The organism is Paenibacillus lutrae, assembly GCF_009757775.1.
GTDB lineage: Bacteria > Bacillota > Bacilli > Paenibacillales > NBRC-103111 > Paenibacillus_F > Paenibacillus_F lutrae.
Map to the genome: position 1 here is coordinate 57,224 of NZ_RHLK01000015.1, position 54,633 is coordinate 111,856.

The window sequence follows — 54,633 nt, forward strand, 5'->3', positions numbered from 1 at the left end:
GCGCTTCTTCTAAAAAGACCGAAATATCCTGTGCGAGCAGGGTAATCAGCCATTTCGACAAGATAATTGCGCTCTTTTCAAAAAAAGAACAATTTTTTTAATTTTACGAGTATTTTTTATAAAACGGTTCATACTACGTTTTACCGGAGGAGGTGATATCAATGGGTGCAGGACAATCCCGCAACAGCAACACACTGGTTGTACCACAAGCTAACCAGGCTTTGGATCAGCTTAAGTACGAAGTCGCTCAAGAACTGGGCATTCAAATTCCTCAAGACGGCTATTACGGTTACATGGCTACTCGCGATACAGGTGCGATCGGCGGACACATTACCCGCAGACTGGTTCAAATCGCTGAGCAGCAACTGGCAGGTAAACTGGGACGCTAATCGTCGGCTTCACACATACTTAGGCAGGCTAGAAAAGGTGGCTTAAAACGCCATCTTTTTTATTTTACCGAATAACCTCCGAGTATATAAAAAATCCCCATGCAACCTGACCAAGCCGCACGAGGTTTCCCTTTTTCTAATTAATTCCAATATGTCTATCTAAAGGAGATTCGACATATTATAATTCGACTCAAACATCACACTTGCATACAAAGTGTCTTTCTTGACCGTAAAATCGAATGTAATTTCTCCATGCGTCCAGTTGACTTTGTATTTAAGCGAGTCCAAAGCAAGCTGCCGGAACGCCTGCCACTGGGACTCGGCCAGCCCCTCTCCGACCTTGTGAACAAGACCGTTCCTGCTCTCGAGCGGATTGTGCCGTACGCCAAACTTCCCCACTGAGTTATTACGGATTTGCAGGAACACAGTCCCCGAATTTAATTCTCCCAATTCCTGACGCAATTCTTTAAATACGATTTCAACTTGTCGAACTAAAGATACCGGTTCGATTATCATGAGTGCCCCCCAATAAAGTAGACTTCCATCTTGTCATGGATTTGTATTATTTTATGTAAATCAAGTAAAACTGGTTTTCTAAGCCTATTATAGTACCCATTTAATTTTAATTCAACAAAATTTTACATATTTTTAAAGTATTCGGTACTTATTTTTTACACAGTTCGCTATAAAGGCTCATATCGTTGTTCAATTGATAAATTTTTGATCAAGAACCCTTGAAAACAACCCTTATAGGTATATTTTTTAAGTCTCGCTTCCTATACAATGGGTCGTTAATAAAACTATAGACCCTATTAAAACCGGATGATATAATGACCCCAGGAAATATGTTACATTTCGGATATATTCCGACAAAAGGAGCATTGAGTATGAACAAATGGACATCCCTCTCCTTCAAGAGTAAACTGCACTATGGCTGCTACGGACTTATAGGGCTTTATACGGCAGTTCTGCTCATCCTGCTCTTTATTCCCGATCTAAGCAGGATCACCGTTGTAGTGTTTCTCCTCTTTATGCTAGGCGTAAGTTACCCTCTTGTCCGCTGGTTTGAGAGAGCGCTTACAGAGCCGATAGAAAGCATGTCACGCGCTGCTCTTAACATCTCCAAGGGCGATTTCTCCAAAAAAGTTGAAGTTACCTCGGATGATGCGCTTGGCGAGCTTGGCCGCTCTTTTAACGGAATGATCGATAAACTGAGAGGAATTCTCGGAGACACCAGCCTCATCACCCGGCAAGTCTCCGACAACAGTCAGAATATTTACAGTCAGAATCAGGAGCTGAAAGATGTGCTCCAGCAAGTCGCAGTCTCTGCGCAGGAACTGGCTTCCGGCGCCGGGCAAATCTCCGAAGAAGTATCCACGATTTCTGTCTCTACCAAAGATATTGAGCATAAAGTAACGAATTTGTCTGCTTCTACACGTTCGATGAACACCCATTCGGATCAAATGCTGGCTCTTGTCGATAAAGGCCGGGATGCCGTCGAAACACAGGGACACGGCATGAAAAGAAATGTCGAAGCGACCGCACGCGTATCCGACACTATTCGCACACTTGCCGAACAAGCCGCAGGAATATCGACAATTACCAAAGCGATCTCGGAAATTGCCGAACAAACCAATTTGTTGTCACTGAACGCTTCGATTGAGGCGGCTAGAGCTGGTGAACAAGGGAGAGGGTTTGCGGTGGTTGCACAAGAGGTAAGGAAGCTTGCGGAGGAATCTACCACGATGACACGCCAAGTATTCGTGCTGGTGACGAATATTGAGAATGGGATTAAACAGGCGTTATCCCATATCAAAGTGAATGAAGAGGTCGTACGCAAGCAGGAAGCACTGATCGGAGATACAGAAGCGGTTTTTGCCGACATCGTGAATTCGGTCCGTTTTATTTCGGATCAGATTGGTGAATTTGCGGGAGAGAGCGAGCACATGCTGACAGGAGCACGGCAAATATCCGCCACGATGGAGAATATATCGGCCATTACGCAGCAATCGGCCGCAGGCACAGAGCAGGTCTCGTCCTCCATGAATGAACAGATCAGCGGCGTTCTCGAAATTGTTAAACAATGCGAGCAGATGACGCAATCGGTCAGACAACTTCAACAAACCATACAAATTTTCAAATTCTAATCATGTACAAACAGTCCGTCTACAATAAAGAGGAAGCTCCCGGTTAATGAAACCGGGAGCTTCCTCTTATATAAAGGACCTTGAATTGAACTTAGTTCAATTCAAGGTCCTGCAAAGCGTTAACCTTGTACTTTATCCTTCGTCAGACGCATGAACTCCTCGACATCGGAGACAACGGTGTCCACGGCACGTTGCCAGAATTCCGGCTGTGTCAGATCGGCGCCCAGATGTTTGCTCGCCAACTCTTCAACCGTCATACTGCCGGTATCGCGGAGCAACGCAGCATATTTGTCTTCGAATGCTGCCCCTTCTTCCAGAGCACGGGCATAAATTCCGGCGCTGAATAAGAACCCGAACGTATACGGAAAATTATAGAAAGGAACATCGGTTGAATAGAAATGAAGCTTGGCTGCCCAGAAATGCGGGTGATAGGAACTAAGCGAGTCCTGGAAAGCTTCTTTCTGGGCACTCACCATGAGCTCATTCAGGCGATCCACACTTACGAGCCCTTGGCGGCGTTCGTCATAGAAGTTCGTTTCGAAAATAAAGCGGGCATGAATGTTCATAAAGAAGGCGACTGCCCGCTGAATTTTATCTTCGAGCAGGACGATTCGCTCCTCATCGTTTGCCGCCGCTTTAACAGCCGCATCCGAAACGATCAGCTCGGCGAATGTAGAAGCCGTCTCTGCTACGTTCATCGCATACTCCTGTGCCAGTGCAGGCATATCGTCCATCAAGTATTGATGGTAGCCGTGGCCAAGCTCGTGCGCCAGTGTAGATAAATTGTTCAGCGTGCCGCTGTACGTCATGAAAATCCGGGTCTGCTTGGCAAGAGGAAAAGAGGTACAGAACCCTCCGGGACGTTTGCCTGCCCGATCCTCGGCCTCGATCCAGCGGTTATCGAAGGCAAGCTTGGCAAATTCGGCCAAACGGGGACTGAAATTGCGGAACTGCTCCACAATCAGCTCAGCTCCGTCATCGTAGCTGATTGTTTTGGTTCCGCCCTCTAACGGGGCTTCCACATCAGCCCATGCCAGCTTCTCTAGACCAAGAAGTTTCGCCTTGCGGCTTAAGTAATTAACAAAAATGCCCTTGTTGCGGCCGATAACGTCCCACATCGTATCGAGTGTCTGCTTGGACATCCGGTTGATTTCAAGCGGTTCTTTATGTACGGAATCCCAGCCGCGCTGTTTGTACACCTGCAGCCTGAAACCGGCAAGGTGATTGAGCGCTTCTGCGGCAAAATCAGCCTGCTCCGCCCAAGCTTGCTCCCACTGCTCAAACCGTTCGGTTCGCTTCGCGAAATCCGAGGTATGCAGCTTATTGTAGGCTTGACCGGCGGATAATTCTTGACGCTCTCCGTTCTCCTCTACAACCATCCGGAACTTGCCTATCGTCGTGTTGTAGAGATCATTCCAGCCGTGATAACCATCCACGGCCAAATCGCTGATCAGCGCTTCCTGCTCGGGCGGAAGCTTCTCCTTCGCCTGCAATCTGCGCTCATTGAGTGCAAACGCGACCGCATTCAGCGGCTTTGTCTCCAGCAAAGTCTTCCATACCTCGTCCGGAGTGCCTGTAAGAATCGGGTCCAGCCTGGTTAGGGAGGACAAGAAGTCGGCGTACAGACTTTTGACCTTGCCGCCTAGTTGTACAGCCTTCTTATCATGCTGATTATCCGCTGCCAGGCACCCCACGAAGGAATCCGCCTCACGGACCCGCTTCAGGATTCCCTGGTACAAGTCTACAAGAGCCTGCAGCCCGGAGGCATCCTCAGCCGATTGAGGCGAAGCCGCAGTATCCAACCGGCCGCGGAAAAGCTCAATATCCCCTCCGAGCTGTTCCAAGAACGCGGCAAATTGCGGAGAATCGCTGCCGCCCGGAAAAAAAACATCCAAATCCCAAGTTTGGTTCAGGGTTTTATGCACCGTTATCTCACCTTTCCGAATTAAAGAATGAAGCGTAATCTGCTACTTTTCCATTAAACCATAAACAGGATTTAAACAAAAGAAAGGGTCTTCCCTCTTATTGTTAGAGAGCCTGCAATAGGATACAGTAAGAGCGAGGGACGGTTTTCACGGCAATTGCTTCTTCATCCTATCTATGCTATCAATAGATACAAAGAACTATTTCCCCAAGGAAAGGATAGGTCTAATGAAACCTTTAAATATTTCCGCAGATACGGCCGTTAAGCTGGCTGAACATCTGGGTGTACCGCTCGAGCACTTGATGCACATGCCGCAGCACATTCTGCTGCAGAAATTGGCTGAATTAGCCTCTGCCAAAACCGAAGAAGCCAAGTCATCCGATCGAACCGAAGAAAGCGACTAAACACGTGATTCCTTTTAATCATACATGGCCCTATGAAACCGTTATGAAAGATATCTATGTATCCGAATGTCCTTTTTGCGGTCAATCAAACGTACTCCTGCCTCTGAGGACCAAAGATTTACTCCCCATTCATGAAGGCAGAAAGAAACTGCTCGTATTCCCTTGCTGCCATGAGAAAGTCACGATTGTGGATACGGACCAGGATTATTTGCTCGCAGATCGGCCATTCAGACGACGGTAAGAATGGAGCCGGCCATTGTAAGGAGTGGTTCCGCTTGAGTGAATATCCGGTTGCCCTCATCATTGCCTGTACACTGGTCACACTCAGCTATATGGCGCTCAAAATCCAACATATGCGCCTGTTCGAACATTATGAACAAATCGCAACACCCATTCTTACGGGAGCCGCTTGTATTCTCTTGATGCAGCAGCCGCTCCCGGCAGAGTTCGGTGTCGTAGATCTCCGCTATCTGCCCATTGTTATGGCCGGTCTCCGCTACGGGTTGACTACGGCTCTTTTGTCCACCCTTCTTCCCGTTGCTTACAGCGGCTGGACAGCGGATCTCTGGTTCTTCCAGGCTCTGCAGAATCTGGTTGTCCCTGCAGTGCTCAGCTCTCTTTTCCATCAGTCGAGTTATAAGAAAGGCAGCCGGATCCCGTATTCAAGCGGCCTCAAAATCAGCTTCCTGCTTCTCGTGACCCAGGCAGTCATCCATGCCGCGCTCCATCCCGATCTGAATATACGGGAATCCGCACCTCTGGTGTTCATGTTCCTGGTATCAGCTGTCTGCTTATCCGTCCTGATCGGAATGTGTAATGACGAGAATGAGAAATGGATGATGCAGCGCAAGCTTGAACTGCAAGCCAGCCAGGATTTACTGACCGGACTTCCCAATCTGCGCAGCTTCCTCGACATCGCAGGCCGCACGCTGGCTCACCGGAGAATGGCTGTCTTCATGATCGACATTGATAATTTCAAGCGCTACAACGACCGCTGGGGACATTTACAGGGAGATCAGCTGCTGAGGGAAGCAGGCGGCCTGCTCCGAAGCTCTCTCCATGCACAGGATTATATTGCGCGGTACGGCGGGGAAGAATTCGTCCTGATGAGTACTGAAACGGACCCGGAACGGCTTCAAGCTTATGCCGAGCGCCTGATTGCACGGGTCTCTTCCCACCCGTTCCCGCATGCCGGCGAAACGCCTGTCACGATATCAATGGGCATGAGCATCGCTGAAGAGACCGGACTTGATCTGCAGAGTCTCATTAATGAAGCCGATCAGGCTCTCTACACTTCGAAGAATACCGGCAAGAACCGCTGCACAGCGTTTGTCAGAAAAAGTTACACTTCGGCCGAGCAACAACAACAAAACGCTTATTGAAAAGACCATGCCGCAGAATGCGCATGAGTGCTTCAATAAGCGTTTTGTCTAGGTAGAAGCTTGATTGACGAAGTGGTGAGCGGGACCCTGCAGACGGGCCAGCATAATCTCTTTCAAATCATCCGGCATTCCGATTTCTTCCGCAGCCTGCTTCATGCAGAAAAGCCAAGCCTCGGCCCGCTCCGTGGTGATCGGGAACGGCATATGACGGGCACGCATCATCGGATGTCCGTGCTCCTCCGTATAAAGCATAGGCCCTCCGAAGAATTGGGTCAGGAACTGAATTTGCTTCTCCATCACAGGACGGATATCTTCCGGGAACAAAGGGCCGAGCAGCGGATGCTCCTGCACCTTCGGGTAGAACGCCTCCACAAGCATACGCAGGTGCGGTTCTCCCCCCAGTAATGCATAGAGGGTCGGCGCGTTGCCAGAAGTCATGTATTGTATCATCCTTTTTAGTTCGCCATCTACAACTTTACATTCATGGTCCTTACTTGCGGCTTAAGGGCTGCCAGCAGCAGGGCATCTGCTCAATATCCTTCCAGATCGTCTTCTGCCGCATTGATCAGCGCTTCTCTTATTACGTATACAAAAAAACAAACCAGTAATCCAGAAATTACTCCAGCCATACGTTTCACTCCCACGGTTACAGGATGAAAACCAGGTTTGGTACCATTGTACCACACGCAAGTTCTTATTCCAGTTCTTTTCTCAAAAAAAGTATGCGCTTACAAAGAGAATGATTCCCTTCTTCCTTTCATATACGTTAGGGAGGAGGTGTACAACCCCATGTCAAGGCGCTCGTTCATTGTGAAATTGCCTTTAATTTCATTTATTCTCGGCCTCCTGCTGCTTATGCTGGTTTTCCCCACAGAAAGCCTGTCAGCAGCCGTACGCGGCGTAGCCATTTGGTGGGATGTGCTTTTCCCTGCCCTTTTTCCTTTTTTTGTAATCTCTGAAGTGCTCCTCGGCTTCGGTATTGTTCACTTCTTCGGTACGATCTTCGATCCCATGATGCGCCCTGTCTTTCGCATTCCGGGCATCGGCGGATTTGTAATGGCCATGGGTTTCGCATCCGGGTATCCGGTTGGTGCCAAACTCACTTCCCAGTTGTGGAAGGAAAGGCTCGTAAACCGTGAGGAAGGCGAGCGGCTCGTTTCTTTTACAACGAGTTCCGATCCGATCTTCCTCATCGGAGCTGTGTGCGTCGGGTTCTTCCACGACGCTTCTCTGGCCGCCATCATGGCCGCGGCTCACTATGGAGGCGCTGTGCTGGTCGGACTGCTGATGCGCTTCCACGGAAGACATGCCCCTTCCACACCTCCTGCCTCCGCACCAGCGGGACCTAACCGCGTCTCGGTGTGGACGCGCGCATTCAAAGCCATGCATAAAGCCCGTCTTGAGGATGGCCGTCCATTCGGTGTCCTGCTCGCCTACGGGATCAAACAATCCCTCAATCTCGTTTTTCTGCTCGGATGTCTGGTGGTGTTCTTCTCCGTCGTTCTAGAAATGCTTACGGTCAGCGGGATTATCCATGCTTTGAATGGCATGCTGGGAATGTTCCTCAGCATGATCTATCTTCCTTCTTCTTTAGCGGATCCGCTGATCGGGGGGATGTTCGAAGTGACACTTGGAGCCCAGGCAGCCGGGAATATGAAGGATCCGTCTCTCCTGCCTTTCAAGACGGCAGCAGCGGCTTTCATTTTATCCTGGGGCGGCTTATCGGTTCATGCCCAGATTGTCAGTGTACTCAGCCAGACGAATATGCGCTATGCGCCATTTCTGGCAGCGCGCTTGCTGCACGGCATTATTGCCTCTGTGCTCGTACTCGTTCTATGGAGACCTATGGAGCCTCTGCGTGCGGCCATCACATCCGCCATACCCGCAAGCGCAATGGGCAGTGGCTTTGAACCGGGAGCAGCGCTGTGGCTCCGTCTGCTGCCGGCTTCTGCTGCCGTTTTTGCAGCGGCTGTTTTCACTATATTCGCGCTTTACTTCCTTCACTCCTTCTTAAAACGGCTATCTTGAACGAATATTCTGTCAATTAAATGTATTCATTCCATACCCAAGCTTCACAGTCATGGAAAAGTTAGGAATAAATAAAGGTGAGCATTGTGTTATCTGCTGTAATTGATTATTATGAAAAAGGATGTTTCATTATGAATTAGGATTCGACAAACAAATCTGGATGCCGTCGCATGACCGTGGTGATAAGATGAATTGGACATATGCGCTGACTCAACATATTCTCGTTCCGAGAACCGAATGCAAGCTGATCATCGTCGGAGAAACGGTGGAAGGTCAGCCGTTTTGCCATGAAGATCGTGTTTTTTTGGAGGAAGCGGACCTCGATGCTTTCTCGGTTTCACTCGAGTTTGAGCTTGTCAATCCTCTAGATCATCTCCAGCGGATCTCTTTTATTGAGTTCTCGTTCCAGGATCAGGGGATTGTTTATTATTCATTCGTTAGCTTTAAAGAGTTGATAACAGAGAATTCCTCCTGTGTGCTGAAATTGCTTTCCCCGCAGGAACTTTATTCTTATCAGAACCGTCGGCACCACCGCAGGCCTCTCCCCTCTTCCACGCCTATTACGTGCAGGGTTGTTGGCGCGCGGCAGCGTTTCTATGATGAAACGCCGCTATTTGAAGGTACTATGCTTGAAATTAGCCGCAGTGGAACTTCAATGATAACCGGGCAGCGTCTGGTCCAGTCCCTCATGCTGGAGATTTCGTTCTCTCTCCCTGATGTTCAGGAGCCCATTACGCTAAGCGGCGAGGTCAGGAGCAGTATTCCGCTTAGCTCCGAGTCTTTTCGCGTGGGCATTGAGTTCCACGATGTTCCGCCTCAAATTCTGGATCTGATCGATATCTACTGCGAGCAAACATCTTCTTAGGAGGAACCGTGTTGAAATATTTCTTAGTCCAGCGTCTAGATGATGTGTCCGCCCGCTTGGCCGAGCGCTTTCATGAATTGGCAGCGCAGTACGGCATGCAGGTGGATGATAAAGAGCCTGAGGTTGTCGTATCTATTGGCGGTGACGGCACTATGCTGATTGCTTTTCATCAGTTTATCGACAAGCTGGACCGGATTTCTTTTGTCGGGATCCATACCGGTCATTTAGGTTTCTTTGCCGATTGGAAACCGGATCAGCTTGACTATCTCGTTCAGCTTATGCACAGCCGCGAAATTGATCAGGATCTGCGTATTGTACAATATCCGATCCTGGAAATCGAAATCCGGTCCTCAGAAGGAGTCGAGCGGCGTCTGGCTCTCAATGAGTTTACACTCAAAGGGATCGAGAACACCTTAGTGGCACAAGTCGATATTAACGATGAAATGTTCGAAATGTTCCGTGGTGACGGAATTTGTGTGTCCACTCCTTCAGGCAGCACCGCATACAATAAAAGTCTTGGCGGAGCAATCGTTCATCCGTCTCTGGCCGCTATACAAATAGCGGAGATTGCCTCCATTAACAATCGTGTATACCGGACTCTCGGATCTCCGATGCTGCTGCCTCTGCATCATCATTGCGATATTTATCCGAAATCCAAACACCCTATCTATCTGGCGTTCGATTATCAGTATGTCGAACGCAATGATGTCGAGGCGATCCGCTGCCGGGTAAGTCCCGATCTGAAGGTGAAATTCGCCCGCTACCGTCCGTTCCCGTTCTGGAAAAGAGTCAGAGAGGCGTTTATCGGCAACGATTTCCAATAAGAAGTCCCGTTATGCCTAAGCCTTTTATTTCTATAAGTTATTTCTTACTCCTCAAGCCCGTTAATAACGGTCTTATTTTTATTGGTCCGCTGACAATTCTTCCGAATAAACGCTCTGCTTTTACAAATACTAAAGGCGCAGACCTCCTCAGCAGAGAGACCGTTGAAAAGAGACCGTTAAGATTCAAACATGGAATGACAGGGTAATCATCCCTTGTAACATTATACCAACCTTATACAGGTAATAGGAGGCGTTACGAAATGACTGAAAACAACAGACATATGATCGACAGAGAAGGTAATATGGACCCTAATAAAGTCGGAGATGTAATTGACCGGATCGAACCTAGTGAAAAAGATAGAATCCTGAGAAACTTTGACGAATTTAAATCTTATCTCGGCAGCCGTGTTCATGTCGGACAAAGTATCGGCCTCGGAGAAGAGCAGCTGGCTGTAACAGCGGAGAAAGTAGCCGGATACTTGGCAGAGCATGAAGAGCCGCGGAACTCCGAAGAGAACCTGCTTAAAGAGCTTTGGAATGTAGGCCGCCAGGAAGAACGTCATGCCCTTGCGCACATGCTCGTGCGTCTTGCGCTTAAAGCGGATAAAGCCAATTAAAGGTCATAAATAACCCCAAGGCATTCAGGTATTAACCCCCCTTTATGCAAAGCGGAAAAAACCCGCTAATTCATCTTCAAAGATGGATTAGCGGGTTTTTGATGTGCCGCACAGGCCTGCGCGGATTAATTAACGGATATATCAAGAAGACTGCGGGCCTGCAGGTCCGTTATGCGGTGCTTGTCCCGGATTGGGCTGAGCCTGAGCCGGCTTATTCGAGCGGCCCTGTCCCGGAGCACCTCCCGGTCCGGCGGAGGAATTGCCTCCGCCCTGACGAGGAGGCTTACCCTCGGAAGGCGCGCGCTCACCGCGCTGTGAATCTCCACGGTTCTGCTGCTCGCTGCGGGGAGGACGGGGAGAACGGGACCTGCCTGGCTTCTGCGAATTATGCCCGTCCTGACGGTTCCCCTCCTGCTGACGCTGCTGCCTGCCGCCCTGAGACGAATGCTCCGCCCTGTCGCTCCGGTCCCCGCGCTGCTGCTCGGCCTTGCCTTCCTGCTTGGCTTCAGGCCTGCCGCCTTCTTGGCGCTCTTGGCGCTCATAGCGCTGCTCGCGTGAAGGCTTCTGCCTGTTGTCTCGCGGCGGCTCCGCTTCCGGGTCCGTCTTGGAAGCCTGTGGAGATTTGGCGGGCTTAGCCCCGCCTTCTCCCGCTTCCTCTTCAGAGGACTGCTCAGGCGGCTGATGCTTGCCCGGCAGCTTTTCCAGAATGAAATAAGCACATCCGAAATTACAATATTCATTTAGGTAGTCTTGAAGATATGCAATGGAAGATTCCTTGGCAGCTTTGGAATGAGATTCGCGAAAAAACCCTCTCAGCCTCAGCTGGTTATAACCCCAGTCTCCGACAATATAATCGTAACGTTCGAGGACTTCACTGTAGCGGTCCTTGAATACCTCTTGATTCCATCCGTTGCGGTGTTCCGTCACCAACTCGTAGGCTCTGCCTCCGATGTGAATCATACCTATTCCTCCCCTATGTACCGGTATCGGTCATGGAGCGGACGTCTGCGAGGCAGATCGGACCTGCTCATGCGCATGGTACGAGCTGCGGACGAGCGGGCCGGATTCAACATGTCGGAATCCCCGCTTCATTCCTTCTTCCTTCAACAGAGCGAACTGCTCCGGTGTATAGTACATCTCTACAGCCAAATGTTTTGGAGTCGGCTGCAAATATTGTCCGATTGTCATAATATCGCAATTGTGCGCGCGAAGATCATCCATCGTGCGTAAGATCTCGTCCCAAGTCTCTCCTACACCGATCATAATACTCGACTTAGTCGGAATATCCGGATTCATTTTCTTTGCACGTGCCAGCAGTTCCAGGGATCGGCTGTATTTAGCCTTGGCACGAACATGGTCCGACATCCGTTCTACGGTTTCGATATTGTGATTCAGGATGTCCGGCTTGGCGTCCATGACGATCCGAAGCGAATCTTCTTCTCCCATAAAGTCAGGGATGAGCACCTCTACGCTACACAGCGGCATTTTACCGCGGACGGCTTTGATTGTCTCGGCAAAAATCGTAGCGCCGCCGTCCTTCAAATCATCCCTGGCGACAGAGGTGACAACGCAGTGCTGGAGGCCCATTTGTGCGGCGGCGTCTGCGACGCGTTCCGGCTCTTGAAGATCCAGTTCCGTCGGAAGGCCTGTCTTAACGGCACAGAAACGGCAAGCCCTTGTACAAATATCGCCCAGAATCATGAAAGTGGCGGTACGGTTCGCCCAACATTCATGAATATTCGGGCATTTGGCCTCTTCACATACGGTATGAAGTGTCTTAGATCGCATCATATTCTTGATATCTTTAAAATTATCATCCGTATTCAATTTTATTTTCAGCCATTCCGGCTTACGCTGCTGCTGTTTCGTTGCCATCTCATGCTCCACCTTCTATTCGCTCGCGCCGCTTGCGGCCTGCGGTTTCTTTAGACGGTCCAATTCAGGCTCCGGGCGCGCATTATATTCCAGCATCAACCGGAGGCCCGGTATCGAAGCCGAGCTTTTTTTATTATAGCACGAATGCCAAAACAATCCACGCCGCTTTTCAATCCTTGCAGGTGGCAGGACTTCTCTGCTGCCGCCCGGATAAAAAACCGCCCTATCTGCGCATCCTATGTTCATTATCCCCAAAAAGAGGGTGGTTGGATGAAACAAGCAATACGGCGCAATCACCGCTGGCTGGCAGGCTGTATGGTGCTTTGTCTGCTTGCCCTGCCGAACACGTCCGCTGCGGCCGGCGAGTCCAAAGTACCTGCAGTTGATCCGACGCGCACAGCCGATGCCGTACGTAAAGATCTGATGCAGAAAGTCGGGGAGATCACAGGCATCCCCTGGACGCTGCTCGCGGCAGTGGACCGGTATGAACACACGCTCAACAAGAGCGCGAAGAAAACCGCTCCCCCCAACAGGCTGATCGGGATAGATTTCACCGAATTAACCTGGGTGGGGATGATGAATCCGGATCATGAAGATACGGATCCCGGCAGTATCGCATTCTTCGGAGGAGTAGGCAAGGATGGTTCAGGTGACGGTCTGGCCGACCGTTCTAACGACCTCGACCGACTGGCATCCATGGCCACCCTGATGCTACGCAAAGGCAGGACTCCCGAGGACATACGCATTTCCCTGTGGGATTACTACAATAACACGCGAAGTGTCCAGCGCATTGATCAATTCTCAGCTATCTATGAGAAATTCGGCACTCTCAGCCTCCATCAGCATGCTTTTCCCCTTCCGCTTAAAGCTCAGTACTCTTACCGGAGCACGTGGGGGGCCAGCAGAGGGTGGGGAGGCTTTCGCATTCATGAGGGAACCGATCTGTTCGCCGGATATGGCGTACCCGTCCGCAGCACGGCTTACGGATATATTGAGGTAAAAGGCTGGAACCCTTACGGAGGATGGAGAATCGGTATCCGGGACCTGGATAATGTCTATCATTACTACGCCCATCTGTCCGGCTTTGATAAAAAGCTTCAGGAAGGGGATGTCGTGCAGCCCGGCCAAGTTATCGGCTGGGTCGGCAGTTCCGGCTACGGAAAGCCCGGCACATCCGGTAAATTCCCCCCTCACCTTCATTTCGGCATGTATAAAGACAGAGGCTTGACTGACTGGCCTTTCGACCCTTATCCGTCCTTAAAAAGATATGAAAACGAGGACCGTAAAAAGCAGAAGTCTACCCGCAAATAATGCACAAGAATAGTGATCACCGATAAACGCATTGCGGCATACAATATCTGCTTCCGCTAAAAGACTACAGCGCCTGCGTCGCGATCGAAAGGACCGCCTCCGTTAAAAACGGAGGCGGTCCTTGTCGGCTCGTTCTAAGTGCATTGCGGGCCTCACAAGTGCAGCGCAGCCGGCCAGAATTCTGAGAATCTGCATTCTGAGAATCTGCCTGTGCACGAGACGTTATCTACTCCTACCGATAGCGCCAACGCCAGGCTGGAATGCAGTGAGCCATTAGGTAGCTACCTTGCTGAAAAACCCTCACTAAAACCAAAAGCTGACACCGCGCAGCCTACTCCTTGGTCCCGTCCGGTTGGGTGTCCTCCGTCTTCGTTGCCCCCTCTGAACCGTTCTCCGGGCGGGTGGTCCCGGTGCTTCCCGGCGCGGCCGGCTGCTTCATATTCGGCAGTGAAATATTCGGAGGCACCGCATCCTTGTTGGCTCCTACGGGATTGCCTTTGTTATCGAAGTAATACATGGGCACGTCGCCCACCACAAGTGAGTATGAAATCGGAATTTCCGTTTCGACAATCTCCGGCTCGGAATCAAACGGAATAATGACCGACACTTCTGCCACAATACGTATATAGACTTCAACTAAGATCATATTGATTCCCGCATTCTCATGCCGTGTGCTCAGATCTACCTTAACCGCCCCGGCAGGTGTCAGCCGGATCGGAATTTTTGGCCCGAACGATGCCAGAATAGCGCTTCCCATCGCCTGCCCCAGCGGAATGTGCTCAGGCAGCTCTTTCAGATTGTCCAACTGGTGCTGTACAGCGCTGCGCGTCTCGGATGTAATCCGCATATGCTCGGAATAATTGAGCAGGAATCCCGTCACTTTACCGCCGCTGTCGGTTTTCCAATCAATCAGCTTCTCGAAATTCGTTCCTTTGGAAACCCGGTCCGAGATTGCTTCATTGATGGATTCCGTTGCCATCTGCTTCACCCGGACTTTGGCCAGGTTCATAAGAGGCGGCTTCAGATTCCGTTCGATCATAATCATCGACTGCAGCGAGATCAGCATGAAAATGAGCAGCGCGATGAACAGCCTTTTTTTCCAGCCTTGCTTGCCGGTAGGTTTGCTCCTCCATCTTCGCCGGATCATCCCCGTTCCTCCCCCGTCCTGCGGCATTATTATTACCGTATGCAGGCCCGGCCCGAAAAAGAAGACAAACCGCTGCCGGAAGAACGAAGCTGCTGTCCTTAAAGAAGCCGGACAGGGTGCTTCCATTGTTCGAAAGGAAACGGATGTGTTACAATCACATCAAACCAGGTACGGTAAATTGGAGGCAGCTATGCTAAGCTTTGATCAAAAAATCGCGATTCTTGAATCTTTTCCCGAACTGCAGCGGAAGAACGTGTCCCTCGGGCGTGTAAATTTTCACTACGAAGAAAGTGCCCATGATAAAAAAACCGTCGCCTATCATATTCACCCAAACGGCAACGGTTATATCTATGCCGCGCTTATCCCCGATTGTCCGGCCGACGATAAAGGCATGGTCAATATCCGGGACTATTCAGAAGAGCAGCTGCGCTCGCTCGTAGAGCAGTCCATTCGTTCTTTGTCCGGCAATTCCGCGGCAGCGCCTATAGAATCCGGGACAGCCCCGTCTGCTGCGGCTAATGAGCCTAAGAACGAACAGTTATGGCAGGGCCCAGACAATCAGACCCTCACCCTTCGCATGGAAGATGACTTATGGTTCGTGTATGCCGGACTAAATCTCGATTCGGTATTCGAATCTTTGGAGGAAGCCGAGGAATACTTGAACGAAGAAGGATTCGCTCCCGCCCTGTAAGGCTGCGCGCCGGTCCTTGGCAAGTATGGGTACACCATCCTTCCTATAATTAAAAAGGGGCTGTCTCAAAAGGGTAAACTGAGTGAGACAATTCCATAATATGTGCAAAAGAACCTTCAAAACCACTATTAAAGTGGATCTGAAGGTTCTTTTTTAACCGAATATCAAGTGAAAAGCGGGGACTTAATGACTTTGGGAACAGCCCCTCTTCGTTATCCCCGATTCCCTAGAGCCTTCAGACTTCTCTTAGAGGAATGATTTCGGCTCTCAGATCTCCAGGCCATTCTCCATAGCATTTCTAATAAACTGGATCGCTTCCGCACGCGTCAGCGTATCCTGGCCGGCATAACCTTCTACAGTCGCGCCATTCTTGCCTTCGGAATAGCCCATGTCCAGCAAGTACTGGACCGCTCGATCACCAAGCACATCTGCTCCGTCCGCTTTGGCCATAATCTCAGCGACCGATTGGCGGGTAACGAATCGGCTTTTGGCATCCGTGCTCGTACCGCCAAGCACCGGATAGTTGCGGTCTGCAGCAAACTCATAGTAGGCATCCGACCAGCGGACAGCCTGGTCTCCAAGCTCGTCTTCTACGCCAAAAGCAGCCAGGAACATCTTCAGGAACTCTTCTTCCGATACGTTGCTGTCCGGCCGGAAAGTTCCATCCGGATAGCCGGAGGATATTTCCCAGTCTTTGGCCCATGCAATCGCATTTTCCGCCCAGTGTCCGCTTACATCAGTGAAAGCAGGCGCTGCGTGATCAGTGGAAGGATCAACTGGAGCCAGCTCTTCTAGACGGGTTTTGCCGGTTCCGTCCCGTTTGATTTTGGTGTAGAAGAAATTATATAATTCCGGGTCCATGTCGTAATAGTAAATCCATTCCCCATCGACGGATTCGAGGAAAGATTCCTCATCCGAAATTTTGATTTTGCCGGAGCCATCCAACCGGATGACATAAGAGGCATTATTTCCGCTCTCTTGATCTTGCGATCCCGTGTATAGTAGAAGATCATCTTCGATTTGAAGGGTGCCGTACAGGATATTGCTGTATTCATCGGCCAGCCGGGTCTTGCCGGTTCCGTCTATTTTCACCCGGTAGAGGTGTTCATCGGCTGCGTTGATGTAATAAATCCATCCATCCTTATTTACCAGCAGAACAGCGCTGTCCTCTGTAAAAGGGGATACCTCCGTGCCATCCGTTTTCATTCTCATCAGCTTGTTTCCTTCATGCTTATCGGTTGCTTCATAGGCACTGTAGACGATCCAATCGCCCTCGACAGCCATGGTGTTGATTTCCTCTTGGGAAATCTGCTCCTTGCCGGTTCCGTCCTGTTTGATTCTCATCATATAGCTGGGCACCATACCTTCTCCGCCTATGTAATCATGCGAAGCCATAACGGTATAATACACCCAGTCACCCGCCACATAGATGTCCCCTGTTGTCCACTCGCCGGTAAGTTTAACGACTTCTCCCGTTGCTTCATTCTCTTTGTAAATGCCGCTTTCGGAATCCCCTTCGTCAGCATAGCCGTTCAGGTTGTAATACTCCCAACCGCTGGAGCTGATAATGGAAGCCTGAGCCTCCTGTGCCGGCAAGGCTGCTGTTGCGATCGTAACTGCCAGAGCGGCAGGCAGGATCATTTTCATCCATTTTTTCATGTTCGCATTCCCCTTGTTTGTTGTAGGTGACAGGCATGTGTGCCTACTTGCATTGTACTTGTTTTTAGCTTTTTTTGGGATAAAAAAGTAAAAATCAGCAGCTGTATGGGTCAGGAGGTTCTATTGCCCGAATAGATGTTTAGAGGTGCAAAGGTGCAACTAACGACTTTATTGCAAATAAAAAGAGCCTGCTCCGGCAAGCTCTCTTATCCTATAGCTATCCTTTGACCGCTCCCATGGTTGCCCCTTCCATAATAAGCCGCTGAAACAGAACGAAAATAATGATAGACGGGATCATGGCAATCGTGACGCCTGCAAATAATGTTACCCAATCGGCGCTGAACTCCATTAATTTGTTTGCCTGATACATTTGAACGGCGATCGGATATTTGTCCGGATCACTCAAATAAATGAACGGTCCCATGAAATTGTTGTAGTACCCCATGAATTTGAAAATCGCTACGGTCACAATACCGGGTGTGGAGAGAGGTACAATGACGCGCCAGAAGATTTGAAACAAGGAAGCTCCATCCATGGTGGCGCTCTCCTCCAGATCCTTAGGCAAGGATTTCATAAATCCTCCGAGGAGCATCAAGTAAAACACGCTTTCGCCGAGACTCGACAGAATAATCAAGCCGGTTAAACTGTTCGTCAAGCCGAGCTCACGCATCACGACATATTGGGGAACGAGCGCATTAACCCCCGGCAGGAACAAGGACAGCATAATCAGACTCCAGATCAGATTCCTGCCTTTAAACTGCATCCGGGTCAGCGCATACGCATTAATCGTGGTAAAGAACAGAGAGACAATCAAGCTTCCCCCGACATAATACAGGGTGTTAAGCAGAGCGCGTCCGAAGCCGTATTCATTCCATGCATTGGCGTAGTTCTGCCACTGGATCCGGCTGGGAAGCGCCCATATATTTTGAAAAAATTCAGGATTGGTTTTGAGGGACTCGTAGATGACCCACACCAAAGGAAACAGAATGGAAAGCGCCCAGCCATACAACACAGCGCGCCAGAGCACGTCGGCAAATGTCCGTTTTTCAGTCAAATTGTATCGCTCCTTGAACCTAAAGAGTAATTAAAACTCAACACCGCGGTTAGGCACGAACTTATCCATGAGCAGTTTCGCCGTCACCAGGATGACAAACAAAATCATTCCGACAGCAGAAGCGTAGCCGTAGTTGTGATACTCGTTGCCGAACGCAAGATTGAACATATACAAGCCGATAACATCCGTTGCGCCGGACGGGCCGCCGTTGGTGAGAATAAGCACCATTTCGAATCCTTTTAACGTTCCTACAACCAGGAACAGGGCACTTACCCGCACGACCGGCATAACCAGCGGCATTGTAATTTTGAACAGCCTCGTCATATGTCCCGCACCTTCGAGCATCGCCGCTTCATACAGCGACTTCGGGATCGCCATCATGGCGTTCGCGAATACGATCGCGTATAAGCCGACTCCTCCCCATACCCACGGAGGAATAAGCGCCCACAGTGCGGTTCGCTCATCTCCAAGCCAGTAGAAGTTATCCAGATTCAGGCCGATCAGACTGAGCACTTCATTCAGCAGTCCGTAAGAACCGTCGTAAATAAAGGCCCACAGCAGGGCAACGACGACAGTGGACAATACATTCGGGAAAAAGAAAAGAATCTTGAGAAAGCCGCTCTCTTTGTAGCCCTTGTTCGTTATTAAGTAAGCCAGCAGCAGCGAAATAAGAACAACAAGAACCGGTATGAACAGCATAAGAAGCAGATTGTGCCAGAGTGCACGCCATACGAACGGGTCCTGGAAGGCACTGACGAAATTATCGAATCCGACGAAAGTCGAATCCGTAAGTCCGTCCCAGTCTAACAGGGAATAGTAGACAGATAGAATATTCGGGAATAGGGTCAGAACAAGATACCCTCCGAAGGGCGGGACGATAGCCAGCAGCAGAAAAATCGCCTTTTGAGTTGCGGCTTTGTCCAGGCCGAGTTTCTGCATCGCAGTCCGTTTGGCCGGTACGGTAGTGGACATTAACATTCACGACTCCTCTCGCAAAAGGAAAGCAAGGGGAACCTTCGTCCCCCTGCTGACTCCGCTTTACTTTTTCATCTTATCGAGCGATTTCTTCAGCAGTTCCTCTGCTTGCTGGAGGACCGGAAGCGGATCCTGCTTGCCCAGGAAGATCTTCGTCGTCGCTTCATCAATCAGCTTCGTCGCCTGCTTGTAAGAAGGATCTGAAATCGATACGGACCGGCTTGCCTTGTAGGCGCGGGCCTTATTCTCTTTGATGTACTTAAGCACCGCACGGGCCGAGCTTTGCAGCTTCTCCGCACGCTCGGGGTTCTCAACGAGATCTTTGCGCAGAGGCAGAGCGCCGGCTTTTTCCGCTGTAAACTGCTGCACATCCAGCGTCATTTGCCAGAGGATAAATTCGCGCGCCCACTTCTTGTTCAGGTCCGTTTTGCCCGCCCAGATGAAGTTTCCGTTGGTCGTACCGCTCCGTACCCAGATCGTCTGGTCTGACTTCTCTACAAAAGGAACCGCCATATAGCCCCACTCAAAATCAGCAGGTGCTGATTTCTTCATTTCGTTCTCTACGTGGCTTCCGGTTGAAACCATTGCCGCTTCGCCCTGAATCACCTGCATTTGGGACTGTGTATGGGTCAGGGCCGGCAAACCTTCAGGGAAATAGCCCTTCTTCCCAAGTTCATAGATCCGGTTCCATCTCTCGATACTTTCCGGGCTGAGATACTCCGGCAGTGTGTAGTTCTGATAGTTCTTGTTGAAGGCATCGAACGTCCCTTTGGCATCCGCCAGTTCAAACAGCTTGCTTGTGCCGAAAGCCCAGTCAAAATAATTCGGATAGACACCCGGAAACGTAACCGGGATAATCCCGTCCGATTTGATATCGGCCAGCAGACTGTTGAACTCGCCCCATGTCTTCGGATTCTGGTTCCAGCCGTTCTTCTCGAACAGTTTCTTGTTAAAGAAAAGACCGCCGAAACTTCCCGAAGTCGAAATTTCATACGTCTTGCCGTCCACCCGGTTAGCGGATTCGAAGAATCCGTCCATCAGACTGTCTTTTACCGTTTTGTCCGGCAAGTCGGGCAGCTTACGATCCCACAGATCATCCAGCGGCTCCAGCTTCCCTGCTTTGGCTAATGCCACAATGCCGCCGGAAGGTTCGCGGTTGAACAAGTCGAACATATCGTCATCTTTGCCGGCAGACATTTTGGTAGACAAGATGTTCGCAATATCCGGCGAAGCCGTCATATCAATCTTTACATTCGGGTACTTCTCGGTGAACGTCTTGATCGCGTAATCCATATATTCACGCCCGAGTCCGCCTTGGAAAAAGCCATATTTAAGCGTTACCTGCTGGTCTTTGGGCAGGCCGTTCTCATAAACTTCCGTAGAAGATGACGGTTTGTCCGCTGCTGTTTCTTTGTCGCCGCCGCAGGCGGTAAGAAGCATCGAAGCAGTCACCACCGCTAAACCCAGGGCCGTACTTCTTGATAGGATTGATCTCATAAACATGTCAGCCTCCACATATTAAAATGATGTCACCCGCCTTAAAGGCAGATGAATAGACCCGTTGTCTTTCATTGTAAAAACCTTGCAGACGCTTGCTTCCTTCAGGCAATTTCCAGGTAAACTCAAGTAACTTCAGGCAACCTCAGGTAAACTCCTTTCTGCGAATTTAAGACGGATTTGAATGCGCTTACATAAAGATGTGATTTCCCGTGCTTTTATCCCTTAGGAGTCCTCACACCGATTACCCTCCACCCTAAAACCATCATTTTGTGTTTGGAGTAATTTCGGTTATAATTAGTAAATCAAATTGATTTATTAATAGAATACACAAAGAGTCTGCCGAGTTCAACAGAAAGTTTGTTAAGTATTAGTAAAAGGAGGCTTGTTATACTTGTCGACTGCTAAAAGCTCCAGCAGCACTTTGCTCAAATCCATTAATCAGCAAAAAGTGTTGTTTCTTATATTCTCCGAAGGGCCTATCTCCCGCGTCGAGCTTGCCCAAAGAACGGGATTAAGCCATCAAACCGTCGCCAACATTGCAGGCCGGCTGCTTGAAGAACATGCCATAACCGAAACCCAGCTTTCCTCTTCCGAAGCAGGCGGTATCGGCCGAAAACGCGTACCGCTTTCTATTCATGCCTCTTACTTTCATATGATCGGAATCGAAATCGCAGCTAAGTCCATCCGCGGTTCTGTCTACAACCTGAAGGGCGAACAGAGAGCCCGGGCGGTAGAGCGGACAGAGAGATACGAGGACGAAGAACATCTGCTTCTGCTGCTCCATGGTGTCATCGGGGAGCTGCTGCAGACTATGCCGGATGAGCATAAAGTCAAAGGAATCGGCATCAGTGTGAAGGGACTGGTCGATTCACGCACCGGATGCCTCCTCCGTACCCCTGGCCTGGGCTGGCAGCGCATTCCGCTCAAAGACTTGCTTGAGGATAAGCACGGCCTTCCGGTTTATCTGGAAAACGACGTTAACCTGCTTGCGGTTAATGAGAACATGAAAGGGACGCTCCGCGATTCCATGAACAATGTCACCCTGATGTTTGATTACGGGATCGGCGGTGCCATTGTCCTGGACAAGAAACTCATCACCGGTTCTACATTTGTAGCCGGCGAATTCGGACATTATAAAGGATTCCATGGAGCGGACGCACTCGAATGCTTCTGCGGCGGACAAGGCTGCCTCACCACACTGGCGTCGATCAGCGGCCTTGCTCATAATACAGCGCACACCCTGGATTCACTGAAAGCTGATCTGGCTGGCGGCAAACCGGAAGTTGTGGAACTAGCCGGCAAAATCCTCGAGTCGGCATCCGCTGCTATCGCTAACGTCATCACCATTCTGAATCCGGACCGCATTCTTCTGTGCGGCCGGATTCTGGACATGCTGGGCAGTGAAAGAAGAGCCGCTCTGACCGTGAGCATTCTTAGGAACATTCCCCAGACATGCCGCGGGCTCACCTTCGATTATCTGGAGCAGTTGCCGGACGGAACGGAGTTAGCGGCGGGGATCGTGCTTAAACACGCGTTCGAAGTCTCTTTCGACACGTTATCGTTGTAAATCCACTTCCTCCCGTATTTGTGTGGAGATAAAAAGGGAATTTCCATTGCCAGATGATTTGAAAAGATTAAAGTTGCGTAAGCGCAACAAAAAAAGACCGGTAGCTTGCCGGTCGTTTTTTGTTGATTCCTTGCCAGCTGAGGCTGACGGAACCGCTCCCCTCTGCGCTGAGCCGCCTGAGGGGCAGCACCTTACAAGAGGCCCGGCAGTCGCCGCCTCACAACAGCCGCTGCCGCGAGGCCTCGAACAGCAGCACCGTCGTCGCCATCGCCACGTTGAGCGACTCCGCCTGCCCCTGCATCGGGATAATGACCCGATGCGTGGCATGCGCCGCGGCCGCGTCCGACACGCCGCGGCCTTCATTGCCCACCACGAGCCACGTCGGGCGCGTCAGATCGAGCTCATAACAGCTCGACTGCGCCTGAAGGCTCGTGACGACGATCTGCCGGCCCGCTTCGCGCGCGGCCGGCAGAAGCTCCTGCAGATCCGCCTCCACGATCGGCAGATGAAACAGCGATCCCATCGTCGAGCGGATCGTCTTGGGGTTGTACAGGTCGACCGTCCCGCGGCCGAGCACGACTGCTGCGGCTCCGACGGCGTCGGCGCTGCGGATGATCGTGCCGAGGTTGCCGGGGTCCTGGACGCCGTCGACCGCGACGACAAGGCCGGCGCCGCCCTCGGCCAGCAGCGCTTCCGCCGGCGCAGCCGGCTTGTCCACCACCGCAAAGACGCCTTGCGGTGTTTCCGTGTCGGTGCAGCGCTCCATAATGGCGCGCGTCACCGACACGGTCTCAATGCCGGCGTCAGCAGCGCCGGCAGCCAGCTTTGGAGGCAGACCTTTGTCTGCCTCGTAGACGATCGTGCGGACAGCAGCTCCCGCCCGCACGGCCTCCTCGACGAGATGATGGCCCTCGATGAGGTACATGCCTGTTTTCTGCCGGCCTTTACGGTCCAGCAGCTGGGCCCATTCTTTGACCCTCGAATTTTGAACGGATGCGAGATCCGGTAATCCATTATCTTTTGCCATAGCTATAGCTCCATTACTCTGAATATGCGACTTCAAATCGTTTCAAATCTTTATTGCTGCCCAGCACAATAAGAATGTCATTCTCCTTGACCGGTTCTTCGACCGGGGGTGGAATGACAAGCTGTCCGTCCTGCTTGACGGCGATTACGTTGCAGTTGTAATGCGCCCGCATGTTCATCTCCCGCAAATTTTTGCCGACCATTCTCCGGTTTGCTTTCATTTCGAGAATGCTGTGTTCGCTGGATAACTCGATGTAATCCAGAATATTCGGTGATATGAGATGATGCGCCACACGCTGCCCCATATCTCTTTCGGGGAAAATAATTTTGTCCGCGCCGATCTTACGGAGCACTTTGCCATGAAGTTCATTGGCTGCCTTGACGACAATCATCGGGATTCCCATATCTTTTAACTGAAGGGTTGCCAGTATGCTGGCTTGTATATTCTCGCCGATGGCTACAACGACGACGTCAAAATTACGTAAACCTAGAGCCCGCAGCGCTTCTTCGTCTGTACAGTCCACTTGAACGGCATGGGTAACGACTGTTGAAATTTCCTGAATGCGCTCCTCGCTGTGATCCAAAGCAAGTACCTCAAATCCTAATCCAACCAAATTGATGGCCACCGAGGAACCAAAGCGTCCCATACCAATGACCGCAAACTGTTTTTTCATGGGCAACCATCCTTACGATATAGGATACCTGTTCTGTCGTTTATTATAGCATGATTAGAACCGTTTTCGAGCATATTAAAGGCGACCATAAAGGGAAGAGAGGCGATGAGAGCATGATTCTAAGCTTAAGACAAGCCATCGTACAGCGCGTAGAAGGCAAGTCTGATCAAGAACTTCAGGAAATCATCAATGATTCCATCGACGGCCAGGAGCAGGCGCTTCCAGGTCTGGGTGTTCTGTTTGAAGTGATCTGGAAGAACATCACGCCCGAGACTCAGACCGAGCTTGTCACTACACTGCGCCAACATTTAACTTGAAACACACATCCTGATCCGTACGTTGTAGCAGTGATTTTTGCTTTTTCATGGCTACCTGCATGGACTTATGTACTCCTATCCGGATGAACAAGGGATAAAACAGCAGGCGGCAGCCGCTGTAACCAGCTGTGCTGCCGCCCTTTATTATTGTAACCCGTACAAATGGCTTATTTAACTTGTCAGACGCATGAGACGCATACGTGAGGGACGTGCGGTTTACTCCGCTGCAAACTTGCAAAAAGCATGAGGAATCTCGCTTCTGCGGCCGGCCTGTCCATTATGGAACTGCTCCAGCTGCGGCTCCAGAACATCCATCACATCATGAAAAGTCGCAAAAGGATAGAACGGAATTTGTTCCTGCTCCAGATACCGGGCCAGACTGCTGCGGGCAAATACCCAATCGGCGAAACCCGAGCCGTAAATATCGCTGCTTCCGTCTCCGATATAGATCACCCGGTATCCTTGTGCCTTCAAGGATCGGACTACGCCAGCTTTACAGCAGCCGCACCAGGAACAGGCCCCGTTCTTATTCTGAACCTGAAGCATATAGTTGCCCTGCTTGTCGTATTGAATCGGATTAGCGATAATCCGGTCGACCTCGACACCGAATCTCTTGAGAATGCGATGAATGTAATATTCCATTCCGTCACTCAGAATCGTGACCGGAATTCCGCCGCTTTTACAAAAATCAAGGAACTTCTCCGCTCCTTCACGAAGTGAAACCCGGTCTGCAATGGCGTTCACTTCCTCCTGCCGTCCGCCAAGCTGACCGTAGGATTCATGGATCCATTCCCGGGAACCGATTTCCTTGTTCAGGAATTTAGCCAACATCTCTTTGGTCTCCGGCTTCTCCTCCACACCGAGCTCCTGCATCAGCATAGCACCTACATCTTCATGCATCAAAGTACCGTCAAAGTCTGTTACCACTACCAGCTGTCCTTGCTTTTTATCCATATCTTCCCCCAAAAGCATAGTTTGATCCATGCAGCTCCCATTTTCCGCATAAGTCCCTATGTTTTTAGGTTCAATTATAGCATACCTGCCCCCTAAGCGGCCCGTTGCGCGCGGAAATGCAGGCAGAGGACCTATATTCACTTATTCACAGGCAGACTAGATTGACGGACCACAAGACGCGTGGAAAGTCTTTCGTGCACCGGGATGTCCCTATCGCTGCCGCCTGGCCCGGACGAGCCTTCAATCTGCTTCAGCAGACCTTCTGCTGCTCGCAGTCCCATTTCAAAGAACGGGACATACACGGACGTCAGCGGGGGATCGCTCAGTTTGGCAGCCTCCGAATCATCATAACCGACGATTGCCAGATCGCGGCCGGGGGCGATTCCGAGTTCCTTGAGTCCCTGCATGAGTCCTACGGCCATGCGGTCGTTGGAAGAGAATACAGCATCCACCTCACTGCCGAGCGCCGCGATCTTCTGTGCGGCCGCGTAGCCGCTGGTCCGGCTGTAATTGCCGTCCAATATGAGCTCCTGCCTCACATCAATACCCGCCTCTGCCAGAGCACCCAGATAGCCGCGAAGCCGGTCGCTGCTGTTGGAATACTCCGGTGATCCGTTCAGAAAAGCAATGCGGCGGAAACCGCCATCGATCAGATGCTTGACGGCTTCATAGCAGCCCGCTTCATGATCGGCATCCACCACGCTGTACGGCTCATTGTCGTAATGCTGGTTAATCAGGACGAAAGGCATGTTCTGCCCGTGAAGCTCGCGAAATCCTTCCCTCTGGGCCGGCACATCCAGTGCGCCAAGAAAAATACACCCGTCCACCTTGCGTGAACGGTAAGGTTCCGTATAATCGGTCCGCTCGTCGGGAGAGCGGAACATAACCAGCATGTCACAGCCCTGCCTGCGCACCCCTTCCCCGATTCCGCTTAAGATTTCAGAGAAATAATAGGTAGAAAATAAATGCACTTTAGGCACATAGGGCAGAATAACGCCGATATGCCCGCTCTTTCCGAGCGCAAAGCTTCTAGCCACCGCATTCGGATGGTAATTCAATTCTTTAGCCGCAGCCAGCACCTTTTGTCTGGTGTTCTCCTTCATCGGTCCGACCCCGTTGAATACACGGGAGACGGTCGCCTCGGAGACACCGGCCATTTTAGCCACATCTTTTCTGGTAACCATACTACACCTCTACCTGATTAATTCGAAAGCTGTTTATTAGGTTTATAATCCCACGAATCCGGGATTCAGTCTATCTTTAGCAGGGGCAACAAACTGATGTACACGCGTACATTTTCTCATAGCGCTTTACTTCTTGTCAAACCGCCCTGGGGCCCGGATACCGGGCTCTTCCCGGCTGCTTGCACAAGCACAGGCAACGGATTATGCTTAAATGAGAAAGGCCCCTCCGAGAAAGCATACGATTTGTATCCTGGCGATTACCAAAAAACCTACTGCCTCTAAGGAGTTGAACAGTGGAGCATGATGAATTTGCTCGTCGTTGAAGATGACCGCTCCGTTTGCGAGATGCTGCGCCCTTTTCTGGAAAGAGAAGCACAGGTTACTTTCGTACATACCGGAAACGAAGCAGAGACTATGATTGATGCGGAGCAATGGGATTTAATTATTCTGGACTGGATGCTGCCAAACCGGAGCGGGATTGAGCTCTGCCGGATGATTAGAAGCACCCGCGAAACCCCCATTATTCTACTGACAGCCCGCGGTGAAGAAAATGACCGGCTGCTCGGACTGGAATCCGGGGCGGATGATTACATAACCAAGCCGTTCAGCCCCCTTGAACTGTTGGCCCGGATTAAGGCCATTATGCGCCGCTACCGGCTTGGGACCGGTAAAGCCGCAGACAGCCAGTCCGCTGCATCACCGGAATCCGGCCCGCTCGATGGTTCTGATATTAATGCCGAGGAAAGATTTCACTACAAGGATATCCGGGTCGACACCCGGACGCGCGAGGTCAGCGTCGGCAGCAGCACCTTCACGAATCTCACCCCGCGTGAGTTCGATCTGATCTCTCTTCTCGTGCGTAATCCCAAACGGGTGTTTACGAGGGAACAACTCCTGGAATCCGTCTGGGGCTACGATTTTTATGGAGACGAGCGTACGGTCGATGTTCACATCAAAAGACTCCGCACCAAAATCGGCACACCTGAGCGGATTTTAATCGCAACGGTATGGGGTGTCGGCTACAAGCTGGAGGAATAATCTATGAAGCTTATCCCCACCCGTCAGCGGTTTACTTTTTTTCAGCGGCAGTTTCTCAGCCTTCTCTTCCTGTCGCTTTTTGTGCTTGTGCTGGTCAGCTTCATCTTTGTGTACCTGTTTAAGCTGCACATTTATGACGAGAAGACGGAAGAGCTGGAAAGTGCCGGTGATACAATATCGCGGCTTTTGCTGCGCGAAGAGGTTCCCGATCTGACCCTCAGTGCCTACCGGACTATGCTCCGGGAGCGTAACATCTCTTTTGTGGCCATGAACGCCAAAGGGCAGCTTTACTTCAAAGACCAGCGTAATGCGCCCCCGACTTTCCGCTCCAAAACTTTCATGGAGAGCCTGCTCGCTCAGATTCCGAAACTGGAGAGCGGAAAGGCTCTAATTGTGGAAGAAAGCGGTCCCGACCCGTATCTTGTCTATCCGCACGAATTTAAGATCAAGAATCAGGACGGCAATAATTATTTATTCGTCATGTCGCCTGTCAAGGGAATTACACAAACGATCTCACGTGTATACGAGACCGTTATGCTGGCAGGCCTGCTCGTACTCGTACTTGCCATGGCCATAGCCCTGATCGTCTCACGCAATATGAGCCGGGGGGTGCAGTCGATCCGCAGAGCGACCCGGCTTATTGCCGACGGCCACTACGATGCCCGGTCCGATTTGAAGCGGACCGATGAGCTCGGCGATCTTGCGCGTGATTTCAACCGGATGGCCGAGCAGCTAGAAGCCGCTTCCCGCAAGCTGGAGAGCAATGAGGTCAAACGGCAGCGGTTTATTACGGATGTCACGCACGAGCTTAGAACCCCCTTGACCTCCATCCGCGGTATAGTGGAAGGGCTGCGAAGCGATTACATTACCGGGCAGGAGCAGCAGGCCAAATACTATGGAATTATTGAGGACGAGACGCTTCGCCTGATCCGGCTTATTAATGAGCTTCTGGACATGGAGAAGATTCAGCATGGCCTCATCACGCTGCGCAAAGAGGAATACCCGCTTCACGATTTGCTTGAAGTGCTTGCGGAATCCTTCGGCTTCCTGATTGACGACAAACCGATCCGGCTTGAAATCGACTGCCAGCCGGATACGGTGATCTATGGGGACTATGACCGGTTGACGCAAATCCTGATTAATCTCATTAAGAACAGCATCCAGTTCACCTCTTACGGCACCATCCGTTTAACGGGGACCATGACGGCTTCTGCGACGGAACTGAGCATAACGGATACCGGCAGGGGTATGTCGACTGAAGAAATGGAGCAGATCTGGGACCGGTTCTACAAAGCCGATCCTTCCCGTTCCAAAGATCGCAGTGAAACCGGTTTAGGCTTGTCCATCGTAAAAAGACTCGTAGAGGCTCACGAAGCACAAATTCATGTAACCAGCTCTCCGGGCAGCGGCACGACTTTCCTGCTGCGGTTTCCGCTCCAAGAGGCGTCTGCGTCTCAAGAAGTGAACCGCCGCCCGGAATAGACGGCGTGACTAATCGGCTGTGCAGGTAACCCCAGCTTGTAATACCCCATAAAAGGCAGGACCGCCTATCCGGCAGCCTGCCTTTTAATCGTGTTCGATGGGATGAAGCGGAAGCTCTCATAAGCCTCCCAGCTCTCATGCTACAATCGGTTATTCCTCCGGTACCGGAGAACCTTGGCAAAAATCCGCTTATCCTTCAGTGCCCGGAAAATATAAGGATCGGGCCGTGTATTCACTTCAAGAACCCAAGGATGAAGCTGATGGTCCACCGCCACATCAACGCCAACTTCAACAATTCCGGGGTACCGTGCTTTCATCGCTTTGGCTATATCCAGCCCAAGCTTACTGAGTCTGGCTTCGAACCGCAGCCGCTCTTCTTTTTTCAAATAAGGGGACAGCAGAGCTTCCACGGAACGCAACTTGCCCCCATTGTGATAGTTGGTCACAATCTTAGTCGGGTGGGCTACCCGTCCGATAACACCGGTTGTTTCCCAATTCCCCGATAAATTGCTCTGAACCATCACTCGTAAATCGAACGGGTTGTTGTGATGCTTCAGCATCCGTATCCCTTTCTGAACCAGATACTTGCGTCCTCTTGTCTCTGCTTTGAGCGAAGTGTACAGATCATCGAAACGGGCAAATTTGCGCACCTGGGTGCGGTGGTGGTACCGGTATGCCTGCACCTTCCCTGCCTCGTAGTCCACCCTCATAACCCCGTTGCCGAACGTACCGTTATCCGGTTTGACATACACCATCTTATACTTGCTCAGCATCGCCAGAAGAGAGTCCTTGGTCATCACACGAGTTGCAGGAATATACGGGCGCACGACGGAGCTGCGGAGGACCGCCACTGTTTTGGCCCATTTGCTCAGCACGAATCTTCTCATTAATCTGCTGCCTCCTCCATGGGGTCTGAACATGGCGGGACACTTCCCGCCGATCGCACGGCGATTGACCGGCCTGCGTGTACCGGCTCAACCTGATTTCCTAGCAGTCACGCCTATCTCTTGAGTTCACGGCCGTACTGCTGTATTGGTTTCGTACGGGTTATTGTATGAGAACCGCATTTGACCTGCAACGGACAAATTCCTACCCGGTGTCTATTTTAGAACTTGCTGCTGTATGAAAATCACTCCATTTCCGCGTATGATTCGCGAATTGGAAGCCGCTTGGAAGATTAGTCAAGCTGCGCGGACACCAAAAAAGCCATCCCGCGGTTAAAACCGGGATGGCTTGCGGTTTGTCTATGTGACTTACGGAGCATTCGTCAGGAACTGCGCCGTCGGGTTCTTCTCCATAGCGGAACGAAGTGCGTACTCACTCTCGAATAGAGCGACGTAATTGCCCTTCTTATCCGTCACGAGCTGCGAGTTAATGCGGAAGCGGGAAGGATCGATCTTCTCATCGATGATCCAACGCGCGAATTGATAATTCATCCGCTGCAGCTGAATATCCACGCCGTATTCCGCCTTCATCCGGTGTTCGAATACCTCGAATTGGAGCTGGCCGACAACACCGAGAATGGTATCATCGAACACACCCGTCGTGTGGAACACTTGAATGGTTCCCTCTTCGGTGAGCTGATCGATCCCCTTCTGGTACTGTTTATGCTTCAGGGCATTCTTGACGGTGACTTTGCTGAACAGTTCAGGCGAGAAGGTCGGCAGTTCATCGAATACGATCTCTTCCTTCTGGCTAAGCGAATCCCCGATCCGGAAGATTCCCGGATCGAACAGACCGATAATATCTCCGGGATAAGCCTCTTCCACGATATCGCGGTCTTGTGCCAGGAACTGCTGAGGCTGGGACAGTTTGATTTCTTTGCCGGCCCGTACGTGCTTGACCGTCATGCCGCGCTGGAACTTACCGGATACAATGCGTAAGAATGCAATCCGGTCTCTGTGCGCCGGGTTCATGTTCGCTTGAATTTTGAACACATAGCCCGAGAAATTCTCGTGTGTAGGTTCAATGGCATCGCCATTCGTGCTTTTACGGGGCTCGGGTTTCGGTGCAAGCTCTAAGAAATTCTCCAGGAAAGTCTGAACGCCGAAGTTGTTGACGGCACTGCCGAAGAATACAGGCGTAAGCTCCCCTTTCATGACCTTCTCGAAGTCAAAAGGATCGCCCGCCACGTCCAGAAGCTCCAGCTCCTGACCCAGCTGCTCAAAAAGATGCTCGCCGGCAATTTCTTTGATCACCGGATCTTCGTAGCCTTCTACTTTACGTACGGCAACCTGTTTATGATCGTCCCCCTGGAACAGCTCGATCTGGGTGCGCTGGCGGTCGTACACGCCGCAGAAGCGCTTGCCCATTCCGATCGGCCAGTTCATCGGGTATGAGCGGATACCCAATACCTGCTCCAGCTCTTCAAGCAGCTCGAAAGGATCGCGGCCTTCACGGTCCAGCTTGTTAATGAAGGTGAAAATCGGAATCCCTCTCAGCCGGCATACCTGGAAGAGCTTGATCGTCTGCGCCTCGACACCTTTGGCTACGTCAATCAGCATGACTGCGCTGTCTGCCGCTGTCAGCGTCCGGTAAGTATCTTCACTAAAATCCTGGTGACCCGGCGTATCCAGAATATTAACCTTGTGGCCCAGGTAATCGAACTGCATCACAGAAGACGTAACCGAGATCCCTCTCTGCTTCTCGATTTCCATCCAGTCTGAGGTTGCATATTTGCCCACCTTGCGTCCTTTAACCGTTCCGGCAAGACGGATCGCTCCCCCGAATAAGAGAAGCTTCTCTGTCAGTGTTGTTTTACCCGCATCCGGGTGAGAAATAATCGCAAACGTGCGCCGCTTGGCGGCTTCCGTCTGAAGTTCTTTGTGTAGTGGTGTGCTCATTGTTTATTCCTTCCTGCTTTCCCTATAGTTCATCCTATGTGGCTCAACGCATCCGGTGCCGACATGCTTCTTACACTTTACCTGTATCGAGAGGAATAGTCCAGTCCGCTTCGGCCAGCCATTGTTTGGTGCCGTAGTCACGTCCCCGCACGACGACCTTGCCCGCAAAAACTTGGACATACAAACCCTGCGTCTTGATTTTATTCACCTGAGGGATACTTTTGTTTAAAGTACGGCCGACCGATGAGTTGTGGAAGTAGTGGAAAGGCTCTTGCAGGTAATGGGCCGCTCCATTCTGGAAATCCTGGTGCCGGTGTCCGCAGAATACGAACAAATTCTTATACGGCTTTACCATCTCGCGAATTTCCTCTCCCCTTACAATCTGATGATTGCCTCCCGTACGCCCTTTCATCGGCAGCGGCTGATGGATCATAATAAAAATCGGGGCCGTCTTCTCCAGACCGGCCAGCTGCGTTTTCAGCCACTCCATTTGGGCATCCGTATACCAGGCCCCTTCGCCAGCTTCCGGCTTTTCCTGCATATACCCCTCCTGGGACAGGAGCAGAACGGTTGCGCCTCCGATATCCATGCGGTTGTAAGGCTGTTTATAGCCGAAAAATTTCATGAACCTGCTCCGGGCCATCGAATCCGTCTTCCCGTTAGGCATCCCTTCCCGGTTAAACGAACCTTCAGCATCCAGCCACAGGTCATAATATTCGTGATTTCCCATATTGGCATGCACAGGAGGAAGCTTGTACCCCTGCATGAGCTTCCGCAATTCTTTGTAATCTCTGTCGCGCCCGTAATCTGTTACATCCCCTGTGAAAAAAATAGCATCCACAGGATGACCGAATGTGGTCACATCCGTCAAAGCCGATTTAGCGTGCTGAATCGTCAGCGTATCATCCGGAGTGACATGCATGTCACTCAGAATGGCAAATGAAGCCAGCGCCTTCCCGTCCTCGGAACTGGATGGCGATTCCGCTTTGGCTACTGCTGGTTCTACTACTTCTGGAACACCTGAACTGCGCCTCCATGCGCTGATTGCTGTTCCCGTACCCGCTCCGACAGCTAAAGCAATAAAGGCCGTCATCCATTTGAGAAACGAGCGTCTGTTCATCTCTGCCAGCTCCTTCCGGTTAAGCTTTCCTTATTATATCGTTTTTTCTGCAGATCTGCATCCAGTTGTTGGCTACAGAATCATGAACGAGAGCCTGCTTCGGCCTGAGACAAAAGACAGATAAAAAAGCTTCTCTCCGCATGACGGAGAGAAGCTTCCAAGATCTTATTGCGCGGCACCTTGCAGGATCCGCTTGATGTAAGACCGGCGTGCAGCCAGATAATATACGGTCTGCATCACGACGAAAATCAGGAGCACAACGGCTGCATAAGACCAGATATTGGATACCAGGATATTTCCCAGCGCCTTCATCGCAAATACCGTATGGAGTATTCCTACCAACATTGGAAGGAAGAATATGATGCCGACCTGCTTGGATATCGTTCGCTTCATTTCCTCATCCGACATTCCGATCCGGTTAAGCGCGCGGAACTGTTCCTGATCCTCTTCAATTTCGGTAAACAGCTTGAAATAGATCATGCTGCCGGAAGCGATAAAGAACAGGAAGGAGATGAAAATGCCGATGAACAGAGTAAGGGACATTAATTGTTTTGTTTCCTGATATTGTTCGACCCTGGCGGTGAAGTTGAATTCCTTCGATTCCGGCACCAAAGCTTTCAGTTTTTTGACCGCTTCCAAAGACGATTCCCAGTTTACTAACTCATAGCCGTAAATAACACTTTTCTCCTCGTCCGGTGTCTCACTCATGAGCTTCTTATGGGCGTCTTTATCCATGACAAGTAAATTTGAAATTTCATACTGGGTGGGATAAGGCGATCCGTTCAACTGCTGCCTCACGACAATTGATTCAATCTTCCCATTAAGTCTCGCTTGAATTTGCTCGTCATCCTTAAAGATTTTGTCGTTAATTTCCTTATAGGGATATACGTAGGCAGCGTTCCCGGGATCGACGGACAATTCCTGCTTATTCATCCGCTTCGCTTGCACATTGTAATCCTCTTCGGACACCAGGAACAAGGTAACCTCCGTGACCTTGCCGAACCTGAGCACATCCGCCGTTACGGGGATACCGGCCAGCTGAATCTCATACTCGATTTCTTGATTCTCCTCTTTCAGCGTACGCTTCAAGATTTCCGGATCAATCACGCGGTGGCTATTCAATCCTACTTCAGTGAACGTAATCGATTGAGGGTAGTTCTCCAAGATCTGGTTACGGGTGTCCTTGAGAAACACATACACCGTTCCTGAAGCAGACAAAACGACCGCAGAGAGAATCGAGACCATGAACAGCAGTCTTGCGTTATCCTTCAGTTTGAAGACGAGTTGGGCGACGGTAAGCAGATTCGTCTGTTTGTAATAGAAGCTTTTGTTTTTCTGAAGCCGCCCCAAGATGAACACACTTCCTTGTGTATACAAGAAATACGTCCCTAATACGGTCAAGAATACAACTGGCAGGAAGTATACGATAAAGCTTCTTATCGTAACGTGGTAAGCCATATAATAGGCTGCCCCCAAACAGCAGAAAGCCAGAAGAGCAAGCCAGATGGAGTAGACCGGCGGTTTCTTGGGCTGTTTCGATGCTTTCAGCAGATCAATAATTTGGGACCTTCCTACCTTTACCAGCGTCAGCAGCGTAATGCTCAGAAAGAGCAGGAAAAAACCGGCTGCCGTAAACAGCAGAGCAGGAAGCGGAATGACGAATGCGATAGGCGAATCCACTTTAAGCAGCTGAGTCAGTCCCATGAAGAACAGTTTGCTGAATAGAGCTCCAATCCCGATACCTGCCGAAATAGCCAGAATAGAGATAATCACATTCTCATACAGCACCATCCAGCGGATCTGGCCTTTGGTCATGCCGAACAGCGTCAGCAGGCCGAATTCCTTTTTGCGTGATTTAAAAAAAGCGGACATCGAATACAAAATAAAGAAAAACGAGAAGATCATAATCACATAATCGCAGACGATCATAATCTCCCGGATCTGGGATGCACCCGGCATTTTCCCGTTTATCACATCCGGATGAAAGATAAAGGACGAGTACATATAGAAGATCATGACGGAGAATACACTGCTCCAGAAGAAGGCCCCGTACTGATGCCAGTTTCCCCGGATATTCTTAAGGGCGAGTTGTCGAAAATTCATCGAAATTCCCTCCAAGAACACTCAAAGAATCGAGGATTTGCTGAAAAAAAGCTTGCCGGTTAGCACCTCTGCGGAGCTCCGAGAAGAACTTCCCGTCTTTAATGAATACGATGCGTTTGCAGTAGCTCGCCGCAAAAGGATCGTGAGTAACCATCATAATCGTTGCATTCAGCTGTTCATTCAGCTCTTTGAGCGATTCCATCACATCTTTGGCTGCTTTGGAATCCAGATTGCCCGTCAGCTCATCGGCCAGCAGGATCGACGGCTTATGAATAATCGCGCGGGCAATAGCGGCCCGCTGCTTCTGCCCGCCGGATATTTCGTACGTCCGCTTATCGAGAATGCGGGTAATACCCAGCAGCTCCGCACAAGGCAGCAGCCTTTTCTCAATCTCAGCTGCCGGAATTTTATCCAATGCCAGAGGCAGGATGATGTTCTCGCGTACGGATAACGTGTCCATCAGATTGAAGTCCTGGAAGATAAATCCCAGTTCTCTGCGGCGGAACAAGGCCAGCTGCTTGCTGGACAACGCTGCGGGATTCGTCCCGTTAATCTCGACATGTCCGCTTGTCGGCTTATCAATCGTTGCCAGAATATTAAGCAGGGTTGTTTTTCCGCTGCCAGAGGGCCCCATAATACCCACGAACTCGCCTTCTTTTATTTCCAGACGCACATCCTCAAGCGCCTTATACGTTAAGTTGCTCTTCGTTCCGTAAATTTTTGTAACCTGTTCGGCTTTCAAAACCGCCATATGGGTTTCCTCCATTCATGTTGTGGCTATGTATTCAGTATAGGCCACAGCAGCGAAGTTACCCATTGAATTGCCTTTCAGTTAAGGCCGTGAACCTTACATTTGTGTCACCTTTCTTACCGGGTTTCCGTGAATTGATGAATCCCTTCATTCTCGAACATAAGGTGGACGGTAGTTCCCTGCCCCGGAGCCGATTCAATACGAATACGGTGGCCCAGCTTCGATACAACCTGTCTGGCTAGATACAAGCCCATTCCCGTGGATTCCGTAACGACTCCCCTCCCGTTCTCCCCTGTGAAGAACGCATCAAAAACCCGCGGCAAATCTTCCTCCGCAATTCCCACTCCCTTGTCCTCAATGGACAATGCCGCGCCGCCCGCAAGCTGTTCGATCCGGATCGTAAGGGGCTTCGCTCCAGGCTCTTTACGGGAATATTTGATGGCATTACTGACAACTTGATGAAGGACGAAAGCCAGCCACTTTTCATCCGTTTCCACTTCAACAGACTCGGAATCCGCTTCAATCTTCGGGAAGATGGAAGCCCGGATGCACGCTTTCTTATGCTCGTTGATCACGCGGCGCACTACTGCCGTAAGATCGACCCGGCGAGGGTGAAGATCAAGTTCGAATTTCTCGAGTCTGGCCGTGTACAGCATCATTTGAAGCCCGTAAGCGATCTTCTCATTCTCTTCCTGTATACTTGCGATGGCGTCCAGCAGATCCGGCATACAATCCGGGTCCGATTTACCAGCCGACTGTTGAGCGAGCAGATCTATAACGGAGACGGGAGTCTTTAATTGGTGGACCCATTGACTGGTAAAATGTAAATGCTGCTCCTGGGCAGCTTTGTAACTTGCCAGCGTGTTCATATACTCTCTCTGCTGCAATCGCAGCACTTCCGATACGGCCTGCTGTTCCCGGGTAACACCCGTATGAAAAGCAGATGAATGGTCTATACCGGACGCGCCTTCCGCCAAGCGCCGGTTCAGAGCTTCGGCATATTGGCGCTGCCTGATGTACTCATAGGCCAACGTGCCGGTAAATACCCCGGTCGCAAGCAGGAGCAAATAGAGCAGGCTGCTTGATTTAATCCACAGTCCCGATTCCAGCAGATCCAGCCAAAGGACGAGCAGCATCAGTCCGGTGGATACCAGGAATGCGCTGATATACAGCAGCCGGTCGAGTAAGAAGCTCTTCCAGGTCCATGCATGGTCATTCATGATCCGGATTCCCCCACTTGGTACTCAAACGGTAACCCTGTCCGCGAACCGTCTCAATAACACCGGGCAGACCCAGCTCCTCCAGTTTGCGGCGGACGCGCGTTACGTTCACGGTAAGCGTATTGTCATCGACGAAGTCTACATCGTCCCAGAGCGCTTCCAGCAGCTCTTCCCGGCTTACAATACTGCCGAACTTTGCTGCCAGACAGTCCAGCAGCAACGTTTCGTTCTTGGTCAATTCAACACGGTTATCGGTATACACGAGACTATTTTTGCTCCGGTCCAGCCGTAGTCCGTTTAGCTCCCATTCATCTCGCGCGGACGGTGCTTGCGCATACTCTCCGTAGGCACGGCGCAGGGCCCCTTTGATCTTAGCCAATACCACATCCAGATGAAACGGCTTCGTCAAATAATCATCCCCGCCATTTTCAATCGCCATGACCTGATCCATATCCCCCGTACGCGCCGACAGAAAAATAATCGGGACATTCGAGCACGTCCGGATTTGTCTGCACCAGTAGAACCCGTCGAAACGGGGCAAATTGATGTCCAGCAGAATCAGATCCGGCTTCCACTGCATTCCTTCGTTCTTGATATCGTGGAACCGCTGCGCACGGCCCACCTCATACCCGTATTTATCCAATGTTTCTTTTAAAATGCCCGCGATTTTGTCATCATCCTCGACAATAAATATACGGTACATAATTCAGCCTCCTAGCAAAGAAGCATCCGCCAGCAAAATGCCGCAGATGCTTCATAAATCGAACAGAACTAATTTAAGATTGGCTTGCCCAAGCAACTTCTCCCTCAAGCTGGCCGTTTACAGGCCACCATTTGAATCCGTCTGCCGCCAGCAGTTCATTGGCTTGAGCGGGGCCCCAAGATCCGGCAGGGTAGTGAGCAAGATCGTCCCCGCTTTCTTTCCAGGCTGCCGCAATTTGATCCACGAACTGCCACGCATGTGCGACTTCATCCCAGCGGGTGAAATACGTAGAGTCTCCGCGCAGCGCATCGAAGAGCAGACGCTCGTACGCTTCCGGCGTATTCAGACCGACCTGGCAGCTCTGGCAGAAATCCATCGCGATAGGAATGATGACCCCTTCGGAGCCAGGCTGCTTCGCATTCATCTTCAGGTAGATCCCTTCCATCGGGTTAACCCGGAACACCAGCAGGTTCGGCTGCAGCTTGTGTTTATTGGACAAGTACACATTGTCCGGCACGTTCTTGAACTCCACGACCACTTCCGTGGATTTCACCGGCAGACGTTTGCCTGTACGGATATAGAAAGGTACGCCTGCCCAGCGGAAGTTGTCCACATAGACACGGGCAGCCAGATAAGTCTCCGTATTCGATTCCGGATTCACCTTATCTTCGCTGCGGTAAGCAGGAAGCTCCTTGCCCTTGTGGCTGCCTGCACTATACTGCCCGCGGACCACGTTGCGCTGCACTTCTTCCGCATTCACGAAAGGACGCAGCGAGCGCAGAACTTTAACCTTCTCATCGCGGATGTCCTCCGGGTGAAGACGGCTCGGCGGCTCCATTGCCATCATCGCAAGCATCTGGAGCATATGATTCTGGGCCATATCACGCAAAGCGCCGGAATGATCGTAATATCCGCCGCGGTCTTCGACTCCGACCGTTTCGCCTAGCGTAATCTGGATGTTAGCTATGTATTTATTGTTCCACAGCGGTTCGAAGAAGGCGTTCGCGAAACGGACGATCTCAATGTTCTGAACCATTTCTTTTCCGAGATAGTGGTCAATCCGGTAAATATCCTTCTCTTCGAACACTTGACGAAGCTGCTGGTTTAGTTCGCCTGCGGATTCCAGATCATAACCGAACGGCTTCTCGATCACAAGACGGTGCCAGCCGGTTGTTTCAAGCAGGCCGCCTTCACGCAAATTGTAAGACACGTTACCGAACAGTTCGGGAGCAAGCGCCAGATAGAACAGACGGTTTCCGCCGGTTTGGAACTTGCTGTCCAGCTCGTTAGTCAGTGTGTTCAGTTCCCGGAACCCGTCCACATTATTGATATCGAGCGGCAAATATTCGAAATGTTCGGCAAACTTAGCCCAGTCCTCGTTGTCTTCCACATTATAGCGGGCGAATTCGTTGATCGAATGCCGCACATCTTCACGAAATTGTTCATTCGTCCGTGGACGCCGGGCAAGTCCGATCACAGCAAAGTTTTCTTTCAGCTTACCCTCGCGATATAAACTGTAAAACGCAGGGAAAAGTTTTCTCTTTGCCAAGTCTCCTGTAGCTCCGAAAATCAGAAAAACAGCACCATTCATTGTCGCATCATTCTTTCTCTGAGGTTTTAGATTAGCATAAGCATACCGAAATTGCCTTTGGGATTCAACTATTTTTCCATAACCGGGCATATGTCCAGTCATTATATGCCTTTATGCCATAGCCTATAGCAATAAAGTTTCCTTGGAGGTGCATGACCGTGCAGCGGATTTTCCCTGTTAACGAGCAGCAGTTAAAGCCCCACATCGGCCATCCTGTTCTGGTCTATCTTAGAGACGGGGGCGAAATTTTTGGAGTGTTTACCCGAATGAAGGACGGCTATCTTATCTTAAATGAAGACCCTTCTCAGTATGTCCCTGCTGCCAATAAAAACAAGAATTTCAAAATTGCAGGCAAAACCGTCAAAGCCAAATTAAAACAAAACGCATCCGCAAACGTTGAGGAGCAGAAAACAAGCGCAGCAGCCGGAACCCATACCGGTTATGCCCCGCTCGTTCTTAACCAGGATATGATATTCGCCCTGTTCATACTTTCTTAAATCCCTTAACGATCGGGGCCATTAATCATTCATTACCTTAACTGACCAGGGCGGATCGTCCTGGTTTATTTATTGCAACATTCCTGCTGGCCTTAAGAAGCCTTCATACGATTAGAGCCTTTTCTGCATCAGTTGAACGCCCAGTTTCGGCAGATAACGGGTTGTTTCGTATCCTTTATTCTGATAAAAAGAAATGGCTTTCTGATTCACACGATCCACATACAGAGAAGAAAGCCTGCATTTCTTGCTGCGGCCATACTCCTCCGCCCGCTGCATCAATAGTGTGCCCAGTCCTCTGCCATGGAACTTGCTGTCAACGGCGAGCATATCCACGAACAAGTTGGTACCCGACACCTGCAGACTAACAAAACCGGCAACTGCCTGAGCTCCAGATTCAGCGACATACGTTTTTCCCAGAGCAAACCGTTTCTGTAAATCCGGGAGCTTCACTTCCGCCTCGGGCCTGGTCAGACGGGTGAAGGGAAGAAGCTCACTTTGAGTGAGACGGACAATCGCGGCATCGTCTTTACTTGAATTTCGCTTTCGAATCATGAAGCATCGCCTCCACCTCATGCAGATACTGCATGTTATGCGGCTTCGGCAGGTTTGCTCCGAAAATGAGTATTTAGAGGAATTACTTCCTATACTTTTTAGAAATAGCCCATGTAAATAATAAACTAATTACAAGAAATGCAACGATAATACCTATCTTCATATCTGCAGTACTCCTCCGGTCCCTGACAACCCATATTCCTGAATGTATTCCTTCATTGTAAGTCGCGGCTATCGACCACGTCAAACCAGTGGTTTCTTCCTTATAAATCTTTCTCATTTTGCTGTTCTTCGCTTTCAAATATTCAGAATCGTGGTAATATGAGTGATAACGGGATTTGTAACTATCTGGAAACGGTTATGGCTATACATATAATTTCTAGGCCAAAAGGAGGTTACCCTCATGTTTGTAGTGACTCCGCAATACGTCAACGATACGTACCGAAGTCATTCCAGCTTGTTCCGGATTCAAGCCATAAGGCGAATGAACGCTATGGCGCCGGCAGGACGCAGAGAAGCTTTTGCCGAGACGCTCTTTCCCCAAACCAAGAATCCGGGCAGGGCAGGCGCCCCGGCTGAAGAAGCCGAACGCGGCCGCACCCGCTCGTCCCAGCTATCACCGGGTAGCAGCACCTCTGGCTTTGTGGATTCAGGTGCTCCTGCCCTGCTCCGCAGGCTGGGTGAGACGAATGAATGGAAGAGACCCAGTGTAGCGCAGGAAGACTCTCCGGGTGAATCCTCCGAAGGATTGTACCCGGCGGAAGAGTTCCTTCCAGACATGCTGCCGCTGAAGGTCGCGCATGCTCTTAGGGCGTACCGCCCTTACTCAGGGCGCCAATCCTCTCTGGATACCGCCATGTAAATAAAGAAAGTCCGTCCCGCTTCGATCTGGAGCGTGACGGACTTTCTTTATTTAGCTGGTCTTTGACACAAACCGATTACCAGCTAAAGACAACAAGTTAATTAATCACCCGGCCTGCAAGGGTTATCTACACAGCGGCTTGGTCATTCAGCCAATCCATGCTTAAACGCATAAATAGCCGCCTGTGTGCGATCCTCGACACCCAGTTTAGCCAAGACGTTCGTGACATGGAATTTAACCGTCTTAATTCCGATAAAGAGATCGTCCGCAACTTCCTGATTGGACTTACCGGTCGCAATAAGACGGAGTACTTCCATCTCGCGCTCAGTCAAGTCTTCATGAGGGGCAGCAGCCGGCTTCGGCTGACGAAACCGGTTCATGAGTTTGGACGCTACTTGTGATTCCAGGATCGACTGTCCTTTGCCCGCAGCTCTGATAGCCTGCGCAATCTCCGTAGCCCGGGATGTTTTGAGCAAGTAACTGAACGCTCCCGCCTCAAGCACCGGATACATTTTCTCATCATCCAAAAAGCTGGTCAGCACAATGACTTTACAGTCCGGATAGAGCTGAAGCAGCTTTCTGGTCGTTTCGATTCCGTCCATTCCCTCCATGACAAGGTCCATCAGGACTACGTCCGGTTTATATTCCTGCGCAAGGCGAATGCCCTCTTCCCCGTTGCTCGCTTCACCGACGACTTCAATCCCGTCCTCGGTTCCCAGTACAGCTGCGAGCCCGATTCGCACCATTTCATGATCGTCTACGAGGAGCACTTTAATTAACGTTTCCATTATTTGTTGTCTCCCTCCATTATAATCGGTACCCGGATTTCGATCCTTGTACCGCTGCCCGGTGCTGTCACCAGTTGAAGCGACCCCCCGATTTCGTTCACCCGCTCCCGCATCGTCGATATGCCGTAGGAAGTCTGTTTCTCCTCATCCAGATCGAATCCGACTCCGTTATCGCGGAAGAGCAGACGGAGCCACCCCGCTTTCTGCTGCATCCTCAATTCCAGCTTGGTTGCCTTAGAATGCCGCAGCGCATTGGACATAGCTTCCTGCACAATCCGGAACAGATGGTCTTCAATCCCCTTAGTAAGGGTGATATTCTCATCAACTTCCCACATGATTTCCATCGGAACTTTTGCCTTTAACTCTTCCAGGAGCCGGTTCAAACCTTCGGACAACTGCTTGCCTTCGAGGTGAACCGGACGCAAATGAAGCAGCAGCGCTCTCATTTCAGACTGCGCTACCGATGACATTTCTTCTATCAAATGGATCTGGCGCTGTGCGCGCTCAAAATCTTTATCCAGCGTCCGGAGCGCAGCCGTTGCCGTCATGGAAATCGCAAAAAGCTGCTGGCTGACGGCATCGTGAAGCTCGCGGGCCAGGCGCTGTCTTTCCTCAATAATCGCGGACACTCTGGCTTTCTCCGCAAGCTGTGCGTTATTGTTGGATAGCCGCTGCAACGACGCAACCTGCTCCTCCCACTTCTTCACGACACGGCCGAGCTGCTCGCCCAGACGGCCGATTTCATCCTCCCCCAACGGGGGCAGGGTGGAACGGGACAGGCTGCCGATTTCAAGAAGCTGCATCGTCTCCATGAGAAGCTCCAGCCGCCGCGTCGTCCGGTTACTGTTCCAGTATCCGTAAGCGGCACCCAGCACAATGGCTCCTCCGATTAGCATAGAGCCAATTCTGAGTCCCTCTCCCCATGAAGCAATAGGCACGATAAATTTCGCGGAATAAAGCAAATAAATGACGAAAGAAAGCACCGCTAAGCATAGAACGATCGATTCTGCCATGCTCCGCCAGATCATGTTGGTCAATCTTTTTTTGTAGCTTTCCATGGCTCATCTCCCTTCCGCCTAATCCAGCGGTGTACTGATTTCATTTCTCCATATGTGAAGTACAGGTCTGAATTACAACAGCCTTACGTCTACATCCCCTACGATAAAAGAAACGATTAGTTTCACCTGATTCTCTCTCGTGTCATAATTCGGAGATTGCCAGATCAGCTTGTTCATGACTCCCGATTCCTTCTGGGAAGGCGAGCTGACTTGCCCAATCGTAACCGCTGACTCAATCGAGACCCCGATTTCCTCCGGAACGATCAGCCTTACATCCCCAATGATTCCCTGGAGAACGAGCGTTGTTTCTTTTTTGTCGAGAATAGCGTATGAAAAGTCCATATGAACCTCTCCCATGACAAACCAGATGCTGCTGTCTTTAAGAACCCATGGTTCTTTGCCGGGGCGGATCGTGTCGATCAGATGCTGCCGCTGGATAAAATCATCACCCGGTTGAAATTTCCTCGAACGAATATAAAACACACCGAGTGAAATGAGGATAATGGCCAGCACCAATGAGAAATCATTGCCCAGCAGAATGACAGCCCCGATGCTCATAATAATGATACCTTTTCTCTGGGATTCATACTTGACCTTATAGAAGCCAAACAGCATGAGCACAAGCGCAATCACGACAAAAATGCCGAACCAGCGCTCTAGAATCAGGAAAATACCCACTGCAATTAACAGCAGTGCTGTATTACGATGGCGATTGTTGTTGTTTGTTTGCTGCTTCATGGGGCACCTCCTACTTCTGCTCTGCTGGCGTTTTATTTATATCAATGTTTCTATTAAGGCTATCCGTTCAGCTTTAGCGCCTAACCTTTGGCTGGCAGGCCAATCCATAGTCTTCAGCCTTTCATAGCATATCATAATCAATTAACCTCTCCAAGATAAGAAATGTATACGTTAATTGTACGCCTCCTTTCCTTAACGAGACACCGTCCCCCGGCGGTATCCCACCTGGACCAAGGTCGGGGCAGATAGTCTGTGCGGCATGGCGGCCCGCGTCACCTCCCCTCCCATTAAAAGCGGAACGTATAAATTAAGGAGTGCTTTCCGAAACTAAACCAATCACCAACAGACCCTTCGGTATACGTTTTCCCTATCTTAATCCTGTATATATCTTGTCTGTCGACCAAAGAGAGGTGTAATTCACGATGTTAATTTCATTAAAAATGTACCTTCGACCTGCCGCTCTGCTGCTCTTTGCCGCTTCATTCTGCTTCCTTGCGCCCCCGGCTGCTCTTGCGGGGAGAATGCAAGCCACGCCCGTCCATGCCGTCCCGCCGTCTGCCGGAAGTCCTACACAAGAAATCCGCGCCCAACTGTATGATGTGGATGAGCAAAAAGTCGTGCAAACCCTTTTAGTAACCGAAGAGATGCGGTCCGAAGCGCTCAAGTGGATCGGCGGTATCAAAGAAGTTGCCGTCCAGTCCAAAATCGATGCGGTCCAGGGTGTCGTCCTCAAGCTTCCGCTTGATCCTCCGCTGGCAGTGAATAACCGCTGGCTGCAGGCCAGCACCAACGAGCTTTTCCTTTTCCTGGATCCCGCCAAATTGAATGAGCCCCTGCTGCTTGTCTTTACCACTCCCGGCAAGCCCTATTTGTTTAAAACTTCCGTACAGATCAAGCCTTTTCTTGAACAAGAACGGCTGCTTCGCTATTTGAAGCCCATCCCGTCTTCGGAATCTTGACCCCTCTATTCTTCTTTTCCAGTCGATGATAAGTGCAACCCTTTTTTTCCGCCATGCGTAATAGCTTCCATAGGGTCAATAAACTGGAGAGGTGATTACCATGCGGGAAGACTGGAAAGAGCGATATGAAGAAACCCTGGGCAAGGAAAGCGAATTGGATCATTTGAACCGCCGTCTCACCAAGGTGATTTCAGAACTGGAACATGCTAAGCGTAACCGGATTGCGGCAGAAGCCATATTGGCAGAGGAAAGCCGTGACGTGCAGCAGCTCGAGAATCCTTCCTTTCGTAATATGTGGTATACGATTCTAGGACGCAAAGAACAAAAGCTCGAAGAAGAAGAGGCCGAGGCTCTGCAAGCCCGTATCCGATTGGAAGAAACCAGCACGGCCGAAGAACAGCTCACCTATGAGAAAGAACAGCTGGATATAGCCATTGCGAATACGCGGTCATGGGAACAAGAAGCTGTGCAGTTATTGAGGGAGAAAGAAGACTGGCTGCGCGAGCAAGACCCCGAGATCCGCAGCGAGCTCAATGATTTGTACGCCCGACGAAAAACAGTGCTAAATGAATCCAAAGAGCTCGCTGAAGCCGTAACGGCAGGACGAAGAGTGATTGACTCCTTAACAGAAGCACAGGAGCTCCTCAAATCCGCCAAGAACTGGGGGACTTACGATATGCTCGGAGGCGGAATGATCGCTACTCATATAAAGCGCAGCCGTGCGGATGAGGCCAAGAACAAAATAGAAGCGGCGCAGTCCAACATGCGTAAGTTCAAACGGGAATTGGAGGATGTCGGGAGGCACTCGGATATGAACCTGGATTACGGCGGGTTTCTAGGCTTTGCCGATTACTTTATGGACGGGTTTGTCTTTGACTGGATCGTGCAGGGACGCATATCCACTCTACAGGAGAAGGTGCAGCAGACCCTCACACATCTGAAGCCTCTGCTGGCCGAACTGCAGAAGAACCAGCAAGCCGCTGTCGGAGAAGAAGCGCAGTTGTCCAGGCGCATCAGTGCCCTCATTCAGCACGCTTAATGAACCCTTCAATAGGAGCCAGGAAACCGGCTGGTTCTGCACGGATCTTGATTCTGCTGGCCCAAGTACTATGCCAAGCCAGCTTTACCGCCATGCATCTGCCAGCTGCGTGTTAGCATGTGTGACCACATGCCACACGCGCTCTTGGAGCATCGCACGCGCGACAAAAGCCGCACAGACGGGGCATCGCTCCCGTTCTGTGCGGCTTTTGGTACGGAGCCGGACTAGAAAAAGTCCGGCAAATAACACGCACGGCGTGGCAGTGCCGCCTGCAGCAGCTCTACGGCCTGCCCGTGGCCCTGCAGACGGCCGAGCCGGTGCAGCTCGCCGGCGCTCTTGCTGCCGAGCAGCAGGACAGTCAGCGTGCGAATATCGCACGCCAGCCCGTGGGCGGCCGCTCCGTCCGCGCCGCCGGGTTCTTCCGCGGTCTTGGTAACGACGGCGGTACCCTCAGGCCCGTTCAGACGCAGCTCGAACGTGCCATGGTTCCAAGGCGCCTGCTCGTCACGTACGTGCAGGCTTAAAGCCGTATCAGCCGGCAGGCACGCATGCCGCAGCTCCAGCTGGCTCAAGAAGCCTTCCACGTCAACGATCCGGGCGGAGAAATATGCTCCGATCTCCTGCTTGATCCGCGGATCTTCGAGCTCAAATGGAAGGTCATCGTCCGGAGGTGCCTGCAGAGTTAATTTACGGAACATGGAATCATGATCGCTAATAAATTTCCACAGACCGCTTTTCGAATCCTGATCCAGATAGACCAGCTCGTGTATCGTACATTCATAGTTCTCGATCTGATAATGCACATATCCGCGAGGCTCGCCAGCCGCATTCAAATAAACGCCAACGTGCCCCTTCTTCTTAAATATGCGGGAGTCCCACCACTCCTGTGTACGTTCGATCGGCCCGTTAAACTGCTTCGCGTATGCTTCATAGATCGGATTAAGGACAGCGGCACTCGGTGTGACCCGGGTGATGCTTCCTTCCGCCTGCTTCATTCTCGGCAGCTGATTTGTTTGCAGCTCGTATCTCTTATAAGTCATGGACAATTCCCAGCCAAACTTGCGGTAGAAAGCAACAGCAAAAGGATGCAGGTAAGAGATCGTCTGCCCGTTTTCTTTCATGACCTGCAGGGCTTTCGATAACAGTTGGCTGACCATGCCCTGGCGGCGGTGCTCCGGCCAGCTGGCCACTCCTGCTACGCCTCCCATTTTAAACGGCTTATTATAAATCCATGTAGTCATATCAAAAATAGTCAGCTTCGATGCTAATTTGCCGTCAATAAAGAAGCCCCAGGTCTGCTCCGGGTCAGCTGCCGCGAGGCGTTCCACGATCTCCTCTTCAGGCAGCTCATATTGAAAAGCGTACATCGACAAATTCATACTGTCACGAAGTTCTTCCTGCCGGAGTGTTCTAATTTCGATCATAACTTCCCTCCTCCATATTTTGCGCAAAAGAAATATTCGGCTCGTCAGCCTCCAATTTGAGACATTCTGCGAAGAGTGGGCTCATGCGAGGGTGATTCTCCGACTAGCGCTTTAGCCATTTCATGGCTTTCCGGCTTGATAGCGAGAGCCTTGAAAAACAGTTCTTGCAGCGCCTTCTCATCACCCAGATAAGCGCGGACATTATATTCATGCGACCAATAGAGACACGGCTTGATATTACCATCCGCCGTTAAACGGAGCCGGTTGCATGAGGCGCAGAAATGATCGCTTACCGGGTGGATCAGACCAAATGACCCTCTTGCTCCACGTATGCGGTAATTTTGTGAAGGCCCATTTCCAGTGAGAACCCCGGCCGCTTCAAATGCCCAGCCCTTATCCTTACACCTTTCCAACACACGGGAAAGCGGGACATAACGTTCTTTCCAACTCATATCTTGGTGACCGATCGGCATATATTCGATAAACCGCACCTGGATGTCCTTGTCAATTGTCATTTGTAGAAAATCGTCAATCTCATCTTCATTGAGTCCCTTCATCAGGACCACATTCAGCTTAACGGGCTCAAATCCAACCCTATATGCGGCATCCAGGCTCGCCAGAACCCGCTTTAAGTCCCCGCCTCTCGTAATCGTTCTGAAGCGGTCTTCCCGCAAAGAGTCCAGGCTGATATTCAAGCGGGTTAATCCCGCTTCTTTAAACTTCTCCGCATGCGGAGCAAAAAAAATACCATTCGTGGTAAGTGCAATATCGCGAATGCCCGGTATGTCGGCCAGATCAGCTATAAGAAGATGTAAGTTTTTACGGACTAACGGCTCTCCTCCCGTAATTCTCAGTTTGCTGACCCCGAGCCCGGCAAGAACGCGTACCACTTCGGTAATTTCATCAAAACGGAGCAGACTGTCATCCGGTTCAAATGCTAATCCTTCTTCCGGCATACAATAGACGCAGCGTAAATTGCACCGGTCCGTTACCGAAATCCGTAAATAGTCGTGCAGCCTTCCAAATTTGTCTTCCAGCTTAGCAGGAAAGGTCATCATCCCTGCCCCCTGTCGGCATTCGCACTTACGGTCTGATCCGCCTCTGCCAGTTTTTTCTCAAATGAACCTCGCCAACTCTCGGCTAGAGCCTCATTCGACAGAATGGTCCGGTAATCTTCAAAGTTATCCGTCTTGCTGTATTTGCAGCGGTTAACAAAATCAACCGAGAGTCCTTGAGAATGACGCTCAACGAGAGTAAATGCCGGTTGTACCGGTATCCATCCTTCCCTGAGAACGCGCAAATAGAAACCGGTATAGCCTGTTTCCTGGACTATCAGCGGGAGCTTGGGATTGTCATGCAAGTAGCCCAGCTTGAAGCAGGGGCGTCTGGGCTGAGAAACCTGTACAAGGGCCTCCCCCAGTTCATAGATGTCCCCTATGCAGGTATCCTTTTCCGTAAGCCCTTCAACGCTTATATTTTCACCGAATGCCCCGAATGAAAGAGGACCAAGAAGCTCCTCCCAGTAGGAATAATGATCGGTGCTGTAGACACAAAGTGCTTTGTCCGGACCGCCATGAACAGCAAGATCGGCTTGTCCATCGCCATCCAATTGAACTTTTGACAAGTACAGCGGGATGCTGACCGGGTTTTTGTAAATACCTGTTTCCAGATGTTTATCGCGATATAGAACTGTCTTCGGTTTCCCGACATTTACAGAGACAATTTTGGGTGACATGGGACCTCTCCTCCCTGATCTTTTTAACCAATATAGCAAAAAAAGAAGGAGAAGTCGCATATAGGCAAAAAAAAGAATCCCCTTGCAGAATGTTCTTCTGTACGAGAATTACTTAGCCGCCTAATTTAATTTTCCGGTACGTATCTATGAAAGACAAAACGTCTACCCGTTTTCCTTGTTTCTTAGCCACACTGGCCATAGAAAGCAGCGTTGTCCAAAATTCATTTAGAACCTGAGCTTCTTCAGTCATCTCTTCTCTATTTCTACGGGGAAGTTCGCCCCTGTTATCATTGGAAATCAACATCTGTACCTGCTTGCGCTTCCACTCATCCCCTTTAACGTATGACACGCCAATCTCCCGCAGCTTCTTCCGCACGGAAGTAACTGGTCTGGATAACTCCTTGGCAATAACAGACGGCGGACAATCTTTTGACAGCGTACAGAGTCTGTCCATTTCCTGTGTCGACCAAGATTTTTTAGCCATGTACAACAACTCCGTTTCTTTATCGATTTAAGACCCGGCTTTATCTAAACTTAATGTTTATAAGATTAGGATAGCAAACAATTGTTAAAGAAGTTTTAGGAAAATGTAATGCTACCCCCAAAAAGAAATAATGTTCTTCGAATTCCCTCATTTTCTTTTAAATTCTCAATTTTAAACCTGACATCTCCTTTTTTTAATTAGAAAATAAGCTTGTTTACTTTATCCCCCTAAAACCAGTTATCCGTTTGGATTAATATGATTTAAATCGAATATAAAAAAAGAAGCATTCGCTGCCGCGAATACTTCTCTGCATTTTTTAACAAAAGCACCCCTCTGCATGCTATGTTCCATAGGGATACTTCAGTGATTTTCTTTTACATAGTCGTGATCCTTTACATATCCAAAGCCCCTGAGCTCATTTGATCCTTTATCGGAGGCCTCTTACACATCCCTGCATTTACACGCCTAAAGTATGGCCCACAGGTTTGCCGTCTTGTAGTTTCTTCTCCGTGATTAGCTTGTTGGTCAGAGAACCCAGCTGCTCAATCTCGACCGTTACCTGATCTCCATCCTTCAAATAAACCCGGCTTTCACGAGGATATCCTACTACAACTCCTTCCGGGGTTCCCGTAAGAATTACATCCCCCGGCATTAACGTCATATGATGAGAGATATAGCTGACTAACTCCTCTACATTAAAAATCATATCGGAAGTATTAGAATCTTGACGCACCTCTCCATTTACAAGAGAGCGGATCTTCAGACGATTCGGATCGCCCACTTCACCGGGAGTTACGAGATACGGCCCAAGAGGTGCAAAACCATCACAAGATTTCCCGATCATCCATTGGTTTGTTCTTCTCTGCAAATCCCTTGCGGACAAATCATTCGCACAAGTATATCCGAAGATATAAGAAGATGCCTCTTCCTTACGGACGTCTTTTGCTTTTTTACCGATAACAATAGCTAGTTCGGCTTCATAATCGACCTCTTTCGTCACTTCCGGCAGAGGTACGTCACAATTATGACCCGTCAACGCATTTTTAAATTTGTTAAATAGGATCGGATGCTCCGGCACTGCAGCTTTAGTCTCTTCCGCGTGCTTCTGATAATTCAGCCCTACACAGATAATTTTATCCGGATTGGGTACGCTGGGACAGAACACCAGTGAGGACTCTTCTAATAAATAAGGTTCATTAACTGAAGACTCAGGAAGAGCATCAACCAATCTCTGAAGAGCTTCCACTGCTTCTTCTCCGCCTTCTATTAAAGCATGAGTATGTGTGGGGACTGATCCCCCGTTGCAATCCGGCAGGTTTTTTACAGCTTCCGCAACATCCAACACTCCCTGTTCAAGTTTAATCCCCAAACGTGGTCCATCTTCGCCCATAAACGTTACAAATTTCATGTATATCCCTCCTACAATTAATAGCACTTTGGTTATCCAGACAGTACCATTCATACTTTAAACTTACAAATTCTTATTTATCTGAACAAGTGCCCATGAATAATTTAATTCCTATTCGTTCAAAACCAAACAACTTTGGTACTTATCGGACTAACAATTTACAATCGCTGCAACTTATTTTAACTATTTACAGTCTATTGCTGCTCCCTTACCACACTTCTTAAATCCACATTTTCTTATTTACCCATTCCCAAAACTCGACAAACATTCCTATCTATTTCGGCCTGTCTATCCTACATAATAGCTTAAGACTCAAACACACATAATAAGTTAAGACTCCGATCATAAAATAAAATGAGGATTCAACTTTTTAATTCGTGGGTATAAGTGTAAGAGTTCCTTTTGTACGTTTTTTTGCGGACTTCTGTATAGATTCTACAGATAGTGATAAACAATTTCCGAGGAAATAATTTAAAGGCAGAGAGTCTGTCGAAGCCTGCAACATTTTTATAAATAAAGGAAAATGATGACAATTCCATAGTTTATGGAATGGCTGTTCAGCTGTGTACCCTAATTTTACCTGACTGTATACAACTTCGACATGATTTTATGAAAAAATTCAATCAATCTAACGTCAGTCAAACTAAAGAAGGCTAATATATAAATAAATATGGCTGCACTTAAAAGGAGAGAATATCGATGTTTACAACCATTCATGGGCTGCAAACCTATTACCAGGAACAAGGCTCCGGACCTGCTTTGCTCCTCTTACACGGATTTCCTCTAGATCACCGGATGTGGCAGGATCAAATTGATTATTTTAAAACCACCCATCGTGTAATTGCCCCTGACCTTAGAGGTCTAGGCCAATCAGATCCGCATAAGGATTTGATTACATTGGATCATCTGGCAGATGAATTATTACTTTTATTGGACCAACTTCAAGTGGAAAAAGCTGTGCTAGCCGGATTTTCAATGGGCGGCTATGTGGCATTCAGTTTAATGCGTAAAGCTCCCCAACGCTTTGCAGGGCTTGTTCTCGCTAATACAAGACCTGATGCCGATCCTCTTGAAGGGCAAATTAACCGTATGAAAATGGCGGCTTCTCTATTGGAGAAAGGAACGCACGCTGCTGCTGACTCTATGATTCCCAAACTTTTAACAGAGGAAACTTTGGCAAGCCGTCCGTCACTTGCAGAAGAATTAAACCAACAAATCCTCGACATGGATGCTTTAGGTCTCGTTCATGCCACACTAGCTATGGCATTCCGAAAAGATTCCACCGAATTATTAGCTGAGATTGAGGTTCCTACATTAGTTATCGCAGGTGAAAAAGATACCATTACAACTCCTGAGCTCATGCGTACGATGGCTTCCCAACTTCCACAAGCCGAGTACGTTCAAATTGAAGGAGCCGCACACCTGACAACACGTGAAAATCCACAAGCATTTAACCAACATCTAGAGCAGTTTCTTAATCGCATTGCTTTATAACCATTGAGAGCTAAGATCTATCTGCCTGGTCCATGACTAGCCTTATACATGCGCATGCAAAAGAGCCTGTAATTCCACTTCAAAAGTGTGTATTACAGGCTTTTTGTTTATGTTCTTTATCCTGAACCCTCATTAAAGGCTCCATCCGTAATTTACTTACCATATCGTCTCAGACCAGCTTTCTTATAAAAGGGAAAAACCCGATGTTATCTGTTGATAACATCGGGTTTTAAATTATGCCGGTGAAGGGACTTGAACCCCCACTCCCTTGCGAGAAACGGATTTTGAGTCCGTCGCGTCTGCCATTCCGCCACACCGGCAGGTGTATATGGCGTGCCCTAAGAGATTCGAACTCCTGGCCTTTTGATTCGTAGTCAAACGCTCTATCCAGCTGAGCTAAGGGCACAAACTGTTAAGTCACTTTTGGTGCCGAAGACCAGACTTGAACTGGTACGGTAGTCACCTACCGCAGGATTTTAAGTCCTGTGCGTCTGCCGATTCCGCCACTCCGGCAAGAAGAATAGTGGAGGCGCCACCCAGACTCGAACTGGGGGTAAAGCTTTTGCAGAGCTCTGCCTTACCACTTGGCTATGGCGCCTTAAGAAATATGGAGCGGAAGACGGGAATCGAACCCGCGACCCTCGCCTTGGCAAGGCGATGCTCTACCGCTGAGCCACTTCCGCATAATGTACTGGGGGTATAGGATTTGAACCTATGCATGACGGAGTCAAAGTCCGTTGCCTTACCGCTTGGCTAACCCCCAACATCAGTTGTTTAACTAGCTAGTAAGAAATGGGGCGGACGAGGGGAATTGAACCCCCGAATGTCGGATCCACAAACCGATGCGTTAACCACTTCGCCACGACCGCCATACAGTATTTAATTGGCAGGGGCAGCAGGAATTGAACCCACACTAACGGTTTTGGAGACCGCTGTTCTACCTTTAAACTATGCCCCTAAAACTGGTGGAGGCTGATGGATTCGAACCACCGAACTCGTCAGAGAACAGATTTACAGTCTGCTGCGTTTGGCCACTTCGCTAAGCCTCCATGAAACTGGTGCCGTCGAGAGGACTTGAACCCCCAACCTACTGATTACAAGTCAGTTGCTCTACCAATTGAGCTACAACGGCATATGAAATTCATAAATGGTGGCTCGGGACGGAATCGAACCGCCGACACGAGGATTTTCAGTCCTCTGCTCTACCGACTGAGCTACCGAGCCTTATTATATGTTGACCGACCATTTATATACTTGGTTTTGTAAAAAATGGCGGAGCTGACGGGATTCGAACCCGCGGTCTCCTGCGTGACAGGCAGGCATGTTAGGCCTCTACACCACAGCTCCAGGTAATTAATTGCGGGGGCAGGATTTGAACCTGCGGCCTTCGGGTTATGAGCCCGACGAGCTACCGGGCTGCTCCACCCCGCGTCAGTTAAAGCTACATATGGTGGACGCTGACGGGATCGAACCGCCGACCCTCTGCTTGTAAGGCAGATGCTCTCCCAGCTGAGCTAAGCGTCCATAGATTTACATTATAATCATAAATGTTAAACTTGTCAAAGTTTATTTATATGATGACCCGTAGGGGATTCGAACCCCTGTTACCTCCGTGAAAGGGAGGTGTCTTAACCCCTTGACCAACGGGCCATATATAGATGGCGGAGAGAGAGGGATTCGAACCCTCGAGACGATTTCTCGCCTACACGATTTCCAATCGTGCTCCTTCGACCACTCGGACACCTCTCCATATGGCTCCCCGAACAGGACTCGAACCTGTGACAACTCGATTAACAGTCGAGTGCTCTACCAACTGAGCTATCAGGGAATAAAGAAAACTTATCAGGGTTGTACCCTGAAAACTAGCAGCGAAAGATGTAAAAGATCCATCCAAAGATCTTGTGGTGCACCGCCTACGCGATGCTTCCGATGACGGCCTCTACTTTCGTAAAGACCTATAGGTCAAGCCCTCGACCGATTAGTATTGGTCAGCTCCACACATTGCTGTGCTTCCACCTCCAACCTATCTACCTCGTCGTCTTCAAGGGGTCTTACATACTGGGAAATCTCATNGATGACGGCCTCTACTCTCGTAAAGACCTGTAGGTCAAGCCCTCGACCGATTAGTATTGGTCAGCTCCACACATTGCTGTGCTTCCACCTCCAACCTATCTACCTCGTCGTCTTCAAGGGGTCTTACATACTGGGAAATCTCATCTTGAGGGGGGCT

The 54,633-nt window shown here is 50.1% G+C and carries 51 protein-coding genes, 17 tRNA genes and 1 rRNA gene; 20 read left to right on the plus strand and 49 right to left on the minus strand.

Annotated elements, in window-relative coordinates:
• Window positions 1–161: 161 nt before the first annotated feature.
• Window positions 162–389 (plus strand): alpha/beta-type small acid-soluble spore protein, encoded by a 228-nt coding sequence (locus EDM21_RS19970; protein ID WP_068773883.1) that lies wholly within the window; start codon window positions 162–164, stop codon window positions 387–389.
• Window positions 390–548: 159 nt separating this feature from the next.
• On the opposite strand, the gene EDM21_RS19975 is transcribed toward EDM21_RS19970, so the two are convergent.
• A complete protein-coding gene (locus EDM21_RS19975) occupies window positions 549–905 on the minus strand; it encodes an O-methyltransferase (protein ID WP_068773882.1) in 357 nt (118 codons plus the stop codon).
• Between the two features lie 371 nt (window positions 906–1,276).
• Between EDM21_RS19975 and EDM21_RS19980 the strand changes: the two genes are divergently transcribed.
• Window positions 1,277–2,536, plus strand: a complete 1,260-nt coding sequence (locus tag EDM21_RS19980) for a methyl-accepting chemotaxis protein (protein WP_157338208.1) — start codon at window positions 1,277–1,279, stop codon at window positions 2,534–2,536.
• A gap of 119 nt (window positions 2,537–2,655) precedes the next feature.
• Here the strand turns inward: EDM21_RS19980 and EDM21_RS19985 are convergent, their stop codons facing one another.
• The gene (locus EDM21_RS19985) at window positions 2,656–4,461 is read right to left on the minus strand and encodes a M3 family oligoendopeptidase (RefSeq protein WP_166542102.1); all 1,806 of its coding nucleotides are present in this window, start codon (window positions 4,459–4,461) and stop codon (window positions 2,656–2,658) included.
• Window positions 4,462–4,687: 226 nt separating this feature from the next.
• Here EDM21_RS19985 and EDM21_RS19990 point away from each other — a divergent pair, with 226 nt between their 5' ends.
• From EDM21_RS19990 to EDM21_RS20000, 3 genes are read left to right on the plus strand one after another with little or no spacing between them, the layout of a single operon-like run.
• Window positions 4,688–4,864, plus strand: coding sequence for a YycC family protein (locus EDM21_RS19990; RefSeq protein WP_084783482.1), 177 nt, complete (start codon window positions 4,688–4,690; stop codon window positions 4,862–4,864).
• A 4-nt stretch (window positions 4,865–4,868) separates the two neighbouring features.
• Window positions 4,869–5,105 (plus strand): hypothetical protein, encoded by a 237-nt coding sequence (locus EDM21_RS25100; protein ID WP_068773879.1) that lies wholly within the window; start codon window positions 4,869–4,871, stop codon window positions 5,103–5,105.
• 34 nt (window positions 5,106–5,139) lie between these two features.
• On the plus strand, window positions 5,140–6,246 hold the full coding sequence (locus EDM21_RS20000) for a GGDEF domain-containing protein (protein WP_157338209.1): 1,107 nt from the start codon (window positions 5,140–5,142) through the stop codon (window positions 6,244–6,246).
• Between the two features lie 48 nt (window positions 6,247–6,294).
• Here EDM21_RS20000 and EDM21_RS20005 read toward each other — a convergent pair whose 3' ends face one another.
• Complete coding sequence (locus tag EDM21_RS20005; protein ID WP_157338210.1) at window positions 6,295–6,684, minus strand: globin domain-containing protein; 390 nt, start codon at window positions 6,682–6,684, stop codon at window positions 6,295–6,297.
• A gap of 351 nt (window positions 6,685–7,035) precedes the next feature.
• Here EDM21_RS20005 and ylbJ point away from each other — a divergent pair, with 351 nt between their 5' ends.
• The 4 genes from ylbJ (at window position 7,036) to EDM21_RS20025 (ending at window position 10,580) form a co-directional block, all read left to right on the plus strand.
• Window positions 7,036–8,274: a sporulation integral membrane protein YlbJ gene (ylbJ, locus tag EDM21_RS20010; RefSeq protein WP_157338211.1), complete on the plus strand. Its 1,239-nt coding sequence runs from the start codon at window positions 7,036–7,038 to the stop codon at window positions 8,272–8,274.
• A 187-nt stretch (window positions 8,275–8,461) separates the two neighbouring features.
• Window positions 8,462–9,139, plus strand: coding sequence for a PilZ domain-containing protein (locus EDM21_RS20015; RefSeq protein WP_235918286.1), 678 nt, complete (start codon window positions 8,462–8,464; stop codon window positions 9,137–9,139).
• Window positions 9,140–9,150: 11 nt separating this feature from the next.
• A complete protein-coding gene (locus tag EDM21_RS20020; RefSeq protein ID WP_157338212.1) occupies window positions 9,151–9,963 on the plus strand; it encodes an NAD kinase in 813 nt (270 codons plus the stop codon).
• A 260-nt stretch (window positions 9,964–10,223) separates the two neighbouring features.
• A complete protein-coding gene (locus EDM21_RS20025) occupies window positions 10,224–10,580 on the plus strand; it encodes a DUF3243 domain-containing protein (protein WP_068773873.1) in 357 nt (118 codons plus the stop codon).
• A 141-nt stretch (window positions 10,581–10,721) separates the two neighbouring features.
• Here EDM21_RS20025 and EDM21_RS20030 read toward each other — a convergent pair whose 3' ends face one another.
• Window positions 10,722–11,540, minus strand: a complete 819-nt coding sequence (locus tag EDM21_RS20030; protein ID WP_157338213.1) for a YutD family protein — start codon at window positions 11,538–11,540, stop codon at window positions 10,722–10,724.
• Window positions 11,541–11,570: 30 nt separating this feature from the next.
• Complete coding sequence (lipA, locus tag EDM21_RS20035) at window positions 11,571–12,455, minus strand: lipoyl synthase (RefSeq protein WP_068773871.1); 885 nt, start codon at window positions 12,453–12,455, stop codon at window positions 11,571–11,573.
• 270 nt (window positions 12,456–12,725) lie between these two features.
• Here lipA and EDM21_RS20040 point away from each other — a divergent pair, with 270 nt between their 5' ends.
• Window positions 12,726–13,766, plus strand: a complete 1,041-nt coding sequence (locus EDM21_RS20040) for a M23 family metallopeptidase (protein WP_157338214.1) — start codon at window positions 12,726–12,728, stop codon at window positions 13,764–13,766.
• A gap of 331 nt (window positions 13,767–14,097) precedes the next feature.
• On the opposite strand, the gene yunB is transcribed toward EDM21_RS20040, so the two are convergent.
• Window positions 14,098–14,913: a sporulation protein YunB gene (yunB, locus tag EDM21_RS20045; protein WP_157338215.1), complete on the minus strand. Its 816-nt coding sequence runs from the start codon at window positions 14,911–14,913 to the stop codon at window positions 14,098–14,100.
• Between the two features lie 190 nt (window positions 14,914–15,103).
• On the opposite strand from yunB, the gene EDM21_RS20050 reads away from it, so the two are divergent.
• Window positions 15,104–15,604, plus strand: coding sequence for a hypothetical protein (locus EDM21_RS20050; protein WP_157338216.1), 501 nt, complete (start codon window positions 15,104–15,106; stop codon window positions 15,602–15,604).
• Window positions 15,605–15,871: 267 nt separating this feature from the next.
• Here the strand turns inward: EDM21_RS20050 and EDM21_RS20055 are convergent, their stop codons facing one another.
• From EDM21_RS20055 to EDM21_RS20070, 4 genes are all read right to left on the minus strand, one after another.
• The gene (locus EDM21_RS20055; protein WP_157338217.1) at window positions 15,872–17,263 is read right to left on the minus strand and encodes a DUF5050 domain-containing protein; all 1,392 of its coding nucleotides are present in this window, start codon (window positions 17,261–17,263) and stop codon (window positions 15,872–15,874) included.
• A gap of 217 nt (window positions 17,264–17,480) precedes the next feature.
• The gene (locus EDM21_RS20060) at window positions 17,481–18,317 is read right to left on the minus strand and encodes a carbohydrate ABC transporter permease (RefSeq protein WP_157338218.1); all 837 of its coding nucleotides are present in this window, start codon (window positions 18,315–18,317) and stop codon (window positions 17,481–17,483) included.
• A 30-nt stretch (window positions 18,318–18,347) separates the two neighbouring features.
• Window positions 18,348–19,289 (minus strand): carbohydrate ABC transporter permease, encoded by a 942-nt coding sequence (locus tag EDM21_RS20065; protein ID WP_235918287.1) that lies wholly within the window; start codon window positions 19,287–19,289, stop codon window positions 18,348–18,350.
• A gap of 66 nt (window positions 19,290–19,355) precedes the next feature.
• The gene (locus tag EDM21_RS20070; RefSeq protein WP_157338220.1) at window positions 19,356–20,789 is read right to left on the minus strand and encodes an ABC transporter substrate-binding protein; all 1,434 of its coding nucleotides are present in this window, start codon (window positions 20,787–20,789) and stop codon (window positions 19,356–19,358) included.
• Window positions 20,790–21,183: 394 nt separating this feature from the next.
• Between EDM21_RS20070 and EDM21_RS20075 the strand changes: the two genes are divergently transcribed.
• Window positions 21,184–22,359, plus strand: a complete 1,176-nt coding sequence (locus EDM21_RS20075) for an ROK family transcriptional regulator (protein WP_157338221.1) — start codon at window positions 21,184–21,186, stop codon at window positions 22,357–22,359.
• A 217-nt stretch (window positions 22,360–22,576) separates the two neighbouring features.
• On the opposite strand, the gene EDM21_RS20080 is transcribed toward EDM21_RS20075, so the two are convergent.
• Window positions 22,577–23,386, minus strand: a complete 810-nt coding sequence (locus EDM21_RS20080; protein ID WP_157338222.1) for a TrmH family RNA methyltransferase — start codon at window positions 23,384–23,386, stop codon at window positions 22,577–22,579.
• 13 nt (window positions 23,387–23,399) lie between these two features.
• Entirely contained in the window at window positions 23,400–24,059 is a 660-nt protein-coding gene (locus tag EDM21_RS20085; protein ID WP_157338223.1) for a potassium channel family protein, read from the minus strand.
• A gap of 113 nt (window positions 24,060–24,172) precedes the next feature.
• Between EDM21_RS20085 and sspI the strand changes: the two genes are divergently transcribed.
• On the plus strand, window positions 24,173–24,376 hold the full coding sequence (sspI, locus tag EDM21_RS20090) for a small acid-soluble spore protein SspI (protein ID WP_157338224.1): 204 nt from the start codon (window positions 24,173–24,175) through the stop codon (window positions 24,374–24,376).
• Window positions 24,377–24,592: 216 nt separating this feature from the next.
• On the opposite strand, the gene EDM21_RS20095 is transcribed toward sspI, so the two are convergent.
• Together EDM21_RS20095 and EDM21_RS20100 are read right to left on the minus strand one after the other, a co-directional pair.
• Window positions 24,593–25,330: an MtnX-like HAD-IB family phosphatase gene (locus EDM21_RS20095; RefSeq protein WP_157338225.1), complete on the minus strand. Its 738-nt coding sequence runs from the start codon at window positions 25,328–25,330 to the stop codon at window positions 24,593–24,595.
• Window positions 25,331–25,467: 137 nt separating this feature from the next.
• Window positions 25,468–26,514: a LacI family DNA-binding transcriptional regulator gene (locus EDM21_RS20100; RefSeq protein ID WP_157338226.1), complete on the minus strand. Its 1,047-nt coding sequence runs from the start codon at window positions 26,512–26,514 to the stop codon at window positions 25,468–25,470.
• Between the two features lie 300 nt (window positions 26,515–26,814).
• On the opposite strand from EDM21_RS20100, the gene EDM21_RS20105 reads away from it, so the two are divergent.
• Together EDM21_RS20105 and EDM21_RS20110 are read left to right on the plus strand one after the other, a co-directional pair.
• On the plus strand, window positions 26,815–27,552 hold the full coding sequence (locus tag EDM21_RS20105; protein ID WP_338044027.1) for a response regulator transcription factor: 738 nt from the start codon (window positions 26,815–26,817) through the stop codon (window positions 27,550–27,552).
• Between the two features lie 3 nt (window positions 27,553–27,555).
• Window positions 27,556–29,034 carry a sensor histidine kinase gene (locus EDM21_RS20110; RefSeq protein WP_157338227.1) on the plus strand — a complete coding sequence of 493 codons (1,479 nt, stop codon included), beginning with the start codon at window positions 27,556–27,558 and terminating at the stop codon, window positions 29,032–29,034.
• A 140-nt stretch (window positions 29,035–29,174) separates the two neighbouring features.
• Here the strand turns inward: EDM21_RS20110 and EDM21_RS20115 are convergent, their stop codons facing one another.
• From EDM21_RS20115 to zwf, 8 genes are all read right to left on the minus strand, one after another.
• Window positions 29,175–29,921 carry a YheC/YheD family protein gene (locus EDM21_RS20115; RefSeq protein WP_157338228.1) on the minus strand — a complete coding sequence of 249 codons (747 nt, stop codon included), beginning with the start codon at window positions 29,919–29,921 and terminating at the stop codon, window positions 29,175–29,177.
• 366 nt (window positions 29,922–30,287) lie between these two features.
• Window positions 30,288–31,877 carry a peptide chain release factor 3 gene (locus tag EDM21_RS20120; RefSeq protein ID WP_157338229.1) on the minus strand — a complete coding sequence of 530 codons (1,590 nt, stop codon included), beginning with the start codon at window positions 31,875–31,877 and terminating at the stop codon, window positions 30,288–30,290.
• A 70-nt stretch (window positions 31,878–31,947) separates the two neighbouring features.
• Window positions 31,948–32,997: a metallophosphoesterase family protein gene (locus tag EDM21_RS20125; protein WP_157338230.1), complete on the minus strand. Its 1,050-nt coding sequence runs from the start codon at window positions 32,995–32,997 to the stop codon at window positions 31,948–31,950.
• 165 nt (window positions 32,998–33,162) lie between these two features.
• Window positions 33,163–35,100, minus strand: coding sequence for an ABC transporter permease (locus tag EDM21_RS20130; RefSeq protein WP_157338231.1), 1,938 nt, complete (start codon window positions 35,098–35,100; stop codon window positions 33,163–33,165).
• Window positions 35,075–35,851, minus strand: coding sequence for an ABC transporter ATP-binding protein (locus EDM21_RS20135; protein ID WP_157338232.1), 777 nt, complete (start codon window positions 35,849–35,851; stop codon window positions 35,075–35,077). Before EDM21_RS20135 ends, EDM21_RS20130 begins: the two co-directional genes overlap by 26 nt.
• A gap of 116 nt (window positions 35,852–35,967) precedes the next feature.
• Entirely contained in the window at window positions 35,968–37,071 is a 1,104-nt protein-coding gene (locus EDM21_RS20140) for a sensor histidine kinase (protein ID WP_157338233.1), read from the minus strand.
• Entirely contained in the window at window positions 37,064–37,774 is a 711-nt protein-coding gene (locus tag EDM21_RS20145; protein ID WP_157338234.1) for a response regulator transcription factor, read from the minus strand. Before EDM21_RS20145 ends, EDM21_RS20140 begins: the two co-directional genes overlap by 8 nt.
• A gap of 73 nt (window positions 37,775–37,847) precedes the next feature.
• Window positions 37,848–39,365 (minus strand): glucose-6-phosphate dehydrogenase, encoded by a 1,518-nt coding sequence (gene zwf / locus EDM21_RS20150; RefSeq protein WP_157338235.1) that lies wholly within the window; start codon window positions 39,363–39,365, stop codon window positions 37,848–37,850.
• A gap of 158 nt (window positions 39,366–39,523) precedes the next feature.
• Between zwf and EDM21_RS20155 the strand changes: the two genes are divergently transcribed.
• Window positions 39,524–39,862, plus strand: a complete 339-nt coding sequence (locus tag EDM21_RS20155) for a hypothetical protein (RefSeq protein WP_157338236.1) — start codon at window positions 39,524–39,526, stop codon at window positions 39,860–39,862.
• 111 nt (window positions 39,863–39,973) lie between these two features.
• On the opposite strand, the gene EDM21_RS20160 is transcribed toward EDM21_RS20155, so the two are convergent.
• The gene (locus tag EDM21_RS20160) at window positions 39,974–40,414 is read right to left on the minus strand and encodes a GNAT family N-acetyltransferase (RefSeq protein ID WP_157338237.1); all 441 of its coding nucleotides are present in this window, start codon (window positions 40,412–40,414) and stop codon (window positions 39,974–39,976) included.
• Window positions 40,415–40,817: 403 nt separating this feature from the next.
• Here EDM21_RS20160 and EDM21_RS20165 point away from each other — a divergent pair, with 403 nt between their 5' ends.
• Window positions 40,818–41,276, plus strand: a complete 459-nt coding sequence (locus EDM21_RS20165; protein ID WP_157338238.1) for a hypothetical protein — start codon at window positions 40,818–40,820, stop codon at window positions 41,274–41,276.
• 143 nt (window positions 41,277–41,419) lie between these two features.
• Here the strand turns inward: EDM21_RS20165 and EDM21_RS20170 are convergent, their stop codons facing one another.
• The 3 genes from EDM21_RS20170 to liaF form a co-directional block, all read right to left on the minus strand.
• Window positions 41,420–42,064, minus strand: coding sequence for a response regulator (locus EDM21_RS20170; RefSeq protein ID WP_157338239.1), 645 nt, complete (start codon window positions 42,062–42,064; stop codon window positions 41,420–41,422).
• Window positions 42,064–43,122, minus strand: a complete 1,059-nt coding sequence (locus EDM21_RS20175) for a sensor histidine kinase (protein ID WP_157338240.1) — start codon at window positions 43,120–43,122, stop codon at window positions 42,064–42,066. The genes EDM21_RS20170 and EDM21_RS20175 overlap by 1 nt, the downstream gene beginning before the upstream one ends.
• Window positions 43,123–43,194: 72 nt before the next feature.
• Entirely contained in the window at window positions 43,195–43,860 is a 666-nt protein-coding gene (gene liaF / locus EDM21_RS20180; protein ID WP_157338241.1) for a cell wall-active antibiotics response protein LiaF, read from the minus strand.
• A 422-nt stretch (window positions 43,861–44,282) separates the two neighbouring features.
• On the opposite strand from liaF, the gene EDM21_RS20185 reads away from it, so the two are divergent.
• On the plus strand, window positions 44,283–44,819 hold the full coding sequence (locus tag EDM21_RS20185; protein ID WP_235918288.1) for a hypothetical protein: 537 nt from the start codon (window positions 44,283–44,285) through the stop codon (window positions 44,817–44,819).
• Between the two features lie 100 nt (window positions 44,820–44,919).
• Window positions 44,920–45,858, plus strand: coding sequence for a hypothetical protein (locus EDM21_RS20190; protein WP_157338242.1), 939 nt, complete (start codon window positions 44,920–44,922; stop codon window positions 45,856–45,858).
• Between the two features lie 224 nt (window positions 45,859–46,082).
• Here the strand turns inward: EDM21_RS20190 and EDM21_RS20195 are convergent, their stop codons facing one another.
• The 5 genes from EDM21_RS20195 to EDM21_RS20215 form a co-directional block, all read right to left on the minus strand.
• A complete protein-coding gene (locus EDM21_RS20195) occupies window positions 46,083–47,282 on the minus strand; it encodes a GNAT family N-acetyltransferase (RefSeq protein ID WP_157338243.1) in 1,200 nt (399 codons plus the stop codon).
• A gap of 44 nt (window positions 47,283–47,326) precedes the next feature.
• Window positions 47,327–48,337, minus strand: coding sequence for a GTP 3',8-cyclase MoaA (gene moaA, locus EDM21_RS20200; RefSeq protein WP_157338255.1), 1,011 nt, complete (start codon window positions 48,335–48,337; stop codon window positions 47,327–47,329).
• Window positions 48,337–49,017, minus strand: coding sequence for an MOSC domain-containing protein (locus EDM21_RS20205; protein ID WP_157338244.1), 681 nt, complete (start codon window positions 49,015–49,017; stop codon window positions 48,337–48,339). The genes moaA and EDM21_RS20205 overlap by 1 nt, the downstream gene beginning before the upstream one ends.
• 112 nt (window positions 49,018–49,129) lie before the next feature.
• The gene (locus EDM21_RS20210) at window positions 49,130–49,501 is read right to left on the minus strand and encodes a hypothetical protein (protein ID WP_068773841.1); all 372 of its coding nucleotides are present in this window, start codon (window positions 49,499–49,501) and stop codon (window positions 49,130–49,132) included.
• Window positions 49,502–49,958: 457 nt separating this feature from the next.
• Window positions 49,959–50,909 carry a fumarylacetoacetate hydrolase family protein gene (locus tag EDM21_RS20215; protein ID WP_157338245.1) on the minus strand — a complete coding sequence of 317 codons (951 nt, stop codon included), beginning with the start codon at window positions 50,907–50,909 and terminating at the stop codon, window positions 49,959–49,961.
• A 699-nt stretch (window positions 50,910–51,608) separates the two neighbouring features.
• Here EDM21_RS20215 and EDM21_RS20220 point away from each other — a divergent pair.
• Window positions 51,609–52,403 (plus strand): alpha/beta fold hydrolase, encoded by a 795-nt coding sequence (locus EDM21_RS20220; protein ID WP_157338246.1) that lies wholly within the window; start codon window positions 51,609–51,611, stop codon window positions 52,401–52,403.
• A gap of 237 nt (window positions 52,404–52,640) precedes the next feature.
• On the opposite strand, the gene EDM21_RS20225 is transcribed toward EDM21_RS20220, so the two are convergent.
• From EDM21_RS20225 to EDM21_RS20310, 18 genes are all read right to left on the minus strand, one after another.
• Window positions 52,641–52,723: transfer RNA gene (locus tag EDM21_RS20225), tRNA-Leu, on the minus strand.
• A gap of 9 nt (window positions 52,724–52,732) precedes the next feature.
• Window positions 52,733–52,809, minus strand: a tRNA-Arg gene (locus EDM21_RS20230).
• 18 nt (window positions 52,810–52,827) lie between these two features.
• Window positions 52,828–52,916 (minus strand) — tRNA-Leu (locus EDM21_RS20235).
• A gap of 11 nt (window positions 52,917–52,927) precedes the next feature.
• Window positions 52,928–53,001 (minus strand) — tRNA-Cys (locus EDM21_RS20240).
• 10 nt (window positions 53,002–53,011) lie between these two features.
• Window positions 53,012–53,086: transfer RNA gene (locus EDM21_RS20245), tRNA-Gly, on the minus strand.
• An 8-nt stretch (window positions 53,087–53,094) separates the two neighbouring features.
• Window positions 53,095–53,166 (minus strand) — tRNA-Gln (locus EDM21_RS20250).
• A gap of 30 nt (window positions 53,167–53,196) precedes the next feature.
• Window positions 53,197–53,272 (minus strand) — tRNA-His (locus EDM21_RS20255).
• 15 nt (window positions 53,273–53,287) lie between these two features.
• Window positions 53,288–53,361: transfer RNA gene (locus tag EDM21_RS20260), tRNA-Trp, on the minus strand.
• A gap of 5 nt (window positions 53,362–53,366) precedes the next feature.
• Window positions 53,367–53,452, minus strand: a tRNA-Tyr gene (locus tag EDM21_RS20265).
• A 7-nt stretch (window positions 53,453–53,459) separates the two neighbouring features.
• Window positions 53,460–53,535, minus strand: a tRNA-Thr gene (locus EDM21_RS20270).
• 16 nt (window positions 53,536–53,551) lie between these two features.
• A tRNA-Phe gene (locus tag EDM21_RS20275) sits at window positions 53,552–53,627 on the minus strand.
• Window positions 53,628–53,673: 46 nt separating this feature from the next.
• Window positions 53,674–53,750 (minus strand) — tRNA-Asp (locus tag EDM21_RS20280).
• A 10-nt stretch (window positions 53,751–53,760) separates the two neighbouring features.
• Window positions 53,761–53,834 (minus strand) — tRNA-Met (locus EDM21_RS20285).
• Window positions 53,835–53,851: 17 nt separating this feature from the next.
• Window positions 53,852–53,927: transfer RNA gene (locus tag EDM21_RS20290), tRNA-Val, on the minus strand.
• Window positions 53,928–53,981: 54 nt separating this feature from the next.
• Window positions 53,982–54,053, minus strand: a tRNA-Glu gene (locus tag EDM21_RS20295).
• A gap of 9 nt (window positions 54,054–54,062) precedes the next feature.
• A tRNA-Ser gene (locus EDM21_RS20300) sits at window positions 54,063–54,152 on the minus strand.
• Window positions 54,153–54,155: 3 nt separating this feature from the next.
• Window positions 54,156–54,231, minus strand: a tRNA-Asn gene (locus EDM21_RS20305).
• Window positions 54,232–54,506: 275 nt separating this feature from the next.
• A 23S ribosomal RNA gene (locus EDM21_RS20310) occupies window positions 54,507–54,633 on the minus strand; the annotation flags it as partial.

What these genes read in the sequence shown, in the direction of transcription:
- EDM21_RS19970 (WP_068773883.1), top strand. Translation starts at nt 162, where the DNA reads ATGGGTGCAGGACAATCCCGCAACAGCAACACACTGGTTGTACCACAA.
- EDM21_RS19975 (WP_068773882.1), bottom strand. Translation starts at nt 905, where the DNA reads ATGATAATCGAACCGGTATCTTTAGTTCGACAAGTTGAAATCGTATTT.
- EDM21_RS19980 (WP_157338208.1), top strand. Translation starts at nt 1,277, where the DNA reads ATGAACAAATGGACATCCCTCTCCTTCAAGAGTAAACTGCACTATGGC.
- EDM21_RS19990 (WP_084783482.1), top strand. Translation starts at nt 4,688, where the DNA reads ATGAAACCTTTAAATATTTCCGCAGATACGGCCGTTAAGCTGGCTGAA.
- EDM21_RS20005 (WP_157338210.1), bottom strand. Translation starts at nt 6,684, where the DNA reads ATGACTTCTGGCAACGCGCCGACCCTCTATGCATTACTGGGGGGAGAA.
- ylbJ (WP_157338211.1), top strand. Translation starts at nt 7,036, where the DNA reads ATGTCAAGGCGCTCGTTCATTGTGAAATTGCCTTTAATTTCATTTATT.
- EDM21_RS20015 (WP_235918286.1), top strand. Translation starts at nt 8,462, where the DNA reads ATGAATTGGACATATGCGCTGACTCAACATATTCTCGTTCCGAGAACC.
- EDM21_RS20025 (WP_068773873.1), top strand. Translation starts at nt 10,224, where the DNA reads ATGACTGAAAACAACAGACATATGATCGACAGAGAAGGTAATATGGAC.
- EDM21_RS20030 (WP_157338213.1), bottom strand. Translation starts at nt 11,540, where the DNA reads ATGATTCACATCGGAGGCAGAGCCTACGAGTTGGTGACGGAACACCGC.
- lipA (WP_068773871.1), bottom strand. Translation starts at nt 12,455, where the DNA reads ATGGCAACGAAACAGCAGCAGCGTAAGCCGGAATGGCTGAAAATAAAA.
- EDM21_RS20040 (WP_157338214.1), top strand. Translation starts at nt 12,726, where the DNA reads ATGAAACAAGCAATACGGCGCAATCACCGCTGGCTGGCAGGCTGTATG.
- yunB (WP_157338215.1), bottom strand. Translation starts at nt 14,913, where the DNA reads ATGATCCGGCGAAGATGGAGGAGCAAACCTACCGGCAAGCAAGGCTGG.
- EDM21_RS20050 (WP_157338216.1), top strand. Translation starts at nt 15,104, where the DNA reads ATGCTAAGCTTTGATCAAAAAATCGCGATTCTTGAATCTTTTCCCGAA.
- EDM21_RS20055 (WP_157338217.1), bottom strand. Translation starts at nt 17,263, where the DNA reads ATGAAAAAATGGATGAAAATGATCCTGCCTGCCGCTCTGGCAGTTACG.
- EDM21_RS20065 (WP_235918287.1), bottom strand. Translation starts at nt 19,289, where the DNA reads ATGTCCACTACCGTACCGGCCAAACGGACTGCGATGCAGAAACTCGGC.
- EDM21_RS20070 (WP_157338220.1), bottom strand. Translation starts at nt 20,789, where the DNA reads ATGAGATCAATCCTATCAAGAAGTACGGCCCTGGGTTTAGCGGTGGTG.
- EDM21_RS20080 (WP_157338222.1), bottom strand. Translation starts at nt 23,386, where the DNA reads ATGGCAAAAGATAATGGATTACCGGATCTCGCATCCGTTCAAAATTCG.
- EDM21_RS20085 (WP_157338223.1), bottom strand. Translation starts at nt 24,059, where the DNA reads ATGAAAAAACAGTTTGCGGTCATTGGTATGGGACGCTTTGGTTCCTCG.
- sspI (WP_157338224.1), top strand. Translation starts at nt 24,173, where the DNA reads ATGATTCTAAGCTTAAGACAAGCCATCGTACAGCGCGTAGAAGGCAAG.
- EDM21_RS20095 (WP_157338225.1), bottom strand. Translation starts at nt 25,330, where the DNA reads ATGGATAAAAAGCAAGGACAGCTGGTAGTGGTAACAGACTTTGACGGT.
- EDM21_RS20100 (WP_157338226.1), bottom strand. Translation starts at nt 26,514, where the DNA reads ATGGTTACCAGAAAAGATGTGGCTAAAATGGCCGGTGTCTCCGAGGCG.
- EDM21_RS20105 (WP_338044027.1), top strand. Translation starts at nt 26,815, where the DNA reads ATGATGAATTTGCTCGTCGTTGAAGATGACCGCTCCGTTTGCGAGATG.
- EDM21_RS20110 (WP_157338227.1), top strand. Translation starts at nt 27,556, where the DNA reads ATGAAGCTTATCCCCACCCGTCAGCGGTTTACTTTTTTTCAGCGGCAG.
- EDM21_RS20115 (WP_157338228.1), bottom strand. Translation starts at nt 29,921, where the DNA reads ATGAGAAGATTCGTGCTGAGCAAATGGGCCAAAACAGTGGCGGTCCTC.
- EDM21_RS20120 (WP_157338229.1), bottom strand. Translation starts at nt 31,877, where the DNA reads ATGAGCACACCACTACACAAAGAACTTCAGACGGAAGCCGCCAAGCGG.
- EDM21_RS20125 (WP_157338230.1), bottom strand. Translation starts at nt 32,997, where the DNA reads ATGAACAGACGCTCGTTTCTCAAATGGATGACGGCCTTTATTGCTTTA.
- EDM21_RS20130 (WP_157338231.1), bottom strand. Translation starts at nt 35,100, where the DNA reads ATGAATTTTCGACAACTCGCCCTTAAGAATATCCGGGGAAACTGGCAT.
- EDM21_RS20135 (WP_157338232.1), bottom strand. Translation starts at nt 35,851, where the DNA reads ATGGCGGTTTTGAAAGCCGAACAGGTTACAAAAATTTACGGAACGAAG.
- EDM21_RS20140 (WP_157338233.1), bottom strand. Translation starts at nt 37,071, where the DNA reads ATGAATGACCATGCATGGACCTGGAAGAGCTTCTTACTCGACCGGCTG.
- EDM21_RS20145 (WP_157338234.1), bottom strand. Translation starts at nt 37,774, where the DNA reads ATGTACCGTATATTTATTGTCGAGGATGATGACAAAATCGCGGGCATT.
- zwf (WP_157338235.1), bottom strand. Translation starts at nt 39,365, where the DNA reads ATGAATGGTGCTGTTTTTCTGATTTTCGGAGCTACAGGAGACTTGGCA.
- EDM21_RS20160 (WP_157338237.1), bottom strand. Translation starts at nt 40,414, where the DNA reads ATGATTCGAAAGCGAAATTCAAGTAAAGACGATGCCGCGATTGTCCGT.
- EDM21_RS20165 (WP_157338238.1), top strand. Translation starts at nt 40,818, where the DNA reads ATGTTTGTAGTGACTCCGCAATACGTCAACGATACGTACCGAAGTCAT.
- EDM21_RS20170 (WP_157338239.1), bottom strand. Translation starts at nt 42,064, where the DNA reads ATGGAAACGTTAATTAAAGTGCTCCTCGTAGACGATCATGAAATGGTG.
- EDM21_RS20175 (WP_157338240.1), bottom strand. Translation starts at nt 43,122, where the DNA reads ATGGAAAGCTACAAAAAAAGATTGACCAACATGATCTGGCGGAGCATG.
- liaF (WP_157338241.1), bottom strand. Translation starts at nt 43,860, where the DNA reads ATGAAGCAGCAAACAAACAACAACAATCGCCATCGTAATACAGCACTG.
- EDM21_RS20185 (WP_235918288.1), top strand. Translation starts at nt 44,283, where the DNA reads ATGTTAATTTCATTAAAAATGTACCTTCGACCTGCCGCTCTGCTGCTC.
- EDM21_RS20190 (WP_157338242.1), top strand. Translation starts at nt 44,920, where the DNA reads ATGCGGGAAGACTGGAAAGAGCGATATGAAGAAACCCTGGGCAAGGAA.
- EDM21_RS20195 (WP_157338243.1), bottom strand. Translation starts at nt 47,282, where the DNA reads ATGATCGAAATTAGAACACTCCGGCAGGAAGAACTTCGTGACAGTATG.
- moaA (WP_157338255.1), bottom strand. Translation starts at nt 48,337, where the DNA reads ATGACCTTTCCTGCTAAGCTGGAAGACAAATTTGGAAGGCTGCACGAC.
- EDM21_RS20205 (WP_157338244.1), bottom strand. Translation starts at nt 49,017, where the DNA reads ATGTCACCCAAAATTGTCTCTGTAAATGTCGGGAAACCGAAGACAGTT.
- EDM21_RS20210 (WP_068773841.1), bottom strand. Translation starts at nt 49,501, where the DNA reads ATGGCTAAAAAATCTTGGTCGACACAGGAAATGGACAGACTCTGTACG.
- EDM21_RS20215 (WP_157338245.1), bottom strand. Translation starts at nt 50,909, where the DNA reads ATGAAATTTGTAACGTTTATGGGCGAAGATGGACCACGTTTGGGGATT.
- EDM21_RS20220 (WP_157338246.1), top strand. Translation starts at nt 51,609, where the DNA reads ATGTTTACAACCATTCATGGGCTGCAAACCTATTACCAGGAACAAGGC.